A 57,671-nucleotide genomic window follows, 5' to 3' on the forward strand; every position below is an offset into this window, starting at 1 on the left:
CCCCAAGTGGTAAGATCACGAATCCCTCGAACCCCTCGCGATCTACTTCACATGCAGCCGTAGGGTGGATCCTCTGCACCCGCCCCTACTCCACCGTCACACTCTTGGCCAGGTTGCGCGGCTGGTCGACGTCGCAGCCGCGCAGGACGGCCATGTGGTAGGCCAGCAGTTGCAGCGGAATGATCGACAGGAGCGGGGTGAGGCATTCGAGCGTCTCGGGGACATAGATCACATGGTCGACGTGCTCCTGAATCGTGCTGTCGCCCTCGGTGGCGATGGCGATCAAGGTCCCCCGGCGCGCCTTCACCTGCTGGATGTTGTTGATCACCTTGTCATAGACCGAATCGCGCAGCGCCATCACCACCACCGGCATGCGTTCGTCGATCAAGGCGATCGGGCCGTGCTTCATCTCGGCGGCGGGATATCCCTCGGCGTGGATGTAGGAAATCTCCTTGAGCTTGAGCGCGCCTTCCAGCGCGACCGGGAAGTTGTAGCCGCGTCCCAGGTAGAGAAAGTTGTCTTTGCGGAAGTAGTCGGCGGCCAGACCGCGAATGTCCTCCTCGCGGTCAAGGATGGACTGAATCTGATCGGGGATGCGGTCCAACGCCTGGAGCATCTTCATCCCGCGCTCGTATGACATCTCGCGCTGTCGTCCCAACAGCAGCGAGATCAACGCCAGCACGGTCACCTGCGATGTAAATGCCTTGGTCGAGGCCACACCGATCTCCGGCCCGGCGTGGATGTAGACACCGCCGTCGGACTCGCGCGCGATGGTCGAGCCGACAACATTGCAAATGCCGAGCGCCGTGGCGCCCTTACGCTGCGCCTCGCGCATCGCCGCCAACGTGTCGGCGGTCTCGCCCGACTGCGAGATCACGAAGACCGCGGTCCCCGGACGGATCACCGGCGAGCGGTAGCGGAACTCGGAGGCATATTCGACTTCGACCGGGATGCGCGCCAGATCCTCGATCATGTACTCGCCGATCAACGCCGCGTGCCACGAGGTCCCGCAGGCGGTGAAGATCACCCGGTCGATCTGCCCCAGCTCATCGAGGTGGCGTTTGATGCCGTTGAGACGCGAGGTTCCCTCATCGGGATTGAGACGGCCGCGCATGGCGTTCTTCACCGTGGTCGGCTGCTCGTGGATCTCCTTCTGCATGAAATGGGCGTAGCCGCCCTTTTCGATCTCCTCCAGCGACCACTCGATCGCCTGGATTTCACGCGTCACTTGGGTCCGGTCGATCTTGAAGATCTCGGAATCGTCGCGCGTCACCGCCGCCATCTCCAAGTCCTCGAGATAGACGACCTGATTGGTGTGGCGAATCAGCGCCGCGACGTCGGAGGCGACAAAGTTCTCATCGTTGCCGCGCCCGATCACGAGCGGCGATCCATGTCGCGCCGCCACGATCAATCCGGGATTGCCGACCGCCGCCACGGCGATCCCATAGGTTCCCTGCACCTGCATGAGCGCCAGACGCGTTGCCTCGACGAGATTACCGTCATAGTACTCGGCGATCAGTTGCACGAGGATCTCGGTGTCGGTTTCGGTGGCGAACTGATGCCCTTGGCGCACCAGCCACTCGCGCAAGGTGGCGTAGTTCTCGATGATGCCGTTGTGGACCAATGCGATCCGTCCGGTATCGTCGATGTGGGGATGCGCATTGCGATCGACCGGTTCGCCGTGTGTGGCCCAGCGCGTGTGCGCAATCCCGCACGTGCCGGGGTAGTTCTTCCCCGTGATCTCCTGCTCCAACCGCGCGATCTTGCCGGCGAACTTCTCCGCCACCAGACCCTGGGGGCTGAACAGCGCGAATCCCGCCGAGTCGTACCCGCGGTATTCCATCCGCTTGAGCCCCTCGATCAGGATCGGGAGCGCTTCTTGATTACCGACATAGCCGATGATTCCGCACATATGATCCTCTGCATTCGCACCAAGCGTCAGCATCCGTCCTTGGAGGAACTCCCCTTGGGGAGACTCACCGTGGGGACAGTGACCCTGACCAGTTCTTCACGCGTCCCGTTCGTGAGATCCACGGTCAGCAACGGTCCGATGCCCGGGAAGTAGTACTTGTTCTCGTTCACGTCCGGCTCAAGGGGTGTGAAGTCACGGGTCCTCAGGCAGTTGGTGAACGTCCCGAAGGGAACATCGGCGGAGGCGTTCAGATCAAGGACTTCCCCCATGTCCTCGGCGACACAAGCATAGTACTCCTGCCGATACTGCTGCCCGACCGACGGATGTGATGGAATCAGGATCCCCGGCTGGGCGCCATCGACACCGGCCTCCCAGGAACCCTTGGTGCTCACAACATGTCCGCCCGACATCTCCTTGGTATCCTCGCCGAAGTACCAGACCGCGCCCGCCGTGTCCTGAGCAAACCAGTCATAGGTATCCTCGATTACCTCTGTTCCCGATCTCAGGACATCGTGGACGATGGTGCACGACACCCCGAGGATCGTTTTCTTTTCCGCCAGCACGGTCACCTCGACCGTGTCCTCGCCTTCGGCGTAAACGAACACGGTTCCCGGCTGCAACGGGAATAGCGGATTGGTGACCGCGGCGACGAACGCACCGGCGTTGATGCTGGGATTATACGATGTGTCGACTTTGCACTTGCTGTCGGTACTGCTGCAACCGGCTGACAATGCGGCGAGGAGCAACGGCAGCATGACCGCGCATCGGGATCGCTTGTGGGGTTTGATCGCCATGTTCATCTCCTTCTGGCAGACACTTACGTCTCGAGCCACCATGGGCACTGCCCGCCAGAGGCGGACAAGCACGCCGTGCCCTTACAAACGATATCCCAATGCGCCGATGGCCTCCTGCAACAGGATGTTGGCTTCTCGCGATGTCCTCGCCTCGGTGGCAATGCGAACAATCGGTTCCGTGTTGGAATGCCGTGCGTGAATCGACGCCTCAGGCAGGATGACTTTGACTCCGTCACGGGTGTCCTGTTGCTTTTCTATGAAGTGGCGCGCGAAACGTTCCAGCCGTTGGGTCCAGTCAACGGGTCTCGGTAGTGTCTTCTTCGCGGCGAAGTAGCGTGGAAGAGCGGTGTCAATCTCTGAAATCGGCACGTCGGAGCGCGCCAGAAGTGAGAGAACCAGCGCCATGCCGAGTAACGCATCGCGTCCGGGATGCAACGCGGGCATGATCACGCCGCCGTTTCCTTCGCCGCCGATTGCTGCCCGTTTGGCTTTCATCATCATGGCGACGTTGATTTCGCCCACTTGGGCCGTGCGACACCGCTGCCCGAATGACTCGGCGACATCGGCGACGGCCTGCGATGTGGAGAGATTCACCACCACCGGGCCGGGCTTCTGCGAGAGTACCCAGTAGGTGGCCAGGACTAACGTCCGTTCCTCACCCAAAGGCCGACCGTGTTCATCGACAATGGCCAGACGGTCGCTGTCGGGGTCCGCGGCGAAGCCGACGTCGGCACGGGAACGTCGAACCGCGGCGCCCAGCGGCCTGAGATTCGCTGGGACCGGCTCCGGCCCACGGGGGAAGGTCCCATCGGGCCGGCAATACAGCCGCTGTACATGGCATCCGAGTCGCTCCAGAAGCGTGGGGCCATAAATGGCGGCCGCCCCGCCGCCGGCATCAAAGACAACTCTGGGCTGACGGCGGCGGATCGCTCCGACATCGATCACCGGGAATTGCATGATCCTCTTGATGTGGACGTCCAGCATTGCCGTACTGGCGCTGCATCTCCCGATCCGATCCCAGCGCTTGTAGGCCAGTTTGCCGGTATCCGCAAGGCGGTAGATCTTCTCCAGCATCGTCGGGGGGAAAACCGCCCGCGAAGAACCCAGGAACTTCAAGGCGTTCCAATCAATCGGATTGTGTGAGGCCGTGATGGCCAGCCCCGCCCGTGCCCGGAAGTGGGTCACCGCCAACGGGACAGTCGGCGTCGGCGCCACGCCGATGTCAATCACATCGCAGCCGACCGCCAGCAGACCTGCGATCGCGGCTTCTTTGATGATTGGCCCGGTCGGGCGCGTGTCCGAGGCGACAATGACCCGCCCGCCATGGAGCATCGTCCCGAATGCCGCCGCATGGCGCGCGGCGATCTCCGGCGTCAGATCGACGCCGACGATCCCGCGAACCCCTGACACCGAGCGCAACAACATCCATCCCCCATGGAACCGCCGAACAACGTGTTGTTCCACCGTGCGGTTGGCAGGTGGGCAGAGCCCACCCTACAAGAACAAGGCAACTCTCACGTAGGGTGGGCTCCGCCCACCGTGGAAAGATACACACTCCCGGCCGGGTCGAACCACCGCGAAGTGATGGCACAAATCCCATGCCGCGGGCCCGTCGGCGCGGTATACTTTATGCGCTCGCAGGGGAACGCCATGGGCCGACAGCGCATCAATCTGATGATCATGACCCCCGGTGCGCCGGAACGGCCGGTGCGGTCATACTCCCTCCCGTCGTACCTGCCGCGACTTCTGATTGTGGTCGGATCGGTGTTTGGGGTGGTGCTCGTCGCCACGTGCATCATGACCGTGTATTACTTCCGGTCGATCCAACTGATCGAGGCGCTGAAGAGTGAGAACGAGACGCTGAAGAAGGCCATGGCACAAGTTTCGCGTCTGCAGACCGAACTGGAATACCACCGCGACTTCACCCGCCGCGTGGCGGAAATGCTGGGGATCTCAGTCCCGGACTTCGCCGATTCGGCGCAGGTGGCCTTGGCGGCCAGCGAGGAGGCGAGTCTGGGAGCGAATGTCGCCGCCGCGACGACGGGGGACCATCAGACTCCGGGTTCGCTGATCCCCGGGATTCTGGTCAGCGATTGTTCCCCCGATCCGGACAATCGCCCGCGCGGCATGCCGGTGAATGGCCCTCTGTCACGCGGCTTTGCCCCGTCCGCCGCCAATCCCGAGTTGCGGCACAGCGGGATCGATTTCGCCGTTCGCGAAGGGACATCGGTTCTCGCCACCGCCGATGGCCAAGTCGAGTACGCCGGCGCCGACAGCGTTTATGGTTTCTTGATCGTGATCAATCATGCCAACGGCTTCAAGACGACGTACGGTCACAACTCGGTGATCCTGGTTGCGACCGGCGATCATGTCCAGCGCGGCGACCGCATCGCCTTCTCCGGCAACACCGGCGTGTCCACCGCGCCGCATCTGCATTACGAGATCGTCGAGAACGGTCAGCCGGTCGATCCGACCAAGTTCCTCGGTAAATAACCCTCGTCTGTCCCGTCGCGGCACGTGGGATTGTCAAAATCCCCCCGCGGTGGTTGGTGTTCCTTGAACACCAGGGGTATCTTGGTGTGTCGAACACAGCAATCCGTGCATCGGACCATGGGAGGGAACAGGGGATGAAGGCATCAGAGCTCATTGAGCACTTGCAGGTCGATCTGGCCGACGAGTTGGCGGCGATCACGCAGTACATGTATCACCACGTCATGGTCACCGGTGCGCAGGCGCCGGCGATCACCGATCTGTTTCGCAAAGTCTCCATCGATGAGATGAAGCACGCCGAGCGGCTGGCGGAGCGCATCTGCGAGCTGGGTGGGGTCCCGACTGTGAAACCCACGGAGATCAAGGTTGGCGGCGACTGGATGCAGATGGTTAGAGAGGACCTCGAGGGCGAGCTACGCGCCATCGAGACATATCGCAAGCAGATCAAGATGATCGGCGACGACAACCCGATCACGCGGCGTCTGTTGGAGGACCTGCTGATCGACGAGAACCGTCATGCCGAGCAGTGGAAGACGGTGCTGGGGAAGTAGACCGCATTCCGAGGCAGGTCCTCATGCCGAGGAACGGAAGGCCGCGAAATGGTCTCGCGAAGGCGGGGGCCTGTTGGGTAGCGCTTGGATTTGCTCAAACAAATGTTTAACGGAATCCGTTAACAGTTTACCAGCAGGCGCAACGGGACACAATGGACGTCTACTTCAAGTCTGAGCGCCTCATGGTGGCATGCAATGAGAAGCAGAAGGGAATCAGAGCCTACGGGGATCGGAGGTTTCGCCTGATCCGTCGACGACTGGACGACTTGACCGCAGCGCTGCGACTCAGCGACATGCGGGGTATCGGGAATTGCCACGAGCTCAAAGGCGACCGTAAGGGTCAGTTGGCAGTGGACTTGGACAAAGGGTGGCGATTGCTCTTTGTCCCCGCCCAAGATCCAGCTCCGATCAAGCCTGACGGAGGTCTCGACTGGTCGAAGGTCACGTCTGTTTCTATCGTAGATGTGGAGGACTACCAGTGACTGGGAACCCAACCTACCGATACGCTCCCGACTCTGTCACTCGCCCAGGAGAGACCCTTCGAGACGTGCTGAATTCAGTCGGAATGACCCAGAGAGACCTGGCGCGACGCACGGGTCGGCCACTCAAGACGATTAACCAAATCGTCATGGGCAAGACGGCAATCACGTCCGAAACTGCACTCCAGTTCGAGCGTGTCTTGGGAGTTTCTGCTGCGTTCTGGGTGAGCAGAGAGGCGCACTATCGGACGTATCTCGAGCTTGATCAGGAGAGCCGGCGGCTGGAGGTAAGTGTCGATTGGGCGAGGCGCTTCCCAATCAAGGAGATGACTAAGCACGAGTGGTTGCCAGCTGCCAACACCGCTGTGCAGAAGCTCCAGGGACTACTGAACTTCTTCGGCATCGCATCACCGCAGGAGTTTGACCGCGTCTGCTTGCCAAGTGCGTCTTTCCGCATGCCCGCAAAGCTCGCCGCTGACAAGTACTCCCTATCCGCGTGGTTGCGTAAAGGGGAAATCGAGGCACAAGCCATTGAGTGTGAGCCGTTCGACGCCGAGCGCTTCCGGCAGGCCCTGCAGGAGGCGCGCGCGTTGACCGTCAAGCCACCACAGGTGTTCCTTATCGAACTGCGCCGCCTCTGCTCCGCAGCCGGAGTTGCCGTAGTTTTGGTACGCGAGCTGCCCAAAATGCGCGCAAGCGGCGCCACACGATGGCTTTCGCCTCAAAAGTCGCTAATTCAATTGTGCCTTCGTGGCAGGTATGCTGACATCTTCTGGTTTAGCTTCTTCCACGAGGCGGCTCACATACTGCGCCACGGGAAGCGAGAAGCCTTCTTGGATGATCTCTGTGCAGGAATCGTCAAGGACGACGGACAGAAATCGCAAAAGGAAATTGAAGCCGACGAGTTTGCCTCAAACCACCTGATTCCACGTCTTCAGTTGCAGGATTTCAAACAATCCCAGAAACGTAGCGCGAACGCCGTACGGGCTTTTGCTGGCGATTTGAGGATCAGTCCTGGGATCGTGGTGGGGCGCCTTCAGCATGAGGGATACATCCCACACAGCCACCTGAATAACCTGCGTGTGCGCATGACGTGGACGGACCCTGGGTGCGAGTAGATCTCATCGACGCTCGCAAGGGTCCCCTCGGTCGTGGCGCCCGAGCTACTACCCTCTCGCCCCAAATACAAACCCCCGCCGACATCGGCGGGGGTTCATGTTGATCAGAATCGTCGAACAGTCGGATTAGTGCGAGCTGCCCGAACCGGACGCCTCGGCAGAGGTCGTCGTCGTGCTCGCCTTCTTGGCGCAGCATCCGGCGCCGGCGGCCTTGGCGTGGCCGACACAACCCGAACCGGCACCAGCAGTCGTCACCGCCGCCTCGGCGGTCATCCCGTCCTTCTCGCACTTGGCCACATGCGCTTCGGCCGCCTCACGGGTCATCCCCTTGGCCACCAAGGCATCAACACACGCCTCGCGCGACGGAACCGGAGTGGTCTCGATCGCGGCGGCGGTGGTGATCCCATGGGAACACTGCTTCCCAGAGGCCTTGTCGGCCTGGCACTTGGCCCAGCAGGCCTCGGCTTCGGCACGGGTGTATCCCTTTTCCTTCATGCACTTGGCGATGCAGGTCTCTTTGTCGCCGCAGTCCTTGCCCGATGTCTGGGTCGCGACCGCCGCCGTGGCCGTAGCGTGCGGGCACGCTGAGGTCGAGGTGGCTGCCGCGGTGGTCAGGTTCCCGTGCGCGCTCTTGCAGTTCGCCTCGTAGTAGGCCTCGGCCTGCTCACGGGTCATCCCCTTCTCGGTCATGAGGGACTTGATGCACTCATCCTTGGAACAGGTCTTGCCGTCAGCATGTGCGGCGCAGGTCTTGCCATCGGCCTGCGTGGCGTTCGCTTGGGTCGCCTTGGCGCCGGCGGCACAAGCCGCGGCCGTCTTGGCATCGCACTTGGCCTTGGCTTCTGCACTGCACCCCGGACCGGCAAAGGCGGTCGAGGCGGAGAACAACCCGCTCAATGGGCAGTTGGCGCCGCAGTTCGGCCCCGAACAGACATAGGCCGCACCGGCGAAGAGGGCCAGCGCCGCGACAACCGCGACACTGGTTTGGTGACGCTCGAGAAACGACATTCCTTCCTCCCTTGCAGAACCGTTATCCCTGCTACTCTTGTCTTCTTGTCGGCACAATCACCAGGCCGTCGACCGTGGCCGATGACACTGGCAATTAAACACTCCGGCGAGGAATTGGGTCCCGATTTTTGCCCGCGCCTTCGAATTTCTACAAGATAAGTCTCGTCTTGCAACCGGGCAAAACCCACCGGTAACGGCAGGTATACCACATTCTGTCCCAATATGTTTGGGAAAAAAGACTGTCATGAAACGGAATTCCTGCCGTCTCCGGGCATGACAAGCACAGTCCCACGACCGGGATGGAATGGAACCCTCAGGTTGGTGAATCGTTCCAATGGAGCAGGGCGGCCTGTCCATTACCCCCGCCCCTGGAGACGATTTTGAGGTGTAACCTGTTGATTCCCGTAACGGTGCGTTGTAGCTACTCTTCATGGGATGCATCACCTTCACGAAAGACTGACCGTATGACCCCTGATCTCTCGTTGCTGCTCGGTACCGCGGCGACCATCGGATTTGTCCACACCGTCCTCGGACCCGACCACTATCTCCCGTTCGTGGCGATGGCCAAGGCGCGGAACTGGTCGATGGCGCGCATGTCGGTCATCCTGCTGGCCTGCGGCGTGGGTCATGTCGGCAGCTCGGTCGTGATCGGGATTCTGGGAATCGCGCTGGGCTGGGCCTTGGGCGGAATGGAGGCCTTTGAGGCGGCGCGCGGCGCTTGGGCGGCGTGGGGATTGATCGGTTTCGGTCTCGCCTACGGCACTTGGGGCGTATGGCGTGCACTGCGAGGCCGGGCACATATGCATCTGCATGTCCACGGCGACGGCACGGTGCACGATCACACGCACGGGCATGCCGATGCCCACGCCCACGCGCACACGACAGCCGGGAAGGTCAACATCACACCGTGGATTCTCTTTACGATCTTTGTCTTCGGCCCCTGCGAGCCGCTGATCCCGCTTCTCATGGTCCCGGCGGCGCAGCACAGTTGGTGGGGATTGGCGCTGGTCACGCTGGTTTTCGGCGCCGTGACCATCACGACGATGGCGGCGCTGTCGTTGGCGCTCACGTTCGGTCTGAATGTCCTGCCGCTGGGGCGTTTGGAGCGTTGGAGCCATGCCCTGGCGGGTTTCGCCCTCTTCGCCTGCGGCGCGGCGATCCAGTGGCTGGGGTTGTGAATCGAGGGCCGAGCGGATGGTATTCACAACACCCTCACCCGATCCGCCTGCGGCGGATCGACCTCTCCCCTTCGACTTCGCTCAGGCCGAGCCGGAGGGAGAGGTTATGTGGGTAACGCCGGGTGCCCACACCCGGCGCGACAGTGGTGTGGGTATCCGACCGCACTGGTGACGAGTTCGAGATTGATCGAGAATCTGGCAGAAAGGAGGACTGAGCATAGAGTTGGTCAGTTGCACGGGCCACACGTCGCCCACGGGATAGAATCTGGTTGTCGGCTCTGATTCTCTGACGTCCGTACGAGTTTACAGGAGATTGATATGGCGAAGATCATGCTATTCATCGATGGCACTTGGCTCTACTCGAACATGCCGCGTCTGGCCGAGTCGTACATCCGCCCCGATTTCCACATCGATTTCGGCAAGCTGCCGCGTGTCCTCTCCGGTGAAGTGGGGACCCGCATGGGCGGCGATACGGTTGGATTGGACGTCGTGCGTACCTACCTGTTCGGCAGCTACGCCGCCAACTACGATCTGCGCGATGATGAAGCGGTGCAACGGCGGCTCGACTTCTTCGCCATGCTGAAAGAGGACTACCACTACGAGGTGGAGACCTTTCCGATCAATTTCCGTGGGCGGCGTCTGCGCGCCGTCGACCGCGACATCCACGATTCGTTCGAGCCCAAGGAGAAGTGCGTCGACATCGCCCTGGCCACGCACATGGTCCAGATGGCGGCGACCAATGCCTATGACATCGGCATCGGCGTGATGGGCGATGAGGATTTCCGTCCGGCGCTGCAACTGGTGCGGCGTCTGGGCAAACGCGTCGCGATCGCCTCGATCAAGAGTAGTTGCAGCCCGGCCTTGGCCGATCCGCGCGACGATGCCCGCGTGAAGGACTTCGACATCATCTGGCTGGATGATTTGCGCAATCAACTCGAGTTACGCTATGAACCGCACATGCTGGAGTGCGAGTCACCGATTCACAAAGGCGAGCGCAAAGTCTGGACGACCTTCTATCCGCGCCGCGGCAAGAAATTCTACTGCGACGTCTGCCGCGGGGAATTCGCGCGTCAGAAAGACGAAGAGCAGCGCGAGTTGGTGAGCTCCGGTGTCGAATCCGAGACAAGCGAGACGGTGGAGATGCCCAGCATGGTGGGGCAGACGCTCTCCGGGCGTGTGGCGCGCAAGTTCCAGGAAAAGGGATATGGGTTCCTGCAGACCAACGATGGGCGCTCATACTTCTTCCACATCACCGATCTGAAGAACGGTCTCGATTTCGATGCCATCGACGAGGGGTGGCACCTCGACTTTGAAGTCAAGCGCGACCCCGGTCCCGACAAGGCCGGCGCCGCGCAGAATGTCCGTCCCCACGCCGAGCAACCTGCCCCGGGGGAGGCGGTGGCGACGTAGACAGAGCACGCACCCGGCTGACAGGTCCGTCCAGCCGGGCAAAGAGAGAGTTAAGATGTGGGCAAACAGAGCACTCGATGCCGCGCTCATGTTGGTCGCATGGCTCGTTATTCCGGTTCAGCTTGTCACGACCTTTGTGCTTGGCATTCTGGTCTCAGTGACATTTGGTCTGCTCTTGTTCCCCATGAGCTTGATTTGGATCGTCTGCTTTCTAGGGCCACTTCTTGGCTTATCGTGGATTTGGGAGAAAGCGCCTCTCCTGAGAATCCCACTTGCTGTGGTTGGGATTCCTTTAGCTTTCGTCGGGAATATCTACGCCTGCCTGATGCCCTCCATGGGTGAACTCGACAGCCGGGTCAGCAAGCTGCTCCTCTCCGAATCGTGGCCTTACTCCCTTGATTGTTGGCGTTTGATTAAGACCAAGTCGTTGCCTGAAAGTCCTGGAGCAGAGCAGTTCCGTCGGATCTTGGCTGAGGTCTCACAGAAGAATCGACCGTATCTGCAATATCTTGAGAGTCTCGGCGTGATGGCGCCCCTTGCTCCTACTCAACAAGCCGAGATAGCGCCCAAAGTCGAAGATGAGCTTGACAGCGAACTAGAAAGCTCGTAGGACAGAAGCCCTGCATGCGGTGAGCCGGGTCGAACCGCGCTCCTAATGTTTTGTGGTGTGTGCGGGTCAGCCCTTGGGCTGACCGTCGTCGCGTAGCGACGAGCACCGTGCCACGGGGCTTCACACTCGTGACGATTCGGTGCACGGGTTTGAAAAACCGTGGCACAGAGACGCGATAGGAACGGGCCTACGGCCCGTAGGTCAGCCCAAGGGCTGACCCGCACTCATGTGCAAACGTGCACGGCCGGGTGGCTTGAATGACGGAAATGCGTGCCCGCGATCTCAGATCGCGGCCTGGCGATGGCAGACAAGAAGCCACTCCCGGTCCGGCAGGCCATCGGGCGAACGGACGGACAGTTCACTTGGTTTAAGAGCTTCGCGAGAATTGGTTTCACAACACATACGGGACGCTGTGCCACGGGTCTTCAGACCCGTGCGTCTCGCCACCCCACATCGGGGATTCACGGGTCTAAAGACCCGTGGCACCAGGAGCTTGCATCCCGACCGAGGTTATGAAACCCATTGGAGGCGCGATCATCCGCCTGAGACGGTCATGCGCTGGCGAGCAATCACTTGTTCTTTTTTTCTTGTTTCAGTTTTCGTTTTTCCTTGGGATCCAGCACGCTCTTCTTCCGCTCTTCTCTCTTGGCTTTGTCTTTTTTCCCCTTGTCACCCATGGCGTGTCTCCTTGTGCGAAAACGATCTGAGTGTTTCGACCTGTTCCCGAAATTCGCGTTGATCCGCAGGAAGCCAGCACGGATCGTACGAAAAATATGCGCGGTCGCCCGATGCGCAATATCGTAATCTGGGAGATTCCTGGCGGGAAGTGCTGTCCCCGGATTCCCGCCGGGCACGGGGATTCGATGTTCACCTTTCTGATTCCTGAGACTCATGCCGTGTGCGCCGTGTGGCGAATGGGACAACAGGTCGGTAACGGTTGGAATCGGGAGCCGGCAGGGGTATAATGAACGTTTGTGTTCGGACAATCCCCGGACGCAGGCGCGACTTCAGAGGACGCAATGTCTGAGAAGAACCTTACCCCCGACCAGGTCAACGTCATCCTGGCGACCGATTGCGGGTCGACCACGACGAAGGCGATCCTGATCGAGAAACGCGGCGAGGAGTACCGTCTGATCGTCCGCGGCGAAGCGCCGACCACGGTCGAGGCGCCCTTCGAGGATGTCACGATGGGTGTCCTGAATGCGGTCGGCGAGGTCGAAGAACTGGCGGGACGCAAGCTCCTCGACGAGAATGGGCGGATCATTTCTCCGGCCAATGGCAATGTCGGCACCGATATCTACATCTCGACATCCTCAGCGGGCGGCGGCCTGCAGATGATGGTCGCTGGCGTGGTCCGCTCGATGACTGCCGAGTCGGCCGAACGCGCCGCTTTGGGCGCGGGCGCCATTGTGATGGATGTGATCGCCTCCAACGACAAGCGGCTCCCGCATGAGCAGATCGAACGCATCCGCCGTCTGCGGCCGGACATGATTCTCCTCTCGGGCGGCATCGATGGCGGCACGACCACGCATGTGGTCGAAATCGCCGAGCTGATCTCGGCGGCCGATCCGAGGCCACGTCTCGGCACCGGCTACAAGCTCCCGATCATCTACGCGGGGAACAAGGATGCCGCCGGGGCGGTGAAGGAGACGCTCGACGCGAAGACCGATTTGTCGGTCGTCGACAATCTGCGTCCGGTTCTCGAACGCGAGAACCTTCTCCCGGCGCGCGAACGCATTCATGATCTGTTCATGGAACATGTGATGGCGCAGGCGCCGGGGTACAAGAAGCTGATGTCGTGGACCGATGCGCCGATCATGCCGACCCCGGGTGCGGTCGGCTCGATCATGAAACGGGTCGCCGACATCAAGAAGATTGAAGTGGTCGGGGTCGACATCGGCGGCGCCACGACCGACATCTTTTCCGTCTTCCAGGGGATCTTCAATCGCACCGTCTCCGCGAATCTCGGCATGTCGTATTCGATCTCCAATGTCTTCGCCGAGGCGGGGCTGGACAATGTCATGCGCTGGGTGCCGTTCCACATGGATGAACGTGATCTGCGCAACCGGGTCAAGAACAAGATGATCCGCCCCACCACGATCCCGCAGATGATGGAGGAGTTGATCTTCGAGCAGGCGATCGCCAAGGAGGCGTTGCGGCTGGCCTTCATTCAGCACAAGTCGTTTGCGACTGTACTCAAGGGGGTGCAGCAGCAACGGACCATCGCCGACGCCTTCGAGCAGTCGGCGTCGGGGGCGACACTGGTCAACATGATGACGCTCGACATGCTGATCGGCTCCGGCGGAGTCCTCTCGCACGCGCCGCGCCGTCAACAGGCCGCGTTGATGCTGATCGATGCCTTCCTCCCTGAAGGCGTGACCCGTCTGGCGGTCGATTCGATCTTCATGATGCCGCAGTTGGGCGTGCTCGCCGATGTGCATCCGAAAGCGGCGACAGAGGTCTTCAACAAGGATTGCCTGATTCATCTCGGCACCTGCGTGGCACCATCGGGAGAGTCGAAATCGGGAAAGGGTTCGATCCTCGATTACACGATTGAATTCCCCGGTGGCCGTGTGGAAAAGGGCCCGCTCGAATGGGGCACGATGAAGCTCTTCCCGCTGGGCATCGATGAGAAGTCCAACCTGCCATTGACGGCCAAGGCGACGTTGGAGCCGCACCGTGCCTTCGACATCGGCGCTGGGAAGGGTGTCAAGCGCGAGTGCAAAGTCCACGGCGGTGTGGTCGGGATCATTCTCGATGGCCGCGGCCGTCCGTTTGTCCTCCCGACCGACGACAAGGTCCGCGTGGCGAAGTTGAAAGAGTGGATGAACGAGCTGGACATCTACCCACGCGAGGCGCTGGAGCGGGGGTAGGGGCGACCCGGTGGGTCGCCCACGGGTACGGCACGCCGTGCCCCGACAGAATTTGTGGGGCGGGCTTCGCCCGCCAACATGAGTGAAACACAGAACGGTGGGCAGAGCCCACCCTACAAAGACACCATGGCCCACGCGTACACACCGGGACTGAAGGTCACCGCGCAGATGCGGATCGTCAAGGAGCGCATCCTGCCGCTCAAGGGTGATGTGCTGGTCCGGAAAGGGGATCCGGTCGAGCCCGATACGGTCGTGGCGCAGACGCATCTCCCCGGTCCGGTCGAGCCGGTCAATGTCGCCAACATTCTCGGCGTGCCGCCGGAGGATGTCCCCGAGTGCATGCTTAAGAAGGAAGGCGAGGCGATCAAGCCAGGCGAGGTGATTGCGCGCTCGTCGTCGTTCTTCGGGCTGTTCAGGTCCGAATGCAAATCCAAGATCGAAGGCACAATCGAGAATGTCTCCCACATCACGGGCCAGGTGCTCCTGCGCGGTCTGCCGCTGCCGGTGCAGGTTAAAGCATACTTGAAAGGAGAAGTGACCGATGTCCATCCCCGCGAGGGCGTGACCGTGGCCTGCCTCGGCGCCTTCGTGCAGGGGATCTTCGGCATCGGCGGCGAGACGCACGGGCCGCTGCGAGTCCTCTCTAGAGATCACAATGAAGTGCTCGACGAGGCGCACGTTCCCTCTGACTGCAGAGGTCAGGTGCTCGTCGGCGGCTCACTGGTCACGGCAGCGGCGATGAAGAAGGCGATTGCCGCTGGAGCGCGGGGGATTGTCGTTGGTGGCTTCGGCGACCGCGACCTGCGCGATTTCCTTGGTTACGATCTCGGCGTGGCGATCACCGGCTCGGAGGAACTGGGAATCACGCTCGTGGTCACGGAGGGATTCGGGCAGATTGCGATGGCGGCGAAGACATTTCAGTTGCTAAAACGCCATGAAGGGGAGATGGCCTGCATCAACGGCGCCACGCAGATTCGCGCCGGTGTGATCCGCCCCGAAGTCGTCATTCCCAGAGTCACGAAGTCGGTCGATCAGGTCGCCGAACCGCAGATTGCCGGGCTGGCGGTTGGTTCTCCCGTACGTGTCATCCGGCAACCATACTTCGGCCAACTCGGCATCGTGACCGATCTACCCGCGCCGCTTCAGAAGCTCGAATCGGAATCGCACGCGCGTGTCCTCGAAGTCAGGCTCGACAGTGGCCAACAGGTGACTGTGCCGCGCGCCAATGTCGAGATGATCGAGGAGACCTGATTCCGCCGCCTCTCCATACTTGTTCTTGTGTTTGAGTTCCGCGCTCAGAGATCGCGGGCACACAACATCGACAGCAGTGCGTGGCCGCGATCTGTGATCGCGGTGTGCCGCGGGCGCACATTGCACTTGACTCCGATGCGTCGGCCGGGATAGGTTCCAACGGTCGTTGTCCCGCCTCAGGGACAGGTCGAATCCACAGGAAGTCAGAGATTTCGCATCGTCGAGTAACCATCCCGTGCCCAGGCAGAAATCCCCGGTACCACTGAGGATCTCATGGCTGCTGACGGCATTTGTCGTCTGTGTGGCCGTTGTCGTTCTCCCGGCACCGGTCTGGAGCCAGTCCGATTCACCTTCCGTGTCGGCGCCGATCATCGCTCAAGTGCCGCCGCCGCGTCCGCCTATCGATGTGCGTGGTGTCGATGTTCCCAATGACGACGGCGGCGCGATCACGGTGCACTGGGGCAGGTCCCCCGACGACGGCGCCGGAGCCAACGGCGTCACGGCGTACAAGATTCTGCGCGCCCCATCGACCGCCGGACCATTCGATACGATCGGGACGGCGGCGGCCGGGCAGACATCGTTCATCGACGCATCGGCGCAGACAAGCACGTCTTACGTCTACGAAGTCGCCGCCGTCGCGATGGTTCCGACGCTGAGTGGGGAGCGGGCGGCACTGCTGGTCCCTTCCGATCCGTCGCCGGTCGCTCATGCGACCGCGCAGTGGTTCCATCGCGGGCGGCTCAATGCCCTGATTGCGGTCATCATTCTGTGCTCGGCGATCTTGTACTTCATCGCGCAGGCCAAGGGCGGACGGCCGCTGTTCATCCGCAAGATCGCCGGGCTGGAGGCGGTCGATGAGGCGGTCGGACGCGCCACCGAGATGGGACGGAAGATCTTCTACATCCCCGGCACGCAGGACATGGATGAAGTTCAGACGCTGGCCGGGATCACGATCCTGGGGCGGGTCGCCAAGGTCGCCGCCGCCTACGGCGCCGATCTGGAGATTCCGGTGTCGCGCTCATTGGTCATGGTGACCTGCCGCGAAGTGGTCAAGGAGTCCTACTCCGATGCCGGGCATCCCGACGCCTACAAAGAAGACAGCATCTACTACCTCACCGATGAACAGTGGGGCTATGCCGCGGGGATCGATGGGCTGGTGATTCGACACAAGCCCGCGACGATGTTCTTCATGGGAGCGTTCTACGCCGAATCGCTGCTTCTGGCGGAGACGGCCAATTCAGTCGGCGCCATCCAGATCGCCGGCACCGCCATGCCCGCGCAGTTGCCGTTCTTTGTCGCCGCCTGCGACTACACGCTGATCGGCGAGGAGCTGTTCGCCGCCTCCGCCTACTTGTCCAAAGAACCGAAGCTGCTCGGAAGTCTGAAAGGCCAGGATGTCGGCAAAGCCATCATCCTGTTCATCATTCTGATAGGCGTCATTCTGACCAGCATCGGCGCCCTGACTCTGCAGACCAGCGATCCGGACACGCTGGGCTGGTTCAACATCGGACGGCTTTTCGACGTGCAGTAGCGGCAATCTGTGCCGGTGTGACGAGAACATGCGAATTGGCGTGAGAGCAATTGGCGTATCACCCCTCACCCTACTCTCTCCCAAGTGGGGAGAGGGGAAGTTAACCTCTCCCTCCGGGAGAGGTCGATCCGCCGCAGGCGGATCGGGTGAGGGAATCGTGCCCTTGGCCTGTTACGCGGAGAGTCTTAGAGACACCGGGTGAGACTTCCACTCATGCGCCGCGAAATCCCAACATTCATCGCCCTCGTTGTCGGCATCATCTGCATCATCCAGTTCTTCATTCCCCATTGGCCGTTCGGGCGCATGGTGGACACCTTTGCGGACTGGTTCACGATCATGCAGGCGGTGGCCATCTGGCTGGGGGCGCTGAACCTGCTCAAGATCAGCTTCCAGAAGGTCACGCGGAAGAAGGGGCACGACCGCTGGTACGGGGCCGTCGTTATTCTGTCCTTTATGTTGATGGCGATCACCGGCCTGCTTTTGTCCGGCGGGCGCCGCTTCCAGATGCCGGGGACACGGTTTGATTGGTTGTACATCAACATGTTTGCGCCGTTGGCCTCGACCATGTTTGCGCTCTTGGTGTTCTTCGTGGCCTCGGCATCCTATCGCGCGTTCCGGGCTCGCAGTTGGGAAGCCGGTTTACTGCTGGTGGCGGCGTTTCTGGTGATGTTGGGGCGCGCCCCCGTGGGCGATTCCATGACCGGGTTCATGCCGCCGGGGTACCAACTGTCCGATGTGGCCAGTTGGATCATGAACTATCCGCAGTTGGCGGGTCAGCGCGCCATCATGATCGGCATCGCGCTGGGGGTGGCCTCGGCCTCCCTGCGGCTCATTCTCGGTCTGGAGCGGTCATATCTCGGCGGCCAGTAGCGTGCGATGACGGCGACCAACGATACAGCGACGCGGACCGTGTGGGAACGGTTGTTGACGATCGACCGCCGCATCGTGTTCGTATTCGTCGGCATTGCTCTGGTGGTTCCGTTCTTCCTCGGCGTTTCTCAGAAGATGCCGGTCTCGCGCGAGGTCCGGATGATGGCCGATGCGATGGAGCGGGTCCCGGATGGCGCACTTGTGCTCATTTCCACCGACTACGATCCGCCGACGACGCCGGAGTTACAGCCGATGTCGGTGGTGTGCATGAAGTATGCGCTCAAGCGGAAGTGGCGCGTGGTGATTTGCGGTCTGTATCCGATGGGAGCGGTGCAGGGGAACATCGCCTGGGATATTGCCGTGCGCGATGAGCAGTTCCGCGACCGGCGACCCGTCTATGGCACCGACTACGTCAACCTCGGCTTTCAATCGGGGAACGAGGCCGTCATCCAGAAGATGGGGTCCGACATCCACTCGACGTTCACGCGCGACTATCGCGGCACTCCCATCGGGGAGATCCCGATCATGCGCGGGGTGACCAACCTGGGCAATCTCGATTTCATGGTGAATGTGTCCTCGGGGTATCCGGGAACGCGCGAGTGGGTGCAGTTCGGCGTGGACCGTTTCGGTCTGAAGATGGTCGCCGGCAACACGGCCGTGCAGACCACCGAGATGACGCCCTATGTCGGCAAGCAACTGCTGGGGATGGCCGGGGGCATGCGGGGCGCCGCCGAGCTCGAACAGGCCCTCGGTTTTCCCGGCAAGGCGGGGAAGTACATGGTCTGCCAGTCGGTCGCCCATGTGATTGTGATCGCCTTCATCGTGATCGGAAACATCGCCTATTTCGCCACCGGCCGGCGTCGGCGGGGAGACTGACACGTCATGTGGATGGACCATCCGGGCTGGGTTGTTTTCGGCACATGGGTCGCCGCGCTGCTGACGCTGGGGATCATTTCGTTTCTCTACCGAGACAATCCTGTCTACAAGTTCTGCGAGGCGCTCTTCGTTGGGCTCTCCGCCGGGTACTGGTTCGTCAGCTACTTCTGGCAAACGCTCCTGCCGCGGCAGTGGGACCCGCTGGCGGACGCCTTTGGGGTGCTGTTCAGCGGGCGGGCGGTGCCGTGGGGGGAGTTTGTGCTGTTGATCCCCGCGACCTTGGGTATCATGATGCTCCTGCGTCTGATCCCCGGTGCCGGCTGGCTCTCCCGCTGGCCGTTGGCGTTCGTTGTTGGTTTTACGGCCGGGTTACGTCTGATCACGTTTCTGCAATCGAATGCCATCGCCCAGTTGCACAACTCCGTGCAACCGGTGCTGGCCTACGATGGATCGGGCGGATTCCTGCTGTGGAACTCCTTCAATCTCCTCTTAGTCACCGTGGGAACATTCGCGGGGCTTTTCTACTTCTTCTTCTCGAAGGAGCACAAGGGCGCCTTCGGACGCGTTGCCCGGTTGGGGACGTGGTTCCTGATGGTGACCTTCGGCGCGGCGTTCGGATACACGGTCATGGGACGTATGTCGCTCCTGATCGGCCGCATCGACTTCCTCTTGGTCAATTGGCTGCACGTGGCACAGTGATCGGGATCCTGGGAACCGCACGGCACCGTACGTCGTGCGGAGAGGCGACAGAATCCCCTTGACCGTTCTGGGTGGGATGACGATATTAAATAATGTAGCTTGAAACAGCGGACTTGGATAGGAACACTCCCCACAGCAGCACGCATCGAACACCTAAAAGAGGACCGATCTGTTTCACCGGCCATAATGGCCAACGGACGTGGGACACCGTTTCGTCCCAAGGCTGGTAAAGGAAGTGAATCATGGCGGAAGGTACCGTCAAATGGTTCGACGACAGCAAGGGTTATGGCTTCATCTCACAGGATGGCGGCAAGGACGTGTTCGTCCACTACACCGCGATCCAGCGTGAGGGGTTCCGTTCCCTCGCCGAGGGTGACCGGGTCACCTTCGAAGTGGTCGATGGCCCGAAGGGGCCGCAGGCTGCCAATGTGAAGAAGGTCTGACCCTTTGGACACTTGGTAGGACCCGACCCCGGCGCGACGACCGCGCCGGGGTTTCCTTTTGGATGGCGCTGGCGAAAGGCGTTGCGCGCCTGTGACCCCGGCGGTAAGTTGCGCGGCGAACGGGCAGACGACGATGCGACGCTCCCGCTTCAGCACACCGGTGCATTTTCTTCTGTGGCTGCCCATGGCGGCCCTCGTTCTTGTAGTCCTCTTGCCGTCCGCTGTCCTCGCGCAGGCATCCGTGACGGGTGGGCCGCAGCCGCCGGCGTCGCCCACGGCGGTGACGGCGTTCGATGCCCCCGATGACCACGGGCATGCCATCATCGTGCATTGGAAGCTGTCTTGGGACGATGGGCAGGGGCGCGAGAATGTCGTTTCCTATAAGATCCTGCGAACGCCGCGCCTGATGGGACCATGGCCGCCCGATTCGGTGCGCGCCGATCGCCCTGATGTCCGCTTGTTCCAGTCTGCTCCCTACCATGTCGCGGCTTGGCAGTTTGTGGACGGGGAATGGGACACAGTCGGTCTGGCCCCGCCCGGTGAACCGCAGTTCGAGGACCGGGGCGGCAAGCTGCGTGACGCGGCCGACTTCCTTCCCGATCACGTGGACTTCCGTTATCGGGTGATCGCTGTCGCGTCTGACGGCGGAATGGCGACGTCGGAGATCTCCGCCCCCGCCCAGGCCGGGGGCCAGGTCATCCACTGGGGGAGAGTCGGGCACATCGGGATTCCCGTGGTGTTGTTCGTCGTTCTGGTGTTGAGTTTCGTCTCGGTGGCTCAGAAGGGGCGGGAACTCTACATTCGTCCATTGGCGGGCATCAATGCCGTGGACGATGCCATCGGGCGCGCCACCGAGATGAACCGTCCCATTCTCTATATCCTGGGTCTGGGTGCCGCCGATGAGATGCCGACGATCGCGTCGCTGACGATCCTCTCGCGCGTGGCCAAGAAGGTCGCCGAGCATCGCACCGAGTTACTGGTGCCTTGCTTTGACCCGGTGGTCATGTCGGTGGCCCAGGAAACGGTCAAGCAGGCGTATTGGGATGCCGGTCGACCGGATGAGTACAGAGACGGCATTGTGCACTACGTAACGCAGGAGCAATGGGCCTATGTGGCGGCGGTGAACGGCCTGATGGTGCGTCGGCAAACGGCCGCCAATTTCTACCTCGGTTTCTTTCAGGCCGAATCGCTGGTGCTCGCGGAGACCGGCGCCCAGACGGGCGCGATCCAGATCGCCGGCACGGACCGAACGTCGCAGATCCCGTTCTTTGTGGTGGCCTGCGACTACACTCTGATAGGTGAGGAGCTGTATGCCGCCTCCGCCTACCTCGGACGTGAGCCGAAGCTCGTCGGAACGTTGAAAGCGCAGGACTGGGCCAAGGTCGTCTTGCTCGCGGTCATGTCCTTGGGCGTTCTGGCCGCGGCGATCAATCCCGGCATCCTGCGCGCCATTTTCACGATGCACATCGATTGAATGCACTTCCAATGAAACGATATCTGCCCATTCTTCTGGTCCTGCTCAGCGGGGCTTTTCTGGTGTTCCAGTACTTCGTTCCCCACGAGACCTCTGAATTTGTCTACGAATACGCGCTCGATTGGGCACCGATCATCGGGATCTTTGCGATGACGCTGGGACTCGTTTCGCTGGCACGTGTCTCGTGGAGTCGGGTGCGCAAGCGCGAGGCGAATTGGCCCTATGCGCTTGTCACCCTGGCGGGACTGGCGTCGATCCTGGTGGCCGGTCTTTGGCCGGGGGGCGGGGGCCTGCAGGCCCCTGTCGTCGCCTGGGAGTACAGCTATCTGATGCTACCGCTTTCATCGACGATGTACGCCCTTCTGGCGTTCTTTATCGCGTCGGCGACCTATCGGGCCTTCCGGGTCCGCTCGGTCCTGGCAACCCTGCTGCTATTGGCGGCGGTCATCGTCATGTTGCGTTTCTTCCCTCTGGGGCCGCTCACGGGTCCGATCGGCGGCATGGCAGACTGGATTTTGTATGTTCCGAACTTGGCTGCGAAGCGCGCGATTCTGATCGGTGTCGGGCTTGGGGTCGTGGCCACGGCGATGAAGATCGTGCTGGGAATCGAGCGGTCGTACTTGGGACGCGATTAGCAGGTTGCTGAAGAACGCGGGAAAACGCGGATGAATGGCACCATTGTCATCCTGAGTGACCTGTCCCGAGCGAACGCGAGGGAAGCGAAGGATCTGCTGTTTCTCCCGATGAAACGAACAGCAGGTTCTTCGCCCCGCCAAAGAACGGCGGGGCTCAGAATGAAATTGATTGCCCAGGTCCAGCGGCATGGTGGATGTCCGTTCGGTGGATCGGCATGAGCATCTGGGAAAAGATGTTCGCCCTCGACCGGCGCTGGGTCTTTCTGGTCCTCGTCGTGGCACTTCTGGTTTCTCTGAAGATTCCCTTCCGCGTCTCCGTCCCCATTTCGAACGAGGCGCGTAGTATCCATGACTTCGTCGATCACCTCAAACCGGGGGATGTCATTCACCTCGCCATGGACTACGATCCCGCGGCCATGGCGGAATTGCAGCCGATGATGCTGGCGGTCCTGAAACAGTGTTTCGAGAAAGACATCAAGATCGTGATGACGGCGTTGCACCAGTACGGACCCGCCCTGGCGGCAGCGACCATCGATACCGCCATCGCCCGCCACGAGGCGCGCACCGGCGTCCGCAAGAAGAGCGGCATCGACTATGCTTACCTGGGGTACCAACCGTACGCCATTCTGATCATCCTCGGCATGGGACAGAACTACCGCATCCCGTTCCCGCGTGACTACTACGGCGTCCCCCTGGACTCGCTGCCGATGATGGCCCACATCCAGAACTTCCGCGACGTCAAGGCGGTGCTGAACATCTCGAGCACCAACGCGACGGACTTCTGGATCGCGTACGGCAACGGGCGATACGGTGTGCCGCTGGCGATCGGCGTGACCGGCGTCATGACCCCCGAGTACTACCCGTACCTGCAGACGGGACAGATCTTCGGCATCCTCGGCGGCCTGAAGGGCGCGGCGGAATACGAGACATTGGTGGGAACACCCGGCCCGGCGGTCGACGGCATGAAGGGGCAGATCGTGGCGCATGCGGTGATCATCCTCTTCATCATCATCGGGAACATCGGCTACTTCGCCGTCCGACGCGGGAAATCCGCCCGCGCCACTTAGAGGTCCTGGTGGATTGGGGCACGACCATATCGACGACCATCGCGGCGCTGTTGACGCTGGCGGTGTTCTCCTTCCTGTATCGCGACAATCCCTTCTACAAGATCGCGGAGCATCTGGTCGTCGGTGTGTCGGCGGGGTACTGGATGTTGATCCTCTACCACCAGACCCTGAAACAGAAGGCGATAGAGAAGATCTTCACCGACCATCAGTGGTGGTATGTCGTCCCCCTGGTACTCGGAATCATGATGTTGACGCGTCTGGTGCCCAAGTGGAGCTGGGTTTCGCGCTACCCGCTGGCCATCGTCATCGGGATCGGGGCGGGTGTGGCCATCCCCTTGGAGATGAAGGCCAAGGTCATCGAGCAGCTCAACGGCACGGTTGACATCGTTTCCCAGATGCACGATCCGCGGTCGACGCTCGTGACGGGCATCAACGGCGTCATCGTCATCGCTGGAATCATGACCTCGCTGGTCTACTTCTTCTTCTCCAAGGAACACAAAGGCGCCACCGGCTTTCTGGCACGGATCGGGATCGCCGTGTTGATGGTCGGTTTTGGTGCCTCGTTCGGCTTCACGGTGATGGCCCGGGTTGCGCTCTTGATCCAGCGTCTGCAGTTTCTGATATACGATTGGCTTCACTGGACCTGAGCCCCCGGGTCAGGTCCGGGGTAGAATGGAACGGTTGCGGGGTCACACGCGGCAGATCAGTGAACAATGAGGCCACGGTATTCGCGGGCAGTTCTTGTCTGGGCCATCGCCCTTGGCCTCGTCTCGGTCCGACCGGCAAGGAGTGCGGTACCGGAAGATATCTCGCTGCTGCATGCTGGGGCGCCGTCGCCGATTGGGGCCGATGTGGACTCGTTGCGCGACCGAGCCACGAGGGCACCCGGCACACAGCCGAGTACAACTGGCGATACTCGTTCAGATTCCGGTGTCGTCAAGACCAGAAGAGGAGTCGACGGGCCCGGCTTCTTTGCCTCGCCGACGGGTGCGCTCCTCAAGTCGGTGGCGTTCCCCGGCTGGGGTCAATGGTCCAATGGGAAGAAACAGAAAGCGGCCGTCTACTTCGGGATCGAGGGATATTTCATCACCAAGTCGCTGATTTGGCGGCACCGGGCGCTGCAGAGCAACGTCGACTTCACCACCGTCAGTCACGCGCGTGACCGGCGCAACTACTTTTATTGGCTGACCGGACTGACGGTCTTCATCTCGATGTTCGACGCCTACGCCGATCGTTACCTGCTGACATTGGAGCAGACGCGCGGACGCCCCGATGACTATTGGGGTGGAGAGACCCTGTCGGGATCCACAGATGACAGCGGCTGGCGACTATTGGTCGGATGGCGATTTTGAGGCCGACCGATCGCGTCGCGATGTCGGGTTCGTCCGGCCACCGTTTTTTTTGCGGCGGGCGCGTATAAGAGACTTGGCGCCCGTGCGGGCGGTTGAGGAGGAAGATGTTTCGTAGATCGAAAGGACAATGCGCGGGGTCAGTGGTGATCTTGTGCATGGCGGTCATGCTGTTGTTGACCCCGTGGGTGTCGGCGGTTGCCGACATGCTCCTGATCCCGATGGACGGGGAGCAGACCGATCATCTGAAAGCGTACGGCGTGGCCTTTCACTGCCTGACGCGGGGGGTGAAGGTCGAGTGGCTGCTGAATTATCGTGCCGGATCGTTTCTCGCCAACTACTATCAGGACATCGCCGACACCTGCAACGTGCGCGGCGTGCGGTATGAGCGGATCGGCGACGCGGCGGTCGCCGACATCCGCGCCACGATCGAGAACCAGAACATGGAGTCGGTGCTGTTGGAGAAGGCCCCGGCCATCGCCGTGTATGTTCCGCCCACGAATGAGCCATGGGATGACGCGGTGACACTGGTCTTGAATTATGCCCAGATCGACTACAAGACGTTGTGGGATGAGGAGGTCCTGCGGGGCGATCTGGCGCAGTATGACTGGCTGCACTTGCACCACGAGGACTTCACGGGGCAGTACGGCAAGTTCTATGGTTCCTACCGCGACGCACTTTGGTACCGTCAGGACCAGCAGATGTGCGAAGAGACGGCACGCCGGTTGGGTTTTCGGAAAGTCTCCGACGAGAAGAAGGCGGTGGCGCTGGCGATCAAGGACTATGTGTCGCGGGGCGGTTTCCTCTTTGCGATGTGCTCGGCGCCGGAGACGCTCGACATCGCTCTGGCGGCGGGGGACGTGGACGTTGTTCCGGCCCAGTTCGACGGTGACCCGCCCGATCCGGACTGTCAGAAGAAACTCGACTACAGCCGCAGCATGGCGTTCACCGACTTCACACTGTCGTTAGATCCCTTCGAATACTCGCACTCGGACATCGACACGTCCCCCGACCGTATCGCCTCCCGCTACGGTCCCGAGGGGGACTACTTCACCCTCTTCGACTTCTCGGCGAAGCTGGACCCGGTGCCGACCATGTTGGTTCAGTGCCATGTCGACGTGGTCAAGGGGTTCATGGGGCAGACGACGGCCTTTCGCAAGACGCTGGTGAAGAAGTACGCCACCCTATTGGGTGAGAACGAGGGACAGAACGAAGTCCGTTACCTCCACGGCAATCTCGATCGGGGGACGATTACGTTTCTGGGCGGGCACGATCCGGAAGACTACCAGCACATGATCTACGACCCGCCGACGGATCTGGCCTTGCACAAGAACTCGCCCGGGTATCGGTTGTTGCTCAACAACGTTCTGTTTCCGGCTGCCCGCAAGAAGGAGCGCAAGACCTGATGGGCAACACCTTCGCGCCGTTCCACTTCGGTGCCGACATCAGGGGCGGGGCCACGGCGAGGTCTGTCTCTGGTCGGTTTGTCCTAAGGGCTTGCATGTGCGGCGTCGACGTGTATATTGCGTGTGTCCAGACTCCGATGTGCCGCGGTGATATAGGCCGGCATCGGTATGGGCCTGCGGTGTCGACCGGGGGGATGTCGGCACTGCCAGCGGTTCGTAATACGTGACCGACTGCCTCGGGTTGGTAGAGCATTCGGCTCCGGAGCCAGACAGGCATTTCAGGTAGGGCGGAACCTTCGCCTCACGGCTGCGTTCATGGCCTTGGAGGGCGCAATTTGAGTGTGGCCGGGACTGTCCCTGGCAAAGGTACTCTGACGTGAAGACCCTGACCATCGTGGCCGACAATCTCCTGGTCGACACGCCGATTGTGCGGTTGTTGCAGGCGCGCGGTGTGCAGGTGACGCCGGCCAATCTCACGGCCGGGCACTACATGGTGACCGGCAAGTGCGCCATCTTGCATGTCTATTCGGAGGAGTTTGCCCGATGGACGGTCGAAAAGAGCGTCTATCGGCGCATCACCGAGTTCAAGCGCACCGTCAGTGAGCCGGTTGTCATCGTCGAGGGACGACAACCGATGGTCGCCGCGCCGGCCTCGCCGAGCGCTCTGCGTGGCGCACTGGCCTTTGTCGCCGTGCACAATCGCGTTCCGATCTTGTTTGCCGTCGACGAGAATGAGACGGCGGATTTCATCTACGCGATGGCGAACCAGACACAGAACGGCATGGGACAGAGCATCGAGGCGCCATCCAACATGCAATCGCCCCATGATGAGGGGCCGTCCACACAGGTTTCCGGGGGCAATGGCGACACGCCGTCTGAGGATCCGACGACCTTGGTTGAGCACATCGTACGGTTGATTCCCGACGTTGGGCCCGTCACAGCACGGGCACTGCTCAAGCGCTTCGGCAATCTGCGCGCTCTGTTCGCTGCCACCGCCAATGAGCTGACCAAGATCGACGGCATCGGCCCCAAGAAAGCCAAGAAGATGGCCGCCTTCTTCGGCGGCAAGAACTTGCGTTAGCTTGGTCGTCCGGGTTCGCTTGCGCCACAAGCAGACGAAACCAGGTATTCCAGCAGACGCGGAACCAGATGAATCCCCGTCTTAGTGGGGAATCGGGTCGTCTGGCTCCGCGGCCTCCCCTCCACCGCCACAGGGAGTCGCCTCGCGCCCCAGGCGAGGCGGGCGAAGCCGGTTCTGGAGTACCCAAAGTGCTTGGTTCACCATACGTGTTCCTCTATATTCGGCGCTTAGCGGCATGCCCCGCCCTGCAATCAAGGCGGGGACATAAGGTTGTTTGGTCCGAGCCACGAGAGGATATCGATGAAGCTGAGCCACCGCGAGCAAACCGGGGTGATCATCCTGGAGCCCAAGGGGAAGATCATGGGCGGCCCGGATGCGACGTTGTTGCACGACCAGATCCACGAGCTCATCGCCCAGAAGAAACTGCGGGTTGTCATCGACCTGTCCAAGGTGGACTGGATGAACTCGACGGGGCTGGGCATTCTGATTGCCGGGCTGACAACGCTGCGGGACAATCACGGCGATCTGAAACTCGCCTCCGTGACCGAGAAGATCCAGAGTCTGCTGACGATCACGAAGCTGATCACCGTCTTTGAGGCGTACGACACGGTGGATCAGGCCATCGCCAGCTTCTGACCTTGGGGCGCCCCCTCAGCGCGGGGTCGCCGTGCCGGATTGAGATGACTCCGCCCTCCCAGGACACGGCGCGGTTGGTCATTCCCAGCGACCCCAAGCGGATCGCCGAAGCGGACGAATTCCTCGAAGATCTGCTCCGTCGCCATGGGATCCCCGAATCCCTGGTGATGGACCTGGCCATTGTCACATCCGAGTTGGTCAACAACGCCATTGTGCACGGCAACCGGGGAGACGCCGCCAAGACGGTCAGTCTGTCGGTGAAGATCAACCGCGATAAGGTCGTGATCCGCGTCTCCGACGAGGGCGAGGGATTCGATCCGGCGGCGATTCCCGACCCATTGGCCAACGAGAATCTCCTGCGGGAGGTCGGCCGCGGTGTGTTCATTGTCCGATCGCTGATGGATGATGTGCGATTCGAACGGGGCCCGGCCGGCCAAACGACTGTCGAGGTCAGCAAGCGCCTGACGTCCGACTGAGCAGCGGCAAGAGGCGCGACCCGGCCCAGGGCACAGGGGGTGCCGACGGGTGACCTGGCACATTGCCATCGCAGTTCTGTACTTCGCCCTTGGGGCGGTCCTGGTTTGGCTGGGGGCCGTCATCCTGCGGGAGAATCCCCGGAGCCGCATCAACCGGGTCACCGCCCTGATGTTGCTTTTGGCGGGGCTGGGGCCGGTGTTCGCGTCGGTCGGCAGGGCCATGGAAACCCAGGGACCGCCGTCGCCGATCTCCAGCGTCCCGTTTCCGTATAGTCTGTTTTACATCTGGGAGTTGTTCTTTCCGCAACTGCTGTTGTTCGCCCTCGTGTTCCCCTCCGAGCGTCGGTGGGTCTCGCGCTTCCCGCGGCTCAAGTTCCTGATCTATGCGCCCTACGTGTTCCACGTGGTCTGGGTCGCCTTCCTGGCGCGCCCAGGGTACGTCCGCCTGTCCGTTGCGGCCGAGTCCGATCTCCTCCAAGCACTGCTCGTGCCCCTGAACATGGGATTGCGCTTCCTCTCGTTCTTGCTGGCGCTCTTGTTTGACGTGCACGTGAAGTTCTTTTCGCTGATCAACCTGGTGTACATCGTGGCGGCCGTCTGGGCGTTGCGCGGCGGGTACAAGGAAGTCACGAACCGCCGGATCCGGGACCAGGTCCGCATCATCATCCGCGGCATCCGGGTGGCCGTCGGTCTCTATGCGATTGCCTTTATCGCCCCGACACTGGGCATCGTCCAGGTCGCCGCCCCGTTGCGTGAAGGGCTCACCGTCCTGGCCCTTCTGGTGGGCTCTGCGTCCATTGCCTGGTCGATCATCCGGTATCAGTTTCTTGACATCCGGTTGATCGTCCGACAGTCGGTCGTCTTCACGGTCACGTCGGCGCTGCTGGTCGGCGTGTACCTGCTTCTGGTGACCGAGGTGTCGACCATCGTCAAGAAAGTCCTCGAGGTCGAGACACCGGCCATCGACATCGCCTTTGTCGTGCTCGTGCTGCTGTTCTTCCAACCGGTGAAGCAGCGTGCTGACAATCTGATCACGCGGTTGTTTCTGCGCGATCAGGCCGATCCGCGGACGATTCTCGAATCATTTTCCGCCCAGATCGCCTCGGTGTTTGAGGTCCCGGATCTGAAGCAACGGATGCTCTCGGTCGTCACGGAGCAGATGTTGGTGGAGCAGGCGTTCTTTGCCGTACGTCATCCCAACGAGAACCGATTCGTGCTGGAACTGGCCGGGCTCCAGGGTGAGACACTCCCGGCCAATGACACGTTCTTTCTGGAGGCGCAAAGGCGGGGACGGCCGACCGTCTTCGAGGATTTCGTCGTCGATCAGGCCCTGACGCCGGTGACCGAGATTCTGGGGCGATGGGGATGCCGTCTGGTCGTCCCGATCGTCGAGCGGGGAACCCTGACAGCGGTCCTGTTTTTGGGGGAGAAGATCTCGGGGTACAGATACATGCCCGAAGACGCCAATCTGCTGGCGACCCTGGCCAATCAGATGGCGGTGGCGATGACGAACGCCGGGCTGTACCGCGAGGCGCTGGAGAAGCAGAAGCTGGAGGATGAGCTGGACGTGGCCCGTCGCATCCAGATGCGGCTGCTGCCGCGCCAGATGCCGTGTGGGCCGGATTACCATGTCGCGGCCTTCACGCAGCCGTCGCGACAGGTCGGCGGCGACTACTATGACTTCTTTCCGTCTCCGGATGGCCGGCTGGGGCTGGTGATTGCCGATGTCTCGGGCAAGGGTCTGGGGGCGGCACTGCTCGTGTCGCAGTTGCAGGCGATTCTCAAGTCCGAAGTCCGGGGCAAACGGTCGCTCCGAGAGTGCGTGGCCAACGCCAACGTCCTGATCGCGGAGGCGACGTCGCCTGAGCAGTTCGCGACCCTGGTGTACGCGGAATTCGATCCCAAGACCCGCGTACTGTCCTACACCAATGCCGGCCACAACTACCCGATTTTAGTTCGCGCCGACGGGCGTCACGAGCACCTGGATTCCGGAGGGCTGGTCCTGGGCGTCCTGAGACACGCTGTCTACGAGGTCGGGCAGGTCCATTTGCAGCAGCAGGACACAGTGTTCTTCTATACCGACGGGCTCTGTGACCTGCAGAATCCTGCGGGCGACGATTTCGGCGAGCGACGTATCCTCGAGTTGGTCCGCGATCACCGGCATCTGACGGCGGATGGACTGAAGGATGAAGTCGTGCGGCAGGTGACCGCGTTTGCCGCCGGTGAACGGGGGGGAGACGACCTCACAGTCATGGTGTTGAAAGCCGCGCCGCCTGTGGTATAGCGTGCCCTCCGCAGATTGCGGCACAGGCCGAGTGGCCTTTTCGCGTGTCGGGGAGGGATGATTCGGATTATAATCATGAAGACGCCGCCGCGTGCCGGAGAATCGACTATGACCGACGAGAATCGACGCCATGATCCCGGGAACTACCGCTTCTGTCCTTACTGTCGGGCGGCCTTGGTCCGACGGCAAGACGGCGCGCATGAACGACTGCGCTGCCCGGACTGCGACTTCGTCTATTACCACAACCCGGTCCCGGCGGCCGGAGGAGTGATCCACCGGAATGGCGCGATTTGCCTGGTCCGCCGTGCCGTGGAGCCGCGCAAAGGGCACTGGTCCTTGCCGGCCGGGTTCATGGAGTACAATGAGGCGCCGCGCGAGTGCGCGCGTCGCGAGATCCGTGAGGAGACCGGTCTGGATGTCACTGTGGGCGACGTGCTCGGGGTCTATTGCGGCTTCGATGATCCCCGACAGCATGCCGTGTTGATCGTGTTCTGGACACGAGAGCTGACATGGCAGGCACCTGTGGCAGGCGATGATGCCGATGCGATCGAGTTCTTCCCGCCCAGTGCGATACCGGACGACATCGCCTTCCGGGCTCACAGAGAGGCGTTGCAGGATGTGCTCAGATCGGGGCGTGTGTCGCCCGCGCCCGGGCAGGAGACGACTTGATGGATACGGTGCTGCATGAGTTGAGGCGTCACGCAACCGTCTGTGGCGGCGTCGCGTGGGTCATCGGTTTGCTGTGTTCTGCGTCTGTCTCGTCGGCTCGCGTGGTCACCGAAGTGGCCACACTCACGGCGGATCGCCGCACCTTCGTGTTCCACCCGACAGCCGGCGAGGTTGTCCAGGGCGGACATGATGAACTCGGTTTGACACCCAGCGCGCGGGACACTCTGCGGGCCGTCTTTGACGACTCCGGCCTGATCTCAGGCGGCCGCTTGATCGCGCCCGAGAGCCTCTATGTCGTGACACAGGTCAGCGATCCGACCCATGTGACCCTCTCGTTTGTGACATCCGATTCACTGCCCCTTGGGGGCACGTCTCTGCGCTGGCGTGTGCGTCAGACGGTCGATGTGGGTGCGGAGGAGTTTTGGCCCGGGGCTCTGTTTGTTTTCGATGGCACGGTTTCCATTCGGGGGGAAGTGGGCGGTGACGTCATCGCCGTCGGCGCGGACGTCACCATCGGCGAGGCCGCCACGGTGCGTGGGGCGGTCGTCGTCATCGGAGGCATTTTGCGGCAGCGGGGTGACGCCAAGATCTATGGTCCGGTCTTTGCGCCCGGTGGTCATCGTCGCCCCCGACTGTCGGTGACGCGGGCTTGGGAATTCGAGGAGCGCGGTTTCCACTGGGCGCCGACATTCTCCTACGACCGAGTCGACGGCGCGCGTCCGGGAGTCACCTTGGACGTGAAGCGCTCGCCGTATACGCCACACCTGGGACTCGCCGGGGCCTATGCCGTTGCCTCCGAGACGTGGCAGTACAAGCTGGACATCCGTCAGCGCCTGTCGCGTAAGATCGACCTGACGGCCAGTGTGACGATCTTCCGCTTGACGCGAACGGACGACGAGTATTGGGTCGGCCGTACTCCGAACACCGTCTACGCGCTGGTGGTCGGTTCCGATTTTCGGGACTACTACGGTGCCGACGGCGGTGGCGTATCGCTGACCTACAAGTACCGTGAGCGCGGCGTGCTGTCGGTGACCTATGAGAATGCCGATTACCGCCCGCTGGAGGCTCATCCCGAGCTCTGGCACCTCTTTCGTCCGGATCGTGATTTCCGGGAGAACTTCAGCACGTTGGACGTCGCCGCCCGTGAGTTGCTTCCCGAAGCGCTGGCGGGGCGCAACCGCGCCGTGACCCTGAAGCTGGCGGTGGAGCCGATTCAAGCCGGCCGTCCCGAATCCGGGTTCAACGGGGCGGGATCGGTGGCATTGGAGACCGCCGGCGGCGGGCTCGGGGGCGATTACGAATACGACCGATGGACCATGCAAGTGAAGGGGTGGTGGAAGAACGGCTGGTCGCACCGGGCCGCCGTGCGCGCGTTCTACGGTATCTGCCGCCACGATCCTCCCCCCAACAAACTGTTCTATCTCGGCGGGGTTGGCTCGCTGCCGGGATACTCACAGAAAGTGCTTTACGGTGACGAGGCCTTTCTCCTGAACCTGGAATATCGCTTCAACTACTGGGCGACCCGGATGTTCGATGGCGGCGTGATTCTGTTCTTCGATGTGGGACGCGCAGCTCCCAGCCGCCGCTTCTGGGAGTTGAATGAGTTCAAGCCCGACATCGGCCTGGGGATGGCCCTTGGTGAGGAGTTCCGGTTGGACGTCGCCAAGGGACTCGATCATTCCGACCGGGAGTTTCGCGTCCGACTCCTGGTGGGCGACTCCTTCTAAGGGCGTCTGAGAAGACGGGCACGCGTCAGAGCTCCCTCACCCGATCCGCCTGCGGCGCCGTGCCTGCCGGCAGGCAGGGATCGACCTCTCCCGGAGGGAGAGGTTAGACTTCCCCTCTCCCCTGTGGGGAAGGGTGAGGGTTGCTACCCGTGCACGGCACATGCCGATGCCACATCGCACATTGAACCTCTCATTGTGTTAGATGCTCTGACTGAGGCAACCCACCGTTCCAGGGCACGCTGCACCTGTCGGTGTAGTGACGCGGGTCGCCGACCTGCCTGCCCCACATGTGCTGGCGGTTGGTCGGCGATCTCCCCTGAGTACGAGACTGTCAGGCCGGTGCGGTGCAGCAGTGGGGTTGCCTCCGGCGTGTCGCCGCCTCGGCTTCGAGAGGACCGGCATCGAGCCCCTGCCATAGTCGGCGACGTCTTCCTGAGGCGGCCGTGAGGCCGCCTCCCGTTCCCCCTCTTTTTCCGTGGGCAACCACCATTAAGGCGCAGGACACATGTGACGATATAGCAAGGGGGAGTAGTGCCCACCGGCGCAAGACCCTATGGGCGAAGAGAATATGGGTGAAGTCAAAGAAAAAGGCGGGAAGAGCAGCGCCCTGAAACGTGCGGGCGCCCCGGATAGTTGGGCGACGGATACCGATCGTGTCCCCACGATCTTCGACTCGCTGGCCGAACCGGTCGATGCCCTTGCTTCTGACGTGGACAGCGACCGGCCGAGAGCGCGCAATCTGGAAGCGCTCCTGGATGTATCCAAGGCGATCAATTCCACACTCGTCCTGGATGACATCCTGAAGCGGGTGATGCGGCACGCGATCGCGCTCCTCAATGCCGAACGCGGCTTTCTGATGTTGCTGGACGACAACGGACAATTGCAGGTCCGCACCGCCCACAACATCAACAAGGAAACGTTCACGACGGCCGAAGATTTCCTGATCTCGCGTTCCGTCGCCAACCGAGTGGCCGCGCGCGGCCAGTCAGAGTATACCTCCAACGCCCAGGAGGACCCCCGTTACGCCCACCAGCAGTCGGTGGCCGAATTGAACCTGCGCTTCATTATCTGCGTGCCGCTCAAGATCAAGGATACGGTGATCGGCGTCTGCTATCTGGACAACCAGTCGCGCGCCGGACTGTTCGGCAAGAGTGACCTGCGACTCTTCGAGTTGTTTGCCGAACAAGCGGCCATCGCCATCGAGAATGCCAAGCTGTACGAGCGGCTGCTCTCCTTGACGCGTTACAACGAGAATGTGGTCAACAAGACCCCGGTCGGGATTTGTGTGCTGGACTACCAACTGCGAATCCTGACATTCAACGCCGCCGCCGAGCAGATCTTCCATGCGCCCGAGGACACGTGGACGGCCGGTTCGCTGGTCCAGGAGCACCGGCTGCTGGTGGAAATTCTCCCCCCCTCGGAGCGGGAGTGGTGGGATCGGACTCTGACCGAGGTTGTTCGTAGTCACAAGCCGCTGGCCAAGGACAAGTACTTCATCACGATCGGCGGCTGCGAGACGGTCCTGTCGCTGAAAATCTCCCCTTTGAACGGCATCCCCGGCGAGCCGCCGAAGGTGATCGTCGTGGCCGAAGAGATCACCGACCAGGTGATGCTCGAGAAGTATGTCATTCTCTCGGAGAAGATGGTGGCCAAAGGCGAGATGGCGGCCGCCATCGGCCACGAGCTCAACAATCACCTGGAGATTCTCCAGGCGCACTCCGAGCTTCTGCCGATCCATCTTCGGGGCAGCCGTCTGGACAAGCTCTCCGAAAGCTGCGCCCGCATTCAAGACTCCATCGAGAACATGGCGCGGTTCACCCGGGGGTTGATGGATTACACGCAGATCGACACCGAGTTGGTCGAGCACGACATCAAGGACCTGGTCGAAGAGCACCTGTTCACGATCCGTCCGCTACGGCTGTTCAGCAGCGTGCGTTTCACCTGTGATTTCGCTCCGGGACTGCCGCCGGTGAAACTGGACGCCGGGCAATTGCAGTCGGTCCTGCTGAATCTCTACAACAACGCCGTTGACGCCACGCCCTCCGGCGAGACCTGCGCCATTCACATTCAGGCGCGGCACCGATCCGAGTCCCAGACCGTGGAGCTTTCGATCCGCGACAATGGACCCGGTATTGCCCCCGAGCATCTGACGCGCGTCTTCGAGCCGCGCTTCACCACCAAACGCGGCGGGCATGGACTCGGGCTGTCCAACTGCCGGACGATCATCCAGAATCACGGCGGGACCATTCGCGTCGAGAGCACACCCGGCCACGGAGCGACGTTCTCCATCGAGTTGCCCGCGCACCGTCCCTACTCGTCGTTCGGAAGCTGACACGTGGTTTGTTGAATCGCCATCGGTCCTGGGGTCTTGGTGGACCCTTGCCATGTCTGCGGCTTCCATCCCGATCGGACCCTATCGTGGCGTCGCCGTTGGTCACGGCGGCTTCGCCGGCGTCTATCAGGTCGCCGATGTCTCGGGCCGGCCGCGAGCCCTGAAGTGGGCGGATGCGTCGGCGGATCCGGCCTTGACGACGGCGCTGGAGCGCGAATACGAGATCCTGTCGCAATTGGTGTTCCCCCAGTTACCGCGGGCATGGGATTTCGGTGTCGCCGAGGGCCGTCCGTACATGGTGAATGATTGGATCGGGGGTCCGTTGCTGTGGGACCGCTTCACGTCCCCGACCGCCGATGATTTCGTGCATGTCCTCCGGGAGATGTCCACCGTTCTCCTCTTCCTACATCGGCGCGGGTGGGTGCACGGGGATCTGAAGCCCGACAATTTCCGTTGGCGCCCGCCACAGCCATCCCACGTCGCTTCGGAGATTTCGGATACGCTCTGCCTGCTGGATTTTGGTCTGGCCCGTCCAGTGGGTGATCCGGGTCGGCCCCGCGGGGCGGGCACGGTCGGCTACTGTGCCCCGGAGTTCCTGAAATGTGAACCGGCCGATGGACGCGCCGACTGGTACGCCGTCGGCGCCATTCTCTATGAATGGACCTATGGTCGCCGTCCCTTCGCCTCCTCGGAAACGGCTATGGAGGTAGCCGGGCACCTCGAGACGGCACCGGAGTTCAGTTTGCCACAGGTCAAACCGGCGCCGGAGTGGGCACAGACCGTTTTGGCGCGTCTGTTGGCCAAGAATCCCAACGAGCGGGGCCGCGACGACCTCGATCTCCTCCGGTGGCTGGCCGAGTATGACCCCGCACTGGAGCTCGAAGCCCTTCTTAATTCGCAACTACCCTGGCATCTGCGCAGCGAAGAATGCCGCTGGGACGACCAAGAACGGCAGTTCGTGGAGCAATTGGTCGATGAAGCGGAAGCACGCCATCAGATACACTGGGCGGTTTGGGGGTGTGGTGACACCGCACCGCGATTGCCCCGCCAACTGGCCTTTGCCCTGAGCCGGAGAGGGTGGTCTGTCCGCTGCGTCCCCGGGGCCGATGCCGCGGACTCGTCCGCTGATGCCGTCCCGGTCGAGGCGACCATCGATGATTGCGGCGTGACGCGTCGCGTCGAATGCCACTGGTCGCCTGTCCCACAACCTGACGTCACGGACCCACCGGCTTCGGACACCACGCGGGCTGTCGACTTCCTGCCGTGGGACGTGCAACGTGTTCGCGAGTTCCTAACGCGGTTGACCGGCGATGAGGACTTCGCGGCCCGGACAGCGGCGACCGTGGCTGGCGCAACAGGCGGGATCCCTACGGCAGTGTCGGCGCTCATCCGCTGCCTGATTGCGCAAGGGGACTTGCGTCTGTCTCAGGGTGATTGGAATCTCAATGAGAGCGGTGTGATCAGTTGGGCGGCGACAGACGATGCCGCGGCGCTGTTCCGCTCCGTGACCGGTGATCTGACGGATGCCGAAGCCCGCCTCATCGATTGGCTGGCGTTGGGACGGTCGTGCGGTCACCTTACCATCTTGAACGATCTTTGGGATAGACCCGGAGATGATCTGCTGTCGGTCGTCGATCGTCTCGCTCTGCGGGGCTTGATCATCTGCCAGAATCTGGCCCCAGAGGAGCCCTGCTTCGATGTCCGCCTGCGCTTTCCCGGGTGGGATGTGGTCCGGCGGGCCGGGATGTCCGCCGGCGAACGTGCACGGGATTCTCTGGCGCTGGCCGAGGCCATCGAGGCGCGCCGACTGCGTCCCGATCTGCTGCGCGAGAGTGTGCTGGCCGATTGCTGCGCCGACGGCGGCGATTGGTCGAATGCGGCCCGGCACGCGCTCGCGGCGGCCGTCTTGGAGATCGACGACGACCAGCGCGATGCCGCACGCCGTCACATCGTCGCGGCGGAATTGGCGGCCCAGCGCATCGACGAACCCTCGCTGCGGACCCACTGGCAGGGGCGGGCCCGGATGGTGCAGGGGGATCTGGAGAAGGCCTCCGGCCACCTTGACGTTGCCCATCGCCTCTATCGCGAGATCCTCGTGTTGGGGCGCAAGAATGGTGATCTGCGCCTTCTGGCCGAGACGCTGAAGGACCTCGGCGATCTCTATCGGATCACGCGCCGGTTCGAGAAGGGCGTGCGGGCGTTGAGGCGGGCACGACGGCTTTGGGAAGAGGTCGGCGACCGTCTGGAGCTTGCGCGAACGCTCACGAACATTGGGAACATGTACTGGGTTGCCGCCGATATGGCGTCGGCCCAGCAGTACTACCAGGAGGCGCTCGCCATCCAACGGCAGGAGCCGGGGGGCGAGACGTTTGCCGCGGTGATCCTGACCAACCTCGGCGCGGTCAATCTGGTCCAATATGCCTACACCGAGGCGGAGGCGCACTTCCGTGAGGCGTTCTCCATTCACCAGCGTCTGAACGATCCGGTGGAAATGGCGCGCTCGTTGAACAACCTCGGTGCCTTGTTCTTCATGCAGGGATGGCTGGAAGATGCGGCGTCGCTGTTTGAGGCGGCGGCCGAACACAACCGCGGCGCCGACGCCAAGAGCGAGGAGTTGTTCAATCGTCGAAACCTCATTGAAGTCGCTTTGGAGCGTGGGGACCTCCGCCATGCAGTGACCTTGGGAGTTGCCGTTTTGGAACGGGCCGACGACCTCGGCGATATCGCCACCGGAGCCGAGGTGGCCGCGTTGCTGGCGGAGGCCCATCTGCGTGCCGGTGACTTCCGCACCGCGCAGACATATGTCGCACGGGGAGAGCAGGCGCTGGAATCGATCAAGAATGACGATCTGCGGATCGGCTTGGCGTTGGTGGCAGCATCGCGACGGCACCGACTCGGCGACCAGCGGGGGGCTCTCGCGGTGCTTGATGCGGTGGTTCCGCGCGGGACGTCACTGGCGAACGGTCACCTCCACGTCGACTGCCTGATCTTGAGACTGAGCGCGGCGGTTGCGATGCGGGATGAGTCGGCGGGGGCGTTGTGGCAGGAGGGACGCGCGGCCGCCGAGCGAGTCGGCGCCCCTCACAAGGCCGCCCATTTGGCCTTCGCGCGCCTGGCAGAGCATTCCACTGGGGGGGTCGATGACGCAGCACGTCGCCACGTTGAGGAATTCCTGGATCGGTCGCCGCGTTGGCACTGGGCGGCCGCCTTTCAGGTCTGGCGGGCGCAGTGGCAGGCGCGGCAGGGCGATGCGCATGCTGCCCTGTCAACAGTCAGTCGCGCCATCGCGCAATTGCGTCGCGATGGGAACTGGGACACGCTCTGGCGTGCATTGGTGGTGCAGGGACATCTGTTGCATGACCAGGCCGACTATGAGCCGGCACTGCGGTCGCTGAATGAGGCGGCGCGTATTCTCAAGGCGATCACACAGACGATCGACTCGACCGGAGACCACGCGCAGTATGAGGGGCAGCCGCTGGCGTGTATGCTGTCTGAAACGGCCCGGCGCATTCGGGAACTGGTGGCGTGTTAGAGTGTCTCCTACTGTGTGACCGTGTCTACCGATATCTGCACCAGAGTACGAAAAAGAAACGGCCGCCGCTTGGGGCGACGGCCGTCGGTTCCGGGGGTTGAGACTCAACCGCCGCCGACACTGATGCCGATCGGAGCGAGCTTGTCCTCGAGGACCTCAACCTCCAAGGTGTAAACCTCCATCAACTCACCTCCCTTCTCCGGGTTACTGCCGGTGGTTGACTGGGCCGGGCACCACCCCGGCCCGATCTTTTTTCTTCTCAGTGTATCAGATCATCGTTGCGGGGTGTGTTCACGCCCGCTTGACATACCTTCCCTGGCTTAGGGCCTCACATCCTGTACTCTCTGATCAGACTATTCACACAGCCATACTGGCCGTCGTCCACGCGTCCATGCGGGTAAGCAAAGCGAGTAAACGCAGCAGGGCATTGGTCTTTCCGGGATGAACGGCTGCAGGTTCATCCCACCGACCTGAGTCTATTCTAGCCGACAAAAACCGTCATGTCAAGCGAAAGTCGCTGTTTGCCACAGGATTAGGCGGACGGAAAGCATGTGACCACAGTATCTTGAGTTGCGCCCAATCGATCATACAAGATGTTGAGTGGAACATGACGACGGCTCGCGCAATTCGGCGGTCCATGCAACTGGCTCTTTCGCGCTACCACCACGACCAGAATTCCACGCGGAAGAACTGGATGACGCGGCGGGCCAGAAGAGCGAGAATCGGACGGCGGCCGCAGGCGATCTTGGCATAGCCGCTCATTCCCGGCTTGAGGATATTTTCGAGATTGCTAATCTCCGTAGTTACAAGGAAGCGACGGCGCGAGCCGATCGTGTCGGCATCGGCGGCGATCTCGGCGACGCGGCCGCGAAACTGTGTGAACGGCAGCGGCCGGACCTTCAGGGCCACGGGGGCACCGGCACGGACGTCGGCGATGTCGTTCTCGTCGACCCAGAGTTGCAGGCGGACGGGATCGAGGTCGGCGACCTCCACCAGGATGCCGGTGCGCTCGACGCGGGTCACAATCCCGTCGATCGGAGCGATCAGTGTCGAGGCGGCAATCTGGGCGCGCAGGAAGTCGATCTGGGAATCGAGGGCGGCGATCTCGGCCTCCTTCACGGCGATTTCCTCCGCCTTCGGCTCCGAGATCAAAAGCGCCAGGGCGGAGTTCTTGGCGTCCTTTTGCGCCTTGGCCTTCTCCATGTCGGCGCGCTTGGCCTGCAGTTCGGCCTCGGAAATCAGATTGCGCTCGTACATTCTGCGGCCGCGTTCCAACTCCAGCTCCCGGTTCTCCAACTGCGCCTGTGCCTCCGCCAGTTGCGCCCGCAACTCCAGTACCGCGTCCTTCTTGGGACCGGAGAACAGCAGGTTGAGCTCGGCGCGCGTGCGATTCTGCTCGGCGATTCGTGTTGCCAGTTGTGCCCGGTACCGATTGGAAGACATGACCACCAGCGTGTCGCCGACATGGACGCTGTCGCCCTCGCGCACGCGCAGGTCATAGGCCACGACGGAGAACTCCGAAGTCGTGGCCTGGAGCACCGAGCGCTCCCGTCGGGTCGTCGGCCGGCCATTCCCGGATGTTCCGCCGACATACAATGTCGCTTCGAGCGTGCCGCCGGTCGGCGAGGTCACCGTGTAGCGGGAGACGGCCTCCACCTCGCAGGCGGAGCCGACACGTCGCTCCAGCCGGATGATCGCCGACAGGACGATGATGACGACGAGCGTGCTCCAGAAGAACAGCGGCTTGCGCGAACGTCGTGGGTGCGTTGTCACTTCCGCTCCTCGGTCATCTTCCGATGTGGCTGACCCCGACGGTGCGAGCGCCGTGAAGGCGAGGATGCCGATGAGGGCATACAGAATCACGACACCGGCGCCGCCCCAGTGAGCATATGCAAGAAGGGTGGCATGGTAGAGTATCACGCCGACCAGCGCGGTCGTGTAGAGGGCCGCGAACAGGCCATACCAGAAGTAGATTCGCCGTGCACGCGGTGCGGCCGGTGATGCCACATCGGCCCCGCCGATGATCCAGCGGCGAAGGATACCCCGCCAGTGGGCAAAGGCCCGGGCACGCAGATTGGGCATCCGCAACCAATCCACGAGCAGGTAGTAGCCGTCCAGTTTGATCAGCGGGTTGAGATTGAACAGCACCAGAGCCAGGGAGACGGTCACCAGCACCTGCAGGAAGTGCGACGCCGCCGTGGCCGGTTCGAGCAGGCGCCAGAGGAGGATCGCCACCGCCGTGAGAAGCCCCTGGAAGAACAGACCGGCAAGACCGACGTGCAGGCGCCAGTTGCGTCGGGGTAGAAGATAGGAGTCACTGATATTGGAGTAGACGCACGGTTGGAAGTAGAGCAGCAGGAAACCCATCTCGTGCACCGAACCACCATAGTACTTCAACGTCAGTGCATGTCCGAATTCGTGCACGTAGGCGATCACGCCGATGGCCGCCAGCAACATCGGGATCGATGCAAAATGCCACAGGCCGGCGCTCCCCAACCGCCAGGCGGTGCCTTGCGCCGTGAGGGTCAGCGTGGCCCCTGCCATGACGATGAGGGCCGTCGCGACGGTGAGCGGCCGAAACATCAGACGCAGGACGGGCAACCACCGAGTCAGCAGTCGATCGGGGTCGAAGGCGGCGATGGGGATGGTCCAGACGGAAGCACGGCGCCGTCCCCGTACAGTCCGTGCCAGTTGTCCGGTGACGCGCTCGATGGCGGGCCCCTCGAAGAAGAGCAGACGCTCCATCCGTGCGAAGAAGGCGGCGGCGGCCTCGTGGCCCAGTTGGATGTTAAATCGCTCTTCGGTCTGGCGGATCGCCTCAGCCAGGGATATCTGGCCGTCGGCGCGTGTCAGCAGGTAGTGCTCGGGGGCGCGCAGGCGAAAGAAGCGTCCGGTGAGCGGATCTTTGATGATGTAGACCGGCTGCGGGCTCCCACCTTCGACGTGGACAACCAGATCGGAGCGCAGCCGGGGCAGGGTGTCGGTCATGGGCCGCCCCTCGTTCACACCGCAGATTACCACTCTTGCGACCGGGGCGGCAAGGACGAATCGGCCTCAGAGGGCGATCACAAGGATCGCCCCTACGAGCAATCGGGCGAGAATCCGTAGGGGCGAAGCTTGTCTTCGCCCGGGACGGTCTCAGGGTGAGCCAATGTCCACGTGGTTGGGTGTTCGCACCGGCCGCAAGGCGGGGAGCGTATGCGGCAGATCGTCGGCCAGACCGGCGGGGTCCATCAGACGCTTGAACTCACGAATCTCCTCGATGTCCAGATGCTCCGCGAGGATCATCTTACGATCTTCACCGTCGGGATTCACGCGATCGAGTATTCCCCATGGGGCGAATATCCCCGAGCGCCCCTGCAACCGTCCGCCGAAGAGCGTGCCCACACCGCAGGTCTTGACCACGTAGGCGCGGGCTTTCTGGGCTCCGGCGACGAAGATCTCGGCGTCGCGGCGGTCCTTCTCCGTGATCGTGTCGGTCTCACGAAACGGCGACACCGTCGGCACGAAGATTACTTCGGCGCCGAGCCGATGCATGGCGGCGAAGGCCTCTGCGGACAAGACGTCGGCGCAGATCAGGACGCCGATGCGGACGCCGCCGAGGACGAACACGCGGTATTCCCGGCCGGGGACGATCCCGCGTTCCTCTTCGCGGCCGTAGGGATTCACTTTCTGATAGGATCCGGCGACTTCGCCACGGTCGAAGATCGTCGTCGTGTTCGCATAGCCGCCGTCTGTCGCTTGCGGCATCGAGCCGCCGATCACCACGCACTGTAACTCCTGCGACAATCGCGCCAGCTCGGCCCGGCGTTGCGCCGCACAGCGCTCGGCCTCGCGCAACGTGCGATCGGCCGCGCGGACGGGGAAATACTCGGGGAGACACACGAAATCCGGCCGCCGCCGGAACAGATGCAGCTTGTCCTCCAGGGTGATCGGCCCGCCCAGGGGGTATTGCAGCGCGGCGACGCAGATGACCATGGTTGTCAACTCCTCGACAGCGCGGTTGCGGGCACGAGGGGTGGGCGCTCGCGCACGCGGGGATGCTTGTTACACGTTTGGCGGGGCGGAGAGTTTCAGCGGGGACGGAGATTGAGGATACGGGTGTGGCGTTACTGAGTAGGGGCGTATTGCCATACGCCCCCATTCATCCATGCTTGATCAACCCGCGCGCGATCACGAGGCGTTGGATCTCGGATGTTCCTTCGAACAACTCGGTGATGCGGGCGTCGCGATAGAGCCGCTCGACTTCGTATTCGCGGATATAGCCATACCCGCCGAGAATCTGCATGGCGCGGTGGGTCACGAATGTCGCCATCTCCGAGGCGACGAGCTTGGCGGTGGCGGCCTCGGTCGTGTAATCGCGGCCCTGATCCTTGGTCCAGGCCGCATGATAGACCAGGTAGCGGGCGGACTGCAGACGGCAGTGCATGTCGGCCAGATGCGCCTGCACCAGTTGGAACGAGCTGATCGGCTGGCCGAATTGACGCCGTTCCTTTGAGTATTTCAGGGCCAATTCGAAGGCGCGTTGCCCGAGCCCTACGGCATTGGCGGCCACCGAAATGCGGCCGCAGTCGAGCGATGCCAGAGCGATGCGGAATCCCTGGCCCGGTTTGCCGAGGACGTTTTCGGCAGGAACACGCAGATCCTCCAGGACCAACTCGGTCGTCGGCGAGGCGTGCAGACCCATCTTCTCCTCGATGTGTCCAATGGAGAAGCCGGGCATCTCCTTGTGCACGAGGAAGGCGGTCATGCTGCGGGCACCGGCGCGGCGGTCGATCTTGGCCATGATAATGATATAGTCGGCGAAGGCACCATTGCTGACGAATATCTTGTTACCATTGAGGACATAGTGGTCGCCATTGCGCGTCGCCACGGTCTCGATGCCGCCCGCATCGGAACCGGCATTCGGCTCGGTCAGGGAAAACGCGCCGAATTTCTCGCCGGAGCAGACCGGCGGCAGATATCGGCGTTTCTGTTCTTCGTTGCCGTATTCTGAGATCGGATACCCGAACAGGGAATTGTGCGCGCCGACGAGCGTGGAATGCGACGTGCAGCCGCGTCCCAGCTCCTCCATCACGATGGCATAGGCGAGCGTGTCCAGCCCGGCGCCGCCGTATGCCTCGGGTATGATCACGCCGAGGAAGCCGGCCTCGCCCATCTGGCGGGCCAGATCGAAGTCCATCTTCCCGGTCCGGTCGAACTCATCGGCGCGCGGGATCAGTTTCTTCTCGGTGAACTCGCGGGCGACCTCGCGGATCGCCGCATGTTCATCGGACAGGGCAAAGTCCATCTGTCACCTCCAAATGTGCATCTCGTACCTCATCGCCTTGCCTGAGGGCAAGGGGCTTAAGCCCCTTGTTGGCCAGGTTGTGGTCGCAGAGCGACGCCTGTCATTCCGAGTCCGCCGCGGCGGACGAGGAATCCGCTGTTTCTCACAAACAACAAAGCAGATCCCTCGCTTCGCTCGGGATGACAGATGCGTAAACCCGCCACTGTTGATTACTTTCCTTTGAACTGCGCGGGCCGCTTTTCCAGGAACGCCCCGCACCCCTCGGTCTTGTCCTCGGTCGCGCACACAACGCCGAACTGGGTCGCCTCGTACGCCAGCCCGCTGTCCAGATCGATGTCCATGCCGCGATTGATGGCGTCTTTGGCAATAGCAACGGCGATCGGCCCCTTGGCGGCGATCTTCTGGGCCATCTCCCGTGCCCGGTCCATCAACTCGGCGGCGGGGTAGATCTCATCGACCAGGCCGATGCGGTGCGCCTCGGCGGCGCCAATCATATCGCCGGTGAGAATCAACTGCTTGGCCTTGCCCCGTCCGACCAGACGCGGCAGCCGTTGTGTGCCGCCATAGCCGGGGATGATTCCCAAGTTCACCTCGGGCTGGCCCAATCGCGCCGTGTCGGCGGCCAGACGGATGTCGCAGGCCATCGCCAGCTCACAGCCGCCACCCAGAGCGAAGCCATTGATGGCGGCGATCACAATCAGGCGCGAGGTTTCGATGCGCTTGGTGAGCGCCTGGCCGGTCGTGATCTTGGTGATGCCGCGGAAGACATCACAGGCCTTCAACTCGCCGATGTCGGCCCCGGCGACAAAGGCCTTCGGACCCGCGCCGGTGAGAATGACGACGCGGATCGTCGCGTCGGCCGACAACGCCGCAAAGGCGGAGTCGAGCTCCGCAATCGTCTGATCATTGAGTGCGTTGAGCACCGCGGAGCGGTTGATCGTGACCGTCGCCAGAGGCGGGGCGCTGTCGATCAGCAGGGTTTCATAGTCAGCCATAATCCAAAATCTCCCATCACCACAGGGAAACAAGGGGCTTAAGCCCCTTGTCCGCGATCGCGTGCGGTTCTGTCCGAAGAGGATCTATCACTTCGCCGGGTACTCATAGAACCCGCGTCCGGACTTCTTGCCGAGATATCCCGCTTGTACCAGCCGGCGCAACAGCGGCGGCGCGGCGCAACGGGCGTCCTTGAATTCCATGAACATGATGTCGGCGATGTACAGGGTCGTGTCGAGACCGATGAAGTCGGTCAACGCCAGAGGGCCCATCGGGTGCCCGCACCCAAGCATCATGCCGTTGTCGATGTCCTCGCGGGTGGCGACCCCGGACTCATAGGCACGGATGGCGTCCAAGAGATAGGGGATCAACAGACGGTTGACGATGAATCCGGGGGAGTCCTTGGCGGTCACGACCGTCTTGCCCACCGACTCCGCAAACTCCCGCGCCGCGCGGTAGGTCTCATCCGACGTGTCGATGGTGCGGACGACTTCGACCAGCTTCATCATCGGTACGGGATTGAAGAAGTGCAGGCCGCAGCAGCGGTCGGGGCGTTTGGTCGCGGCGGCCATGTCGCCGATCGACAACGAGGACGTATTCGAGGCGAAGACCGTCGCCGGGCCGCACAGAGCATCGAGTTCGCGGAAGATCTTCACTTTCTCATCGAAGTTCTCAATGGCGGCCTCGATCACAAGGTCGCAGTCCTTCATTTCATTCAAGGCCGTCGTCCCGGAGATGCGTTTCAACGCGGCATCGCGATCGGCGGCGCTCAGCTTCTGTTTTTCCACAAACTTCGCCAGTGAGCCCTCGATGCGCTTGAAGCCGCGCTCGAAGAGGTCCATGGTCACTTCGCGGATCTTCACATCGTAGCCGGATTGCGCCGCCGCCTGCGCGATCCCGGAACCCATCTGACCGCAGCCGACAATCCCGATTTTGCGTATCGCCATCTGTGCCGCTCCTTTTGTCGATTCGTGTGCCCAGCGCCGACCGTCCGACCGGCACCAAGACACGCCATGATACAAAATTCGCGAGCTTTGGTGCGAGTTTAGTTGCTGGCGGAGGATGGCCTCTGCCGGCGGCCCACGCCATGGGGCCGTGGTCCAACCGTGCCGTGAACTGCCGGATCGGCTCGGACTACTTCCTCCGATACTTCCCCATCAACTGCGCCTCGGCCAGGATGTGCTTGTCCATCGCCCCCAGGAGATCGGCCTTGGTCACGCGCCCCGTGAGATTCAACGCGGTGTCCAGCGCGTAGAGCTTGAAGTAATAGCGGTGCGTTCCTCCGGGTGGGCAGGGGCCGCCATAACCGACCTTGCGGAAATCATTGGTTCCCTGCCACGTTCCATTCGGGAGAGTCGAATCCGGCGGTACTTTTTCCGGTAGACCGGCGGAATCGGGCGGGACGTTGAAGATCACCCAGTGGACCCAGGTTCCCGCCGGCGCATCGGGGTCGTCACAGATCAGCGCCAGACTCTTCGCTTCCTTGGGTACACCGTTCCAAGACAGCGGCGGCGAGATGTCGGCGCCGTCACAGGTGTACTTCGCCGGAATCATGCCGCCTTCGGTGAAGGCGGTGCTGGTGATGGTGAGGAGCATCTGCTTACCTCCCTTGGTCGACTTTGCCGGGTCATCTGTCGCCCGGCAGGCCACTACGGCAACCATCAGCGTGAGCCACAAACAGGCAATGCGTCGTGCCATGTGTCCCCCCTCCCTCACGAGCAGGCAAGGGGCTTAAGCCCCTTGTTCACCGGTATTGTGCCGAACGCGGTCGTCTTGCGCACAGTTATGCAACGCCCCTATTTCTTCTTGCGCGTATCCACCGGCGAGCTGCGGGGGACTTCGACCGGATGTCGGAATGCCTGCGGCCCGCCGTAGATGCCGATGTCGCACGGCGACCCATCGGTGTCATTCAGTTCGAGGTTGCCTTTGTCGATTAGGGGTGACCCCGCTTGGGGCATGAAGGTCAATGAGTCCCACATCGGATCGGCGTGGACATTGCCGTATTCATCGGTGTAGTCGGGCATATCGCGCCAGTCACCTTCGACATTGTCCCAGAGGACATTGTTGGTCATCGGGAATTGGATCGGATGGCCGTAATTCCACACGCCGACACGCGGGCAGACCCATTGCTCGCGCCAGCCGTTCTTCACGAAGACGTTGTTGGTCAGCCGCCCGTGCACATCCGGTCCCCACAGGCCGAAACCACAATTGCCGCATTGGTAGACGATGTTGTTGGCACAATCCATGTATGAGGTTCCGGTGGCGATGAGTCCCCAGCCGAGCAGATTGAACACGATGTTGTTCTTGCAGACGACGCGGGTGGCGCCGAAGGAGCCGATCCCCTTCCAGAATCCCGAGACCCGGTTGCGCAGGACGGTCGCCGTGGCATCCCAGGTGATCCCGATCCCCGCGCCGCGGCCACCGGCGATCTCATTGTCGGCGATGTAGGCAGTGGCGCCGCGGTAGAGCGCGATCCCATCCCAGGTGTTGTTGGTGATGCGGTTGTCGATGATGAACAGCTCCGCGCCTTCGCGTCCCATCACGCCGCCGATGCCGACGATGATCGAATCGGGGTACTCCGTGTTGTCCCGAATCCAGCAGTTCTCGACCACGAGACGCGTATGGCGCGCGACAATTCCGGCATCGGTCGCCATGCCGCAGGTGTCGCGTATGCCACCGGTGATCGCCAGATGGGAGATCCCCGATGTCCCGGCGTTGTCGAAGAAGACGCCATACCCCGCCTTGGTCACGAGGATCGTCTTATCGGCACCGGCGCCGACGATCCACAGCGACTTGTCTTTCACATGGAATCCATGTGACGCCCGGTGCTTGGTCCGCTGGTCCTGGCAATTGCCGCAGAGGGAGTCGACGAATTCGACCGGTTTGGCTTCATAGGTGCCGGGTGCGAGAAGAATCGTGTCGCCTGTTACGGCATGTTCAAGCGCCGATTGCAGGTCACCAGAAATGTGGGTTGTCTTGGACTGCCCATCGGGCGGGTAGATGAGAATCCACAGGAGCCCGACAATCATGCCGACTGCGGTTCGCAATGTCATGCCGACCTCCGTTCTGTCGAGCGTACTCAGTGCCCCACCCGCAGGGGGGGGAGGTCTTTCATTCTACGCCCCGAACTTGGCCAGTTTCTGCGCATGCGCCAATGCCAGTGGCAGCAGGTGACGCATCGGCAGATGTCCCAGCCCCCCGCATTGACAGGCGCGCTCACCGAACGTCGGTGCATTGTCCGGACGGACCGTGCCGGGCGCATAGAGCAGCGCCGGGACCGGATGCCACGAGTGCGATTTCAGCGCCGCCGGCGTCGAATGATCACCAGTGATCACGAGCACATCGGGTTTCGATTTCATCAGGACCGGCAGATGCCGGTCGACCTCTTCGATGACCGAGACCTTGCGGTCGTAATCGCCGTCTTCACCTGCCTTGTCGGTGTATTTGATGTGCACAAATAGATAGTCGAACGAGGCGGGAACCGCTGCCGCGGCGGCCATGGTGGCGGCGAGGTCGCCCGGCGGATCGAGGACGGTCATACCGACCAGACGGGCGATGCCGCGGTACATTGGATAGGTCGCAACGGCGGCGGCGTTGATTGGGAAGCGCTCGCCGATCTTGGGAATCGGCGGCCGCTTGTCGATGCCCCGTAGCAACAGACCATTGGCCCTCGGTTCATCCTTCAGTGCTGCTTCGGCGGCGGCGACAAACTGGTCGAGAATCTTGGCGGTTGGTTGCGATTCGTTGTCCAGCGCCTGTGCCGGCAGCGGCGTCACGCCCTCTTTTTGAGGATCGGTATCGTTCACCCGGCCGCCAAGGTTACCGCCGCGCAGAACGACCAATCCGCGATGCTCCGAGACACTGCGCACGATCACTTCAACCGGGCCGGGAATGCGCACCATCGCGTTGAGTCTGTCCACCAAGCGCCGGTTGACGTCGTCGCCGATCCGTCCGGCACGGCGGTCGGTGATGCGGCGTTGCGCATCCAGCGTGCAGAAGTTGAATCGAGCGGCAATGTCGTCATCGCCGAGCGGGAAGTCGATCCCCAATGCCTCCAGGACGCCGCGTCCGATCAGGTGGTTGCGTGGGTCATAGCCGAACAACCCGAGATGCCCCGGTCCCGAGCCGGGGGTGATCGCCGGTTCGACCGGATCGAATAGGCCGGTCGTCGCCTGCGGCAGCAACGCGTCGATGTTCGGTTTGCGCGCCGCCTCCAACGGTGTTCGTGTGTGCGCGCCAAAGGGAATGTCACCCAGACCATCCATCACCAGGAACACAATGCGTCGGTCGTTCTTGACCCCCAGTTGCTCGGCCAGATGTTCACTCATGCCTTTGGCCTCCTTGGTTTGCCCGGTCGATCATAGTCGAAATCGGCGTAGTCGGCCAGCGGAATCTCGGCTATACTGAGTCCCAGCGGGAGACGTGCGTGCCCGCATGCCGGACTGGACGAACCGGGAGCGACAAGACGATGGAGCGCTGGGTCGTGTTGGCGATCGTGGCGGGGGGCCTGGCGGGACTCTACCACGTGTTCACCAAACTGGCGGCGGGGAGAATCCCCGATGTCACGGCGGCATTCTGGCTGGAGGCGACGGCGATCATCGTCCTGGGGATATACCTCTCGGTCATCCGGGAGCAACCGTGGGGGCCCGCTGTCTCGCGCCCGGGGTTGGTGTATGCGGTGGCGGGAGGCATCTGCGTGGCCATCGCCGGCGTCCTCGGATTCGTCGTCTACCGCCAGGGGATGCTGTCGGTCGCGGCGCCGATCTTCGTCATGGGTTCGGTCCTCGTGCCGGTAATTGTGGGCATTGCTCTGCTGCACGAGCCGGTGACCTGGACCCGCGCCCTCGGCGTGGGTTTGGCCATCGTGTCCACCTGGCTGCTGTTGCGGTGAGGATTCCGTTGTTGTCGTGTAGGGGTGCATCGTGATGCGCCCGCGGGCCGTTCGCGAACGGTCCCTACATGTGCGGGTCCATGTCGAGGACAGGGGGCTTGTAGCCGCCTGTGGTGGGTGCGGAGCACCCACCCTACGAATCCATGTCGGCAATCGCGTCCCCCGATAACCGTGCCCTCTACACACGGCTGCGCCGCTGGTTTGGGCGTCATGCACGAACGTTGCCGTGGCGCGGTGAGACCGACCCCTACCGTATCTGGGTCTCTGAGATCCTCTTGGTCCAGACGACAGCTACAGTGGCGATGAAGCGCTACCTTCGGTTTCTGCAGCGGTTTCCCACATTGGCGTCGCTGTCGCGGGCCCCGTTGGGCAATGTAATGAAGGAATGGGAGGGACTGGGCTACTATCATCGCGCCCGCCATTTGCACCGCGCGGCGCGTCTGATCCAGACAGAACACGGCGGCTTGTTCCCGTCGACCGACACGGCGATTCGCGCCCTTCCCGGCGTCGGCGACTACGTGGCGGCGGCCATTATGAATTTCTGCTTCGGGAGACGGATTCCCCCGATCGACGCCAATGTGGCGCGGGTGGCGGCGCGTTTGTTCGCCATTCGCGGCGATGTGCGTTCGGGCGCAGTCCGCACGGCGATCCGCCGTCGATTGGAGCGGCTGATGACGATCGGGCGCGGGGCGCTCTGGACCGATGCGTTGATTGAAGTTGGCGCGTTGGTCTGTCTGCCGCGCCATCCGCGTTGTGGTGAATGCCCCTTGCGTGCAGACTGCCGCGCGCGGCACGTGGGGGACCCGACTGGGTATGGTCTGCCGCCGGGGCGACCGTTACGCCGCCATGTCAATGTCGCCTGCGGCATCATCCGCCGCGCCGACGGACGCATTCTGATTGCCCAGCGGCCGGAGGACGGGCTTCTCCCCGGGCTGTGGGAATTCCCCGGCGGCAAGCGCCAAGGGAACGAGTCGCTGGCCGAGACGTGCCGTCGTGAGATTCGCGAGGAATTGGGAATCACCGTGGCCGTCGGGGTCAAGCGCATGGTGATTCCCCATGCCTACAGCCACTACAATGTCAGACTGCATGTCTTTGAGTGCCGCTATCTGTCGGGCATCCCGCGCCCCCTGGGCTGCCAGCGTTTTCGTTGGGTCCGGCTCGGAGAGCTGGCCCGGTTGGCGTTTCCGGCGGCCAACCGGCAGATCATCGAGGCCATCATGGCCGGCTAACGGAACATCTCTGCGGCCTTGACGATCCGCATGTTCTGAACCTGCCACGCGGGGCGGTACGACAGGTAGCGTTGATCCTGTGCGCGGATTCGCTCCCGATCGACGCCGGGCGGGTATGCGAGCGTGAGTTGTCCGTTCAGAAGTTGCGTCGCGAACGCCTGGCCATCGGGGACAATCGCGACGATCTGCAGCGTGCGTGGGTCGAGTGACTCTGAGGCGGCGCGATGCAGATCGGCGGCGGTGAGTTGCGCCATGCGGTCGGCAGTGTGTTCCGACCAGCGGGGCTTGCCAAGCCAGAGGTCGCACAAGCCGACGCGCATCCGCTCGACCGCCTGACCGTCCGGCCACGGGGCGTTGCCGATAACGAATGAGCACGCCTTCTTGATGTCATCCCGTGCCAACCCCTGCCCAAACAGATCCGTCAACTCCCGCACCACGATGTTGAGCACGAAGGCCAGATTCGTCGTTCGGGTCTGAGTGCCGAGGAACATGTAGTTCTGCTGGCGGGGAAAGGTCTCATCCGCCCATCCGATCCCGGTTGCCAACGGCCGATGTTCCACTGTGGCGAACACGCCGGCGGACAGCTTTCGGTCGAGTCGCAGCAGCCGGTCGAGACCGGACTTCGAGACGTCGCGGGCGGCGAGAAGGGCGATGTCAATCTGCAGGGGAAGGAACTCCCAATCGCCCCGCCGGCAGTCGATCGACCGACCCAGTGCCACTGTGGACCATTCCCGTCCCGGCCTCTCGATCATGGTGATTGACAGTCCAGCGGAGGACGAGTCCGGAAGCAGCGGGAGTTGCAGTCGTTTTCCACCCGGAAGTGCGCGGAGATCCTTCTGGAGCACTCCAGCGGCCTTGGACGGTATCTTTCCCGCCAGTCCGAGCACGTAATTGCCTTTCGTGTAGTGCTTCCGCCAGAATCGCCGTGCGTCGGCGACCGTCAGGGTGCGAATCGTGCTATCGAATCCTTCCGGCGGGTGCCCATACGGGTGATGGCGATAGAGATAGTACTGCAGCGCCGCCTGGGAGAGGGCCAGATCATCAGAACGCACGCTGTCGAGAGCGGCGAGTTGGCGTTCGATGAGACGTTGGGCATCGAGTGATTCAAGGCGCGGGTGGGACAGGAGTTCGACGAGCCGTTGGGAGTATTCCGGCCAGGCCGCGGCCGGGCATTGTCCGTCGAAGACGGCGACATCGCGATCCACCAACACGCGAATGCCAGAGGGGCACGACGAGTCCGCGATCAGTGCCGATGCGGTGAAGTGGGCCAGACCCTCCTTCCCCGGTGGATCGAACGCCGACCCGGCACCGAAGATCAGCCGCACCCAGATGGTGTCGGTGGCGGGATCGGGCACGACCACGACGGGGCCCTGTGCATCTCCATGCGCCCGATCGATGGGAACCGCCAGCAACGTGATCGCGAGAGCGGCGAGGCGAACTCGCCGGCAGCCGGATGGTCTCAGAGATGCCACGTTCACGTGAGCGGCAGATCGTACATCCGGTACGTCTTATACCGGCGGGAGCCGAGGTTTTCAGCGGCGGCGACCATCTGCGTGTTGGTCTCCAGAATCCACGAGAACTCGCCTTCGCTATAGCCGACCGATGTGCCGCGCTGATACGTTTCGAAATACAGGATGTTGTCAATCCCGCGTTTTTGGTACTCGGGGAGTATGCCCAAGACGAGCACGCGGGCGCGATGGACCACGCGACGGACTTTGAGCAGCCACAGGAGTTTAACCAGTCCGAAGGGGAAGAGGCGTCCGCGCAAACGGATCAGGGCCTGATTGATGTCCGGCAGAGTGAGGGAGAAGCCCACGGGTTTGCTGTCGATCTCCGCGAAGAGGACAATACGCGGATCGACGATCTGCTTGAGGTCCTTGGCCATGTGGCGGAGTTCGGCGGGGTTCATCGGCACGAATCCCCAGTTGGGTGCCCAGGCGCCGTCATAGATCAGTTTGACGCGCGCAACTTCGTCGTCGAAGTGGGACATGTCGATCGTCCGAATCGTGACGCCGGTCCTCTTTCGAACGCGCTCCATGATGCCGGCGATGCGAGGATCGAGCCCTTCCGCCTCGGTGAGGTGATAGGCGTAGAGGTCCATCGCGTTTCCCAGGCCGTAGCGCTCCGCAAACTCCGGATAGAAGCGGGGGTTGTATGTCATCATCAGGACCGGCGGCTGATCGAACCCATCGACCAGAAACCCCACTTCATGATTGGTCGTGAAGTTGGCCGGACCGCGCATCGTCTCCATGCCGCGCCCGCGCAGCCAGTCGCGAGCGGCATTCCAGAGCGCCTCGGCGATCGCATAATCGTTCTCGCATTCAAAGAAGCCGAAGAATCCGGTCTTCTCATTGTGCACGCGGTTGTGCGGGTGATAGACATGCGCCGAGATGCGTCCGACCCAACGCCGATTACATCGCGCCAAGAACAACTGCACATCGGCATTGTCGAAAAACGGGTTCTTCCCAGGGTCAAAGAAATCGCGCCGTTCGATGCGCAGCGGACAGACCCAGTGGGGATCACCGGCATACAGCCGTTCCGGGAGACGGAGGAAGGCACGTTTCTCCGAAGTAGAGTCGACTGGGACGATCTCGATAGTGCTCATGGCGGTGAGTTGGGGCGTTCAGGTCGGTGCGATGCCATACTGGGCCGGGCGCTAATACAAAGAATGGTCCGGCGGTTGTCCAGCGTGGAATGATGCCCCATCCACGGCTCGCACCCACCACGCGACCGATCGCCTCGGGGAGGGGATTCCGGCCAGCCCCCTGCCGGGGGTGATTTCCCAAGAGCCGTATCATATGAGGGTAGCGCGGGAGGTGTGGAATGCCTGATTACAGAAACGGTGATGTCCTGGTCACCTATGGGACCGGTGGCATCTGGCCGCCGCGACGGCTCGTCCTGTGGCTCGTCTACCAGGCGATCCGAGCATACCAGAAGGTCAAATGGGGCGAGAGATCAGACTTTGGCCCGACTCATGTACGGGTCTGGATTGCGGGGCGGTTCTTTGAGATGACAACTCCGGTGGGGCAGTGGACCGACCTGGCGACTCTTAAGTTGGACAAGAAGAGATGGAAGGTGGGGCGCTACCGCCACCAATCGGCCACCGGGCTGGATGCGGATGCGATGCGGGCGACAGCCGATGCCATGGTCGGCAATCCGTATGACCGCGGCGACCTTCTGGACTTTGCGCTGGCCGGGTTAGTGGGGTTCTTCGCGCGCATCCTGCGCATTTTCGGCGACCGGCGGCACAAATACCGTGTCTGTTCAACCGCCGCAGCCAAGGTCCTCGTCGCCGGCGGCGCGCAGATGCGGATCTCCCACGCCGATCTTCTGCCCGACGCGGCCATCAATGCCGATCTGACCGCCGATGAGTCCATCCTGCCGGATGATGTGATCGACCCGGCCTACTTCGTCAACAATCGCTCGCACTGGGAAATCGTGAGTTTGCGCATGTGAGTATCGCCACGGGCGGTTCGCAGACCGGAACGAGGTCCACACGTGGATTCGTAGGGTGGGTGCTTCGCACCCACCGTCAGGTTGCGGCAAGGGGCTGAAGCCCCTTGTTTGCCGTACTGAGGTACGGCACGCTGGTCAGTGCGCAATGTCAGGAGCCCGCCAAAGGCGGACAAGCACGGGGATCCTGACCTACGACGATGCCCAAACAAGACAGGGGGCCGAAAGCCCCCTGTCCGCAGAGAGATCGGATCCCGATTCCTAAATGAACAACGGCGCCAGCACGAGCGTGATCGTCGAAAGCAGCTTGATCAGGACGTGCAGCGAGGGTCCGGCGGTGTCCTTGAAGGGATCGCCGACGGTGTCGCCGACGACCGCCGCCTTGTGAGCATCGGAGCGCTTGCCGCCGAACATTCCCGCCTCGATCCACTTCTTGGCATTGTCCCAAGCGCCGCCGCCGTTGTTGAGCATGGTCGCGACGATGATACCGGCGATCGTCCCCACCATGAGCAGCGCCGCCACCGCCTCGGCGGCGATCAGACGATCCCCCTCGGTGATGAACATGCGGAAGATCACACCGACGGCGACCGGCATCCCCACTGCCAGAATCCCCGGAAGGATCATCTGCCTCAGAGCGCCGCGGGTGACGATGTCGACGCAGCGGCCATAGTCGGGCTTGTCGGTCCCCTGCAGAATGCCGGGCTTCTCCTTGAACTGGGCGCGGACGTCGTTGATGACGTAATAGGCCGCCTTGCCGACCGCCCGGATCGCCAACGCCGAGAACAAGAAGACGAGCATGGCACCCAGAAGGGCGCCGATGAAGACCGCCGGCTTGGCGATGTCCACGCCGGGAAAGACCGCGCCGGTGTAGTTGGCGATCTCATCCATGTAGGCATTGAACAGCAGAAACGCCGCCAGCGCCGCCGAGCCGATGGCGTACCCCTTGGTCAGCGCCTTGGTGGTGTTCCCCACGGCATCGAGACGGTCGGTCTTCTTGCGGATCTCCTCCGGCTGATGGCTCATCTCAATGATCCCGCCGGCGTTGTCGGTGATCGGACCGAAGGTGTCCATGGCGAGAATGTAGGCGGCGGTGGCCAGCATCCCCATCGTCGCCACCGCGGTCCCGAAGAAGCCACCCCCCGGCAGAGCCGCCTCGCCGAGGAAGTAGGAGGCAAGGATCGCAATCGAGATCGTGATCACCGGGAGCGCCGTACACTCCATCGCCACCGCCATCCCGGTGATGATGTTGGTGGCGGGGCCGGTCTGGGAGGCCTCGGCGATTTCCCGCACCGGCCGGTACTTGTATTCGGTGTAGTACTGGGTGATGTAGACGAAGGCGACGGAGGTCAAAACGCCGATCAGGCCGCTGGCAAAGAAGTACAGCCAGGCGTTCGGCCGGGCCTCGATGTGCAACAGCCAGCGGGAGGCGATCCCGAAGGCGATCATGGCTAGGACAACCGCGACCGAGTAGCCGCGATTGAGCGCCTTCATCGGATCCTCATTCTCGCGCGCTTTGACTACCATGATGCCGATGATCGAGGCGATGATCCCAAAAGCACGGGCGACCAGTGGGAAGAGCATCACGCCGACCGCCCCGGCGGCAAAGGCGACCCCCTGCCGGGCGGCGGCCAGCGCCACACCGGCGCCGAGAATCATGGCGCCGATGTTCTCGGCCGCAGTCGACTCGAAGAGGTCGGCGCCACGACCGGCACAGTCACCCACGTTGTCGCCGACCAAATCCGCGATCACGGCGGGATTGCGCGGATCATCCTCAGGAATCCCCGCCTCGACTTTCCCGACCAGATCAGCGCCGACATCGGCCGCTTTCGTGTAGATTCCACCGCCCAACTGGGCGAAGAGCGCCACGAAAGAAGCCCCGAATCCGTAGCCGACGATCATCAGGGGAATCTTCTCCAGCGCCACACTGGTCGTCGCCGACACCAGCCAGTACAATCCCCCGACTCCCAAGAGGCTCATCGCCACGACCAGAAGCCCGGAGACGGCCCCGCCGCGCAAAGCCACGCGCAGCGCCTCATTCAGCGAGCGGGTCGAGGCGCTGGCGGCGCGGATGTTGGACCGGATCGAAATCCACATGCCGATAAAGCCGGCGATCCCGGAACAGAGCGCCCCCAGCACGAATGATAGCGTGATCCACCACGCCAGCGACAGCCGGGATTCGATCGGGTCGAAATCATGGTGGGCTCGGACGAACCCATACAGGACGAAGATGATCGCGGCGAGCACGACGCTCAGAAGCGCGATGGTCCCGTATTGCCGACGCATGAACGCCTCGGCACCCTCACGGATGGCATCGGAGATCGCCCGCATCGCCGGCGTGCCGGTGTCGTGGCGCAAGACGTGTTTGGCCAGCCAAGCGACAAACAACAGGGTGGCGACACTGATACCCAAGATCAGGAACATGTAACTGCTGACGCCCATCGGTTCGGTCCTTTCTCCTATAGAGACAGCATTAGCGAATCATCGCTTGGGTATTCCTTCTCAATCTGGGTACGGCGAAGATGGATGGGGCTTGCGAGCACACGACCGTCAGCGCCGGTCGCCAATGATACCTGATCCTCGCTGCCCTGTCAAAGAGCGAAATCCGGACGGCCATCTCGCCGTATCTTGTTGACCCACAGGGCGTTCAACGGAATCGCTACGTTTCGGAGAGCCAGCAGAGTCCGCAATGAACTGGACTATTTGTCAGACTCTTCCTCCTCGGCCTTCCGTGTTCGCGGGGAGGCAGCCCCGTCCTCACTCAGTTGAAAGGGAGGGTTGGAGGGAGGATGGCGACAGCCACGGCCACCAAAGTAACTGCGGCCGAGCCACTTGGCTCGACCGCACCGAATCTGTGACTGCCGGAAAACGTGGTACGGCTACTGCTTGGGGATAAACGCCTCAACTCCCAAGTCGATGGTGACCTCGTGGCCCACGACCAGCCCGCCTGCTTCCACGGTCCGATTCCAGCTCACGCCGTAGTCCATGCGGTCAATCGTCGTTGTCGCGGCGAAGCCCAAGCGCTTGCCCATGCGCGGGTCTTCCATCGTGCCCAAA

General features: G+C 62.3%; 47 protein-coding genes (1 of these 47 running past the window's edge). 31 read left to right on the forward strand and 16 right to left on the reverse strand.

Translation table 11 applies throughout. The features are described 5' to 3' along the window. Positions 1-85 precede the first annotated feature (85 nt). The 3 genes from glmS to glmM form a co-directional block, all read right to left on the reverse strand. A complete protein-coding gene (glmS, locus tag AB1792_11850; protein ID MEW5702905.1) occupies positions 86-1,912 on the reverse strand; it encodes a glutamine--fructose-6-phosphate transaminase (isomerizing) in 1,827 nt (608 codons plus the stop codon). A 26-nt stretch (positions 1,913-1,938) separates the two neighbouring features. Then, on the reverse strand, positions 1,939-2,706 hold the full coding sequence (locus AB1792_11855; GenBank protein ID MEW5702906.1) for a hypothetical protein: 768 nt from the start codon (positions 2,704-2,706) through the stop codon (positions 1,939-1,941). 81 nt (positions 2,707-2,787) lie between these two features. Continuing rightward, positions 2,788-4,131 (reverse strand): phosphoglucosamine mutase, encoded by a 1,344-nt coding sequence (gene glmM / locus AB1792_11860; protein ID MEW5702907.1) that lies wholly within the window; start codon positions 4,129-4,131, stop codon positions 2,788-2,790. Positions 4,132-4,356: 225 nt separating this feature from the next. Between glmM and AB1792_11865 the strand changes: the two genes are divergently transcribed. The 4 genes from AB1792_11865 (at position 4,357) to AB1792_11880 (ending at position 7,344) form a co-directional block, all read left to right on the forward strand. Further along, a complete protein-coding gene (locus tag AB1792_11865; protein ID MEW5702908.1) occupies positions 4,357-5,199 on the forward strand; it encodes a M23 family metallopeptidase in 843 nt (280 codons plus the stop codon). 134 nt (positions 5,200-5,333) lie between these two features. Continuing rightward, complete coding sequence (locus AB1792_11870) at positions 5,334-5,747, forward strand: ferritin-like domain-containing protein (protein MEW5702909.1); 414 nt, start codon at positions 5,334-5,336, stop codon at positions 5,745-5,747. 152 nt (positions 5,748-5,899) lie between these two features. After that, positions 5,900-6,229: a killer suppression protein gene (locus AB1792_11875; GenBank protein MEW5702910.1), complete on the forward strand. Its 330-nt coding sequence runs from the start codon at positions 5,900-5,902 to the stop codon at positions 6,227-6,229. Positions 6,230-6,294: 65 nt separating this feature from the next. Further along, positions 6,295-7,344 (forward strand): helix-turn-helix domain-containing protein, encoded by a 1,050-nt coding sequence (locus AB1792_11880; protein MEW5702911.1) that lies wholly within the window; start codon positions 6,295-6,297, stop codon positions 7,342-7,344. A 126-nt stretch (positions 7,345-7,470) separates the two neighbouring features. Here AB1792_11880 and AB1792_11885 read toward each other — a convergent pair whose 3' ends face one another. Next, the gene (locus AB1792_11885; GenBank protein MEW5702912.1) at positions 7,471-8,352 is read right to left on the reverse strand and encodes a hypothetical protein; all 882 of its coding nucleotides are present in this window, start codon (positions 8,350-8,352) and stop codon (positions 7,471-7,473) included. A 464-nt stretch (positions 8,353-8,816) separates the two neighbouring features. Here AB1792_11885 and AB1792_11890 point away from each other — a divergent pair, with 464 nt between their 5' ends. From AB1792_11890 to AB1792_12005, 24 genes are all read left to right on the forward strand, one after another. After that, a complete protein-coding gene (locus AB1792_11890; protein ID MEW5702913.1) occupies positions 8,817-9,530 on the forward strand; it encodes a hypothetical protein in 714 nt (237 codons plus the stop codon). Between the two features lie 318 nt (positions 9,531-9,848). Continuing rightward, a complete protein-coding gene (locus AB1792_11895; protein MEW5702914.1) occupies positions 9,849-10,940 on the forward strand; it encodes an NYN domain-containing protein in 1,092 nt (363 codons plus the stop codon). Between the two features lie 55 nt (positions 10,941-10,995). Then, a complete protein-coding gene (locus AB1792_11900; protein ID MEW5702915.1) occupies positions 10,996-11,550 on the forward strand; it encodes a hypothetical protein in 555 nt (184 codons plus the stop codon). A gap of 1,019 nt (positions 11,551-12,569) precedes the next feature. Then, complete coding sequence (locus tag AB1792_11905) at positions 12,570-14,423, forward strand: glutamate mutase L (GenBank protein MEW5702916.1); 1,854 nt, start codon at positions 12,570-12,572, stop codon at positions 14,421-14,423. 78 nt (positions 14,424-14,501) lie between these two features. Then, a complete protein-coding gene (locus tag AB1792_11910) occupies positions 14,502-15,674 on the forward strand; it encodes a hypothetical protein (protein MEW5702917.1) in 1,173 nt (390 codons plus the stop codon). Positions 15,675-15,909: 235 nt separating this feature from the next. Continuing rightward, the gene (locus AB1792_11915) at positions 15,910-17,205 is read left to right on the forward strand and encodes a fibronectin type III domain-containing protein (GenBank protein ID MEW5702918.1); all 1,296 of its coding nucleotides are present in this window, start codon (positions 15,910-15,912) and stop codon (positions 17,203-17,205) included. A gap of 198 nt (positions 17,206-17,403) precedes the next feature. Beyond that, positions 17,404-18,075, forward strand: coding sequence for a hypothetical protein (locus AB1792_11920; GenBank protein MEW5702919.1), 672 nt, complete (start codon positions 17,404-17,406; stop codon positions 18,073-18,075). Between the two features lie 6 nt (positions 18,076-18,081). Continuing rightward, entirely contained in the window at positions 18,082-18,951 is an 870-nt protein-coding gene (locus AB1792_11925; GenBank protein MEW5702920.1) for a hypothetical protein, read from the forward strand. A 6-nt stretch (positions 18,952-18,957) separates the two neighbouring features. Further along, entirely contained in the window at positions 18,958-19,650 is a 693-nt protein-coding gene (locus tag AB1792_11930; GenBank protein ID MEW5702921.1) for a hypothetical protein, read from the forward strand. A 242-nt stretch (positions 19,651-19,892) separates the two neighbouring features. Further along, the gene (locus AB1792_11935) at positions 19,893-20,093 is read left to right on the forward strand and encodes a cold-shock protein (protein MEW5702922.1); all 201 of its coding nucleotides are present in this window, start codon (positions 19,893-19,895) and stop codon (positions 20,091-20,093) included. 133 nt (positions 20,094-20,226) lie between these two features. Further along, positions 20,227-21,567 carry a DUF6754 domain-containing protein gene (locus tag AB1792_11940; GenBank protein ID MEW5702923.1) on the forward strand — a complete coding sequence of 447 codons (1,341 nt, stop codon included), beginning with the start codon at positions 20,227-20,229 and terminating at the stop codon, positions 21,565-21,567. Between the two features lie 11 nt (positions 21,568-21,578). Next, positions 21,579-22,202 (forward strand): hypothetical protein, encoded by a 624-nt coding sequence (locus tag AB1792_11945; GenBank protein ID MEW5702924.1) that lies wholly within the window; start codon positions 21,579-21,581, stop codon positions 22,200-22,202. 215 nt (positions 22,203-22,417) lie between these two features. After that, a complete protein-coding gene (locus AB1792_11950) occupies positions 22,418-23,269 on the forward strand; it encodes a hypothetical protein (protein MEW5702925.1) in 852 nt (283 codons plus the stop codon). An 8-nt stretch (positions 23,270-23,277) separates the two neighbouring features. Continuing rightward, positions 23,278-23,916, forward strand: a complete 639-nt coding sequence (locus AB1792_11955; GenBank protein MEW5702926.1) for a hypothetical protein — start codon at positions 23,278-23,280, stop codon at positions 23,914-23,916. Between the two features lie 213 nt (positions 23,917-24,129). Continuing rightward, entirely contained in the window at positions 24,130-24,621 is a 492-nt protein-coding gene (locus tag AB1792_11960; GenBank protein ID MEW5702927.1) for a hypothetical protein, read from the forward strand. Positions 24,622-24,776: 155 nt separating this feature from the next. Next, complete coding sequence (locus AB1792_11965) at positions 24,777-26,024, forward strand: asparagine synthetase B (GenBank protein ID MEW5702928.1); 1,248 nt, start codon at positions 24,777-24,779, stop codon at positions 26,022-26,024. 376 nt (positions 26,025-26,400) lie between these two features. Beyond that, positions 26,401-27,105 carry a helix-hairpin-helix domain-containing protein gene (locus AB1792_11970; protein MEW5702929.1) on the forward strand — a complete coding sequence of 235 codons (705 nt, stop codon included), beginning with the start codon at positions 26,401-26,403 and terminating at the stop codon, positions 27,103-27,105. Positions 27,106-27,405: 300 nt separating this feature from the next. Next, positions 27,406-27,741 carry an STAS domain-containing protein gene (locus AB1792_11975; protein MEW5702930.1) on the forward strand — a complete coding sequence of 112 codons (336 nt, stop codon included), beginning with the start codon at positions 27,406-27,408 and terminating at the stop codon, positions 27,739-27,741. A gap of 44 nt (positions 27,742-27,785) precedes the next feature. After that, a complete protein-coding gene (locus AB1792_11980; protein MEW5702931.1) occupies positions 27,786-28,217 on the forward strand; it encodes an ATP-binding protein in 432 nt (143 codons plus the stop codon). A 49-nt stretch (positions 28,218-28,266) separates the two neighbouring features. Then, a complete protein-coding gene (locus AB1792_11985; protein MEW5702932.1) occupies positions 28,267-30,501 on the forward strand; it encodes a GAF domain-containing SpoIIE family protein phosphatase in 2,235 nt (744 codons plus the stop codon). 75 nt (positions 30,502-30,576) lie between these two features. After that, positions 30,577-31,170 (forward strand): NUDIX hydrolase, encoded by a 594-nt coding sequence (locus tag AB1792_11990; protein MEW5702933.1) that lies wholly within the window; start codon positions 30,577-30,579, stop codon positions 31,168-31,170. Further along, on the forward strand, positions 31,170-32,897 hold the full coding sequence (locus AB1792_11995) for a hypothetical protein (GenBank protein ID MEW5702934.1): 1,728 nt from the start codon (positions 31,170-31,172) through the stop codon (positions 32,895-32,897). The genes AB1792_11990 and AB1792_11995 overlap by 1 nt, the downstream gene beginning before the upstream one ends. A 553-nt stretch (positions 32,898-33,450) precedes the next feature. Next, positions 33,451-35,229: an ATP-binding protein gene (locus AB1792_12000; GenBank protein ID MEW5702935.1), complete on the forward strand. Its 1,779-nt coding sequence runs from the start codon at positions 33,451-33,453 to the stop codon at positions 35,227-35,229. A 52-nt stretch (positions 35,230-35,281) separates the two neighbouring features. After that, complete coding sequence (locus AB1792_12005) at positions 35,282-38,761, forward strand: serine/threonine-protein kinase (protein ID MEW5702936.1); 3,480 nt, start codon at positions 35,282-35,284, stop codon at positions 38,759-38,761. A 657-nt stretch (positions 38,762-39,418) separates the two neighbouring features. Here AB1792_12005 and AB1792_12010 read toward each other — a convergent pair. From AB1792_12010 to AB1792_12045, 8 genes are all read right to left on the reverse strand, one after another. Next, positions 39,419-41,749 carry an efflux RND transporter periplasmic adaptor subunit gene (locus tag AB1792_12010; protein MEW5702937.1) on the reverse strand — a complete coding sequence of 777 codons (2,331 nt, stop codon included), beginning with the start codon at positions 41,747-41,749 and terminating at the stop codon, positions 39,419-39,421. A gap of 150 nt (positions 41,750-41,899) precedes the next feature. After that, positions 41,900-42,739, reverse strand: a complete 840-nt coding sequence (locus tag AB1792_12015) for a carbon-nitrogen hydrolase family protein (protein ID MEW5702938.1) — start codon at positions 42,737-42,739, stop codon at positions 41,900-41,902. A 166-nt stretch (positions 42,740-42,905) separates the two neighbouring features. Continuing rightward, on the reverse strand, positions 42,906-44,051 hold the full coding sequence (locus AB1792_12020) for an acyl-CoA dehydrogenase family protein (GenBank protein ID MEW5702939.1): 1,146 nt from the start codon (positions 44,049-44,051) through the stop codon (positions 42,906-42,908). 209 nt (positions 44,052-44,260) lie between these two features. Then, on the reverse strand, positions 44,261-45,046 hold the full coding sequence (locus AB1792_12025) for an enoyl-CoA hydratase-related protein (protein ID MEW5702940.1): 786 nt from the start codon (positions 45,044-45,046) through the stop codon (positions 44,261-44,263). Between the two features lie 87 nt (positions 45,047-45,133). Then, positions 45,134-45,991 carry a 3-hydroxybutyryl-CoA dehydrogenase gene (locus tag AB1792_12030; protein ID MEW5702941.1) on the reverse strand — a complete coding sequence of 286 codons (858 nt, stop codon included), beginning with the start codon at positions 45,989-45,991 and terminating at the stop codon, positions 45,134-45,136. 187 nt (positions 45,992-46,178) lie between these two features. Next, a complete protein-coding gene (locus AB1792_12035) occupies positions 46,179-46,742 on the reverse strand; it encodes a YbhB/YbcL family Raf kinase inhibitor-like protein (protein ID MEW5702942.1) in 564 nt (187 codons plus the stop codon). A 98-nt stretch (positions 46,743-46,840) separates the two neighbouring features. Beyond that, positions 46,841-48,097, reverse strand: a complete 1,257-nt coding sequence (locus AB1792_12040; protein ID MEW5702943.1) for a right-handed parallel beta-helix repeat-containing protein — start codon at positions 48,095-48,097, stop codon at positions 46,841-46,843. 63 nt (positions 48,098-48,160) lie between these two features. Beyond that, positions 48,161-49,372: a 2,3-bisphosphoglycerate-independent phosphoglycerate mutase gene (locus AB1792_12045; GenBank protein ID MEW5702944.1), complete on the reverse strand. Its 1,212-nt coding sequence runs from the start codon at positions 49,370-49,372 to the stop codon at positions 48,161-48,163. Between the two features lie 98 nt (positions 49,373-49,470). Between AB1792_12045 and AB1792_12050 the strand changes: the two genes are divergently transcribed. After that, entirely contained in the window at positions 49,471-49,935 is a 465-nt protein-coding gene (locus AB1792_12050) for an EamA family transporter (GenBank protein ID MEW5702945.1), read from the forward strand. Between the two features lie 143 nt (positions 49,936-50,078). Next, positions 50,079-51,164 carry an A/G-specific adenine glycosylase gene (locus AB1792_12055; protein MEW5702946.1) on the forward strand — a complete coding sequence of 362 codons (1,086 nt, stop codon included), beginning with the start codon at positions 50,079-50,081 and terminating at the stop codon, positions 51,162-51,164. Here AB1792_12055 and AB1792_12060 read toward each other — a convergent pair. Beyond that, positions 51,161-52,636 carry a hypothetical protein gene (locus AB1792_12060; GenBank protein MEW5702947.1) on the reverse strand — a complete coding sequence of 492 codons (1,476 nt, stop codon included), beginning with the start codon at positions 52,634-52,636 and terminating at the stop codon, positions 51,161-51,163. The two genes, AB1792_12055 and AB1792_12060, sit on opposite strands and share 4 nt — an antisense overlap. Before the next feature lie 2 nt (positions 52,637-52,638). Further along, positions 52,639-53,769, reverse strand: a complete 1,131-nt coding sequence (locus AB1792_12065; GenBank protein ID MEW5702948.1) for an N-acetyltransferase — start codon at positions 53,767-53,769, stop codon at positions 52,639-52,641. 218 nt (positions 53,770-53,987) lie between these two features. Here AB1792_12065 and AB1792_12070 point away from each other — a divergent pair, with 218 nt between their 5' ends. Beyond that, positions 53,988-54,620, forward strand: coding sequence for a hypothetical protein (locus tag AB1792_12070; GenBank protein MEW5702949.1), 633 nt, complete (start codon positions 53,988-53,990; stop codon positions 54,618-54,620). A gap of 258 nt (positions 54,621-54,878) precedes the next feature. Here AB1792_12070 and AB1792_12075 read toward each other — a convergent pair whose 3' ends face one another. Then, complete coding sequence (locus AB1792_12075) at positions 54,879-57,056, reverse strand: sodium-translocating pyrophosphatase (GenBank protein ID MEW5702950.1); 2,178 nt, start codon at positions 57,054-57,056, stop codon at positions 54,879-54,881. A 437-nt stretch (positions 57,057-57,493) separates the two neighbouring features. Next, on the reverse strand, positions 57,494-57,671 hold the 3' end of the coding sequence (locus AB1792_12080) for a YceI family protein (GenBank protein ID MEW5702951.1). 413 nt of this gene lie beyond the right edge of the window; the window shows 178 of its 591 coding nt (coding positions 414-591); its start codon lies beyond the right edge, outside the window; its stop codon occupies positions 57,494-57,496.

It is taken from the genome of Candidatus Zixiibacteriota bacterium, assembly GCA_040752595.1.
In the GTDB taxonomy this organism is placed as follows: Bacteria; Zixibacteria; MSB-5A5; order WJJR01; family WJJR01; genus JACQFV01.

What these genes read in the sequence shown, in the direction of transcription:
- AB1792_11995 (MEW5702934.1), top strand. Translation starts at nt 31,170, where the DNA reads ATGGATACGGTGCTGCATGAGTTGAGGCGTCACGCAACCGTCTGTGGC.
- AB1792_11975 (MEW5702930.1), top strand. Translation starts at nt 27,406, where the DNA reads ATGAAGCTGAGCCACCGCGAGCAAACCGGGGTGATCATCCTGGAGCCC.
- AB1792_12025 (MEW5702940.1), bottom strand. Translation starts at nt 45,046, where the DNA reads ATGGCTGACTATGAAACCCTGCTGATCGACAGCGCCCCGCCTCTGGCG.
- AB1792_11910 (MEW5702917.1), top strand. Translation starts at nt 14,502, where the DNA reads ATGAGTGAAACACAGAACGGTGGGCAGAGCCCACCCTACAAAGACACC.
- AB1792_12045 (MEW5702944.1), bottom strand. Translation starts at nt 49,372, where the DNA reads ATGAGTGAACATCTGGCCGAGCAACTGGGGGTCAAGAACGACCGACGC.
- AB1792_11875 (MEW5702910.1), top strand. Translation starts at nt 5,900, where the DNA reads ATGGACGTCTACTTCAAGTCTGAGCGCCTCATGGTGGCATGCAATGAG.
- AB1792_12030 (MEW5702941.1), bottom strand. Translation starts at nt 45,991, where the DNA reads ATGGCGATACGCAAAATCGGGATTGTCGGCTGCGGTCAGATGGGTTCC.
- AB1792_11945 (MEW5702924.1), top strand. Translation starts at nt 21,579, where the DNA reads ATGAAACGATATCTGCCCATTCTTCTGGTCCTGCTCAGCGGGGCTTTT.
- AB1792_11905 (MEW5702916.1), top strand. Translation starts at nt 12,570, where the DNA reads ATGTCTGAGAAGAACCTTACCCCCGACCAGGTCAACGTCATCCTGGCG.
- AB1792_12020 (MEW5702939.1), bottom strand. Translation starts at nt 44,051, where the DNA reads ATGGACTTTGCCCTGTCCGATGAACATGCGGCGATCCGCGAGGTCGCC.
- AB1792_12005 (MEW5702936.1), top strand. Translation starts at nt 35,282, where the DNA reads ATGTCTGCGGCTTCCATCCCGATCGGACCCTATCGTGGCGTCGCCGTT.
- AB1792_11930 (MEW5702921.1), top strand. Translation starts at nt 18,958, where the DNA reads ATGTGGATGGACCATCCGGGCTGGGTTGTTTTCGGCACATGGGTCGCC.
- AB1792_11865 (MEW5702908.1), top strand. Translation starts at nt 4,357, where the DNA reads ATGGGCCGACAGCGCATCAATCTGATGATCATGACCCCCGGTGCGCCG.
- AB1792_12065 (MEW5702948.1), bottom strand. Translation starts at nt 53,769, where the DNA reads ATGAGCACTATCGAGATCGTCCCAGTCGACTCTACTTCGGAGAAACGT.
- AB1792_11935 (MEW5702922.1), top strand. Translation starts at nt 19,893, where the DNA reads ATGGCGGAAGGTACCGTCAAATGGTTCGACGACAGCAAGGGTTATGGC.
- glmM (MEW5702907.1), bottom strand. Translation starts at nt 4,131, where the DNA reads ATGTTGTTGCGCTCGGTGTCAGGGGTTCGCGGGATCGTCGGCGTCGAT.
- AB1792_12070 (MEW5702949.1), top strand. Translation starts at nt 53,988, where the DNA reads ATGCCTGATTACAGAAACGGTGATGTCCTGGTCACCTATGGGACCGGT.
- AB1792_11965 (MEW5702928.1), top strand. Translation starts at nt 24,777, where the DNA reads ATGGCGGTCATGCTGTTGTTGACCCCGTGGGTGTCGGCGGTTGCCGAC.
- AB1792_12015 (MEW5702938.1), bottom strand. Translation starts at nt 42,739, where the DNA reads ATGGTCATCTGCGTCGCCGCGCTGCAATACCCCCTGGGCGGGCCGATC.
- AB1792_11990 (MEW5702933.1), top strand. Translation starts at nt 30,577, where the DNA reads ATGAAGACGCCGCCGCGTGCCGGAGAATCGACTATGACCGACGAGAAT.
- AB1792_12010 (MEW5702937.1), bottom strand. Translation starts at nt 41,749, where the DNA reads ATGACCGACACCCTGCCCCGGCTGCGCTCCGATCTGGTTGTCCACGTC.
- AB1792_11940 (MEW5702923.1), top strand. Translation starts at nt 20,227, where the DNA reads ATGCGACGCTCCCGCTTCAGCACACCGGTGCATTTTCTTCTGTGGCTG.
- glmS (MEW5702905.1), bottom strand. Translation starts at nt 1,912, where the DNA reads ATGTGCGGAATCATCGGCTATGTCGGTAATCAAGAAGCGCTCCCGATC.
- AB1792_11870 (MEW5702909.1), top strand. Translation starts at nt 5,334, where the DNA reads ATGAAGGCATCAGAGCTCATTGAGCACTTGCAGGTCGATCTGGCCGAC.
- AB1792_11980 (MEW5702931.1), top strand. Translation starts at nt 27,786, where the DNA reads ATGACTCCGCCCTCCCAGGACACGGCGCGGTTGGTCATTCCCAGCGAC.
- AB1792_12000 (MEW5702935.1), top strand. Translation starts at nt 33,451, where the DNA reads ATGGGCGAAGAGAATATGGGTGAAGTCAAAGAAAAAGGCGGGAAGAGC.
- AB1792_11890 (MEW5702913.1), top strand. Translation starts at nt 8,817, where the DNA reads ATGACCCCTGATCTCTCGTTGCTGCTCGGTACCGCGGCGACCATCGGA.
- AB1792_11900 (MEW5702915.1), top strand. Translation starts at nt 10,996, where the DNA reads ATGTGGGCAAACAGAGCACTCGATGCCGCGCTCATGTTGGTCGCATGG.
- AB1792_12040 (MEW5702943.1), bottom strand. Translation starts at nt 48,097, where the DNA reads ATGACATTGCGAACCGCAGTCGGCATGATTGTCGGGCTCCTGTGGATT.
- AB1792_11895 (MEW5702914.1), top strand. Translation starts at nt 9,849, where the DNA reads ATGGCGAAGATCATGCTATTCATCGATGGCACTTGGCTCTACTCGAAC.
- AB1792_11885 (MEW5702912.1), bottom strand. Translation starts at nt 8,352, where the DNA reads ATGTCGTTTCTCGAGCGTCACCAAACCAGTGTCGCGGTTGTCGCGGCG.
- AB1792_11855 (MEW5702906.1), bottom strand. Translation starts at nt 2,706, where the DNA reads ATGGCGATCAAACCCCACAAGCGATCCCGATGCGCGGTCATGCTGCCG.
- AB1792_12035 (MEW5702942.1), bottom strand. Translation starts at nt 46,742, where the DNA reads ATGGCACGACGCATTGCCTGTTTGTGGCTCACGCTGATGGTTGCCGTA.
- AB1792_11950 (MEW5702925.1), top strand. Translation starts at nt 22,418, where the DNA reads ATGAGCATCTGGGAAAAGATGTTCGCCCTCGACCGGCGCTGGGTCTTT.
- AB1792_12055 (MEW5702946.1), top strand. Translation starts at nt 50,079, where the DNA reads ATGTCGGCAATCGCGTCCCCCGATAACCGTGCCCTCTACACACGGCTG.
- AB1792_12075 (MEW5702950.1), bottom strand. Translation starts at nt 57,056, where the DNA reads ATGGGCGTCAGCAGTTACATGTTCCTGATCTTGGGTATCAGTGTCGCC.
- AB1792_11925 (MEW5702920.1), top strand. Translation starts at nt 18,082, where the DNA reads ATGACGGCGACCAACGATACAGCGACGCGGACCGTGTGGGAACGGTTG.